Consider the following 57,671-nt stretch of genomic DNA (forward strand, 5'->3'; position numbering starts at 1 on the left):
CAACAAGCGAATCAGGTTCAGAGAGCCATTCAAACTCTGAATTACCAGATACTGGTGAAGAAGACAATCACCAAGGATTAATCGGAGGGGTGCTTGCAGCATTCGGAGGATTAACATTATTAGGTAGACGTCGTAAAAAAGAAGAAAAATAATTTGAAAATGATTATTATATTAACAGGGCAAGCTAATAAATTTAGCTTGCCTTGTTGCACATACATATTTAATAGAAGTAGGGATAATATGACAATTTATAATCTGAATTTCGGTATTGGTTGGGCGAGTAGTGGTGTTGAGTATGCACAACTTTATCGAAGAAACATATTGCATGACTTGAATGAAGATTTTAAGTTTATATTTTTGGATTTTATAAATAAAGAAAATATACAAACACTTACTAGTAATTTAGGTATAGCAAATGATGAGGTAATATGGATATATCAATATTTTACAGACATTAAGATTAAACCTACTTCGTATACAATTGAGAATATTATTGAAAAACTTGAATCAAACGATGTAAAAGTTAAAAGTATAAAGCCTAAAGTAAAAAGAATTTATTTTAATAATAAAAGCTGTTATGTCAATTGTTATTTGAAGTATAAAAATGAAGATATTGTTGATCGTGCTGAATTTGTTTCCAGTGGTAAACTGATTCGAAAAGAATTTTATACCTATACTAAAGTTTTTACAGAGTATTATGCGCCATATAATAAAAAAGCTAAAGTTTATTTGAGAAAAATTTTTAATGAAAATGGGAGCGTAGCTTATGAGGAAATAGTAAAAGACGACGATAATATGTATATCTTTCCGAATAAGATTTTATATTCAAAGAAAGAATTTATAGGGTATTTTATTAGTCAACTTAATTTAAAAGACAAAGATATTTTATTGGTAGACCGTTCTAAAAATATTGGGCAAGTTATTTTGGAGAATAAAAAAGAGGGTCACGTAGGAGTAGTAATTCACGCTGAACACTACAATCATTCAAATACGAATGACCAATATGTTTTATGGAATAATAATTATGAATATGTGTTTAATAATGCTCAGCATATTGACTTTTTTATTGTTGCTACAGAAGATCAAAAGGCTGTTTTGCAACTACAATTTGAAAAATATAAGAATCTTAAACCTAAGATATATACTATTCCAGTGGGAAATATTAAATATTTAAAATTTGAACAACAAAGAAAGCCATTTTCTGTGATTACAGCTTCTCGTTTAGCAAATGAGAAACATGTTGATTGGCTTATTAAGGCTGTCATTAAAGCACACAAAATAAATGATGATATTAGGTTTGATATATACGGTGAGGGTTCGGAAAGACAAAAACTGCAACAAATTATAGATAACTATCAAGCTAATAATTATATCCACCTCAAAGGACACATGGATCTTACTTATATATATAAATCTTATGAATTATATCTTTCGGGTTCTACAAGTGAAGGATTCGGATTAACACTAATGGAAGCCGTTGGTTCTGGTCTTGGAATAATAGGTTTGGATGTATATTATGGTAATACCACTTTTATCAAAAATAATGTTAATGGTTATAGAGTACCTATAGATATAACTAATTTGGATGAAGATACTTTAATAACTGAACTCACAAGTAAGCTATTGCTATTCTTTACTCAAGATAATGAAAAAACTAGAGCGGAGTCATATAAAATTGCAAATAACTATTTGATAGGAAATATTAAAGAAAAGTGGAAAAACTTAATTGATGAGGTGCTAAATGATTAATTTATACGATAACTTAAATAGTCAAACGCTTCAATTATATAAAACATTTATAAATACGAATATTAAGTCTACAACTGTCGTTGTTAATGATAATGGATTCTTACCCAGTGATGTATTGTCGCCTTATAAATTTTTTTCTGGAAACTCAATCGAAAATGAAAGACCTCTTTACTTCAACGATGTTCCAGTCCCGAAATATTGGGAAATTGAAGGTTCCAATCAATCAGCTGTGATTAAGGATAAGGATAAAATAAGAGGCAAAATTTTATATCAAAAGGGATATCGTAATAGAGTGGTGGCTTCAGTAGAATGGTTTAATAAAAAGGAACATGTTCAATTCATAGATTATTATAACCAACATGGTTTTCGATATGCCCAATTAGTCATGGATGATAATCAAAATCAAATAATGAAACGTTACTTTGACCAAAATAATAATGAATTTTTAGTGGAGAATCTTGTTACTAAGGATTTAATATTAAGATGGAATAATAAAGATATATTCTTTGATAATCGTATCTCGTTTTTATCGTTCTTTTTTGAAAAAGCAAATTTATCTATAAAAGATATAGTGCTTAATTCATTTGCAACATCATTTCTGTTTTTGTATAGACAACGGGATTTTAACATGAAGTGTAGAATATTTTGGCAAGAAAAAATTAAAGATGATTTACCTGAAAACATGAAAATTGCTCTAAAAAATATAGATAACTTGAAAATTTTAATTCCTGATAAAAAAGAATATTATCGTGTAATGGATTCTGTAGAAACTTCATATCGACATAAAATTGAAAATAGTGGTTATGTGTACGAATTCTTGAAAGTAAACAAATATAATAATGAAGCACTTATAATAACTAATTCTGATAATATTCCATATGTAGAATATATTGCTAGAGAGAATCAAAATGTCACATTTCACATTGCATCTAAAACTGAAATGTCTTCAAGATTATTACAATTAGGTGGAATACAAAATATAAATTTATACCCAAAAAGTACTGAGGAAACTATCTTAAATTTATGTTGTAAATGCGATATTTATTTAGATATAAATAAAGGGAAAGAAATATTTGAAAGTATGTATTTAGCATTTGCACATGAAATGATTATAATTGCTTTTGAAGAAACTATTCACAATAGACAATTTGTCCATAGTAGTAATATATACAAATTAGATAATTACTATGATTTAAGCAATGCAATAAATCAGATAAGTAATGATAAAACTTTATTTTCTGATAGATTAAATATGCAGTTAAGATCTGCCAATTCAGTTTCAATTGAATCATTTCTAAATAAAATGAAGTAATCAATTTTCTTTGTAATATAATAAAGAATTCATAATAATTCAAAATACAAAATAAACTTAGAGCATTTCTCGTTGTTAACTGAAGAATGCTCTAATTTAATTATAAAGAATATTTTAATATTGTTGAAAACCTTGCTAATAAAAATGACATTTAAATAGAATTTTTTTAGACAAACATCTTTTATTTCAATATCCATTTTTGACGTGCTTTAGGATTGAGTGGGTGCATAATTTCATTTGTTGCTGGATTGATGAGCTTTTTTACTTTCTTTTTATGAGGTTTTAACATCTCCATTACTTGTTCAACACGTTCTACAACAACTGGCCGCTTCGCATAGGCACCATAAGCTAGAATCACTGTGTCACTTTCACTAATTGCTTTCATCAAGTGAATGTCTGTATGTTTGTCGTATGGCTCTTTGATATGTTTAAGGTTTTCAGGCGTTTTAATATTGGAAAATAGATTTACAAGATATACAGCACCATACTGTTCAGAATTCGCTAATTGGTTAAGGATAAGAACAGTTGTAAGATCGAGTGATAATACACCATCTAAATGTGGGTACATCGTTATCACTGTACAAGCGGGTTTTTTTTCATTCCATATTTTCTTGAGTAAGTATCGGTGTTGTTCATCGTCGCTAAATATAGCTTCTGTGTGTATTGTACTTTTGATTGTATTCATATATCGTCACTTCCTTTAGTATTCTTCTGGCAAAAGCATCACATAATAAAAAGCGTCTACATCATCTTCTCGGATGACGTAGACTTTCTTAGGTAATGCATTTTGATTTTTTACATAGTTTGTATAGTGATATTCCAATTTGTATGCGGGTTGTTCTTGTTCATGTGTGATTGACAATATATTCTCATCTTCTTGCAGTCTAAAAATGTGTAGGTAATCTGTATGGCCTTGATTATCTCTTTCTTTTACCATATTCCAAAGTAAGATTTGAAGGTCTAGAGATAGTTGTTCACTAATACCTCTTGTGATATATCGATTGATTTTCATGTTATTTTACCTCGTTTTGAATTTTTTTCATGATGATAATCGCTTGACTAATGATTGTCACAGATATTTGCGCAACTTTGATCCAATTATTCATGGTCCTGACCTCCTTGTTTTAGTAAATGACGTTCATCAATAATAATATTTTGAGTATCTGTAAGGTACAGAAAGTCCATGTCAAAACTGTCTAAGTACCCGACACTTATAAGTTGGTTGTTGGCATACATAAGAAATGGATAGATACTTAGGTCATGTAGTTCCTTGTTGTAGTAAGTGTAGGTTTCGAGTGTGAGATGAGTAAGGGGAGAACCATCAACAAAGCGTGGTGGTAGAATATTTTCTGCTGCTTCATCTAGTACTTCACATTCCCATGATTCTTCGTTTGATAGTTGGAAAAGATGCGTCATATATTGTTTGAGCTCTTGAATGATTGTTTCCATGGCATTGCCTCCTAAGTATTAATGATTTGATGTAATTTACGTGTTACATCATTGAGATAATATATATTTTATTTGTAATTCATTACGTATCCCGGTAGTTATGACCGAAAATCCCATATGAAAACCCAAGATAAACGTTGATATGGCAAGGAAATCCCGGGATCCCATCTATTTTGATGAATAATTAGCTAATTATTTATTCATATTACTGATATAGTTGGGTCGTTGCTTGCATATATATATTATTTATTTATAAATAATAATGGGATTTCGGGATTGTGCTTTCACAATCCTTCTGTCTCATGGAGTAAGCAAATCCCATTCCTTTCCCGATAAAAATTATTGTGGGATGTTCTTTAGCAATTTCAATATAAGCACCATGTAGTTGTGAAAAAATTAGGGAAATAACTACTTCATTAAATAAGTGTTATTGAATTGCTAAAGGACACAGAAACTATATATAAGATTCTATTTGGTTATTTTTGACCTTTGGATTATTATTGAACTATAAAACTAAGAGGGTGATTAAGGTAATGGAAAATTATGATGATTATGAAATCAGTCCAGATGAAGAATTAGCATTTTATATGAATGGAACAATAGAAGGTTATTATCCTTATAATGATATCTATATTGAAAGTCAAGTTTGGACTTATATGCGACAAGAAGATTTGACTTTCGAAAAAGTACTTAATGAAAAAGTTTTGGATTTTGATGAAGCAGTAGCAGATAGAGAAGATGTTCCTCGTTTAAATGCAAAGAGAAAACAGTTAATGAGAGATAAAAATTTTTTCGATGATAATGACGATGATGAAGATTATTATTAAGCAAGGTGCATTGTGCACCTTGCTTTTTATTATATTGTAAGATAAAGAGTTTGATAGAAAAATAAAGACGAAGTGCTAAGGAGCACTTCGTCGAGAGGAGTATCATTGAAAAGTTGTTTAATTACTTCATTATCAAGTTTGAGTGTTACATAGAACTGTTTTTTGTGATTGCCATCTTTTCTAATATCAATGCGATCAATCGCTGCTAAGTACAGTGCTTTAAGTTGAGATGTTTTCATTTTTTCAATATTATGAAAGACGTGTCGCAATATTTTACCAATTTGTTTGGCATTATATGAAGGTTTATCTTCATTCTGTTGGTTTTTGAGTTGATTGATTTGACTTGTAATGTCATTGAGTTGCTTTTCATATTTTTGAATCGACGGCCTGATTACAGATGTTAAGTCCGGATTATCCTCGATAGTTTTAATCAAATTATTCAGTTTGATTTGTACTTCATCATATTGTTGTTGCTTATAAGCGATATCGTGATGAAGTGAGGCACCATCAACTTTATTTTCTTGATTGACACGTGCTACAACGCGTTGAATGACTTTATCATTTTTGACTACTTCGAGTATTTGTCTCATCACATAATCTTCAATCACATCGGCTCTTACACTGTTCGCCGAACATACTTTGGATCCTTTGTTGCGAAAATTACTGCAAGAATAGTAACGAATACGTTTCTTAGTCCCGTCTTTAAGAGTATTCGTGGTATTACTTGCTGCCATAGGCGCACCACATTGGGGACAGTGAATAATGCCTGTAAGCAGATTCGTTCCTTTGCCATGGACTTGGGGTTTTTGACTAACTTGTTTTTTACGAATTTGTACCTTATCCCACAAATCTTGATTAATAATAGGTGTATGCTTACCATCCGAAATGACTGGATGATCATTGAGGCCTTTACGACGTTTTTCGCTCCAATTTTTGTATTTTGCAAATTGAATTTTGCCGATATAGAAAGGATTAGCTAAGATGTATGTGATTGAACTAATACTGAAAGGTTTCCCCTTTTTAGTGACATACCCCTTATGATTAAGCGCATTGGCAATTTTACGATAACCATGTCCTTTTGCATACGATTCGAATATATACTTTACAATGTTAGCTTCATGTTGATTAATCATCAGTTCGTGTTTACTATCTGGTATTTTGTCATAGCCTAGGGGCAAATTTCCTTGGTAATAGCCTTCTTGTGCACGTCTTGTTTGTCCCATAAATACGTTCTCAACGATGTTATTTCGCTCAAATTCAGAAAAACTTGCAATCATTTGCAACATAAGTTTACCAGATGAAGTATTAAGAGGTATTTTTTCTGTCAAACTGATAAATTCGACATTAGATTTATCCAAATCTTCGACAATTTTGAGAAGGTCAGATGTATTACGGGCTAATCTGTTTGTTTTGTAGACTATAACACAATCGATATTGCCTTCTTTCGCATCCTCCAACATACGTTGGAGCTCAGGTCGATTCATAGATTTACCTGAAATACCACGGTCGGCATAGATATCTTTGACTTCAAAATGATGGAACTCACAATATTCTTTAATCTGATTAATTTGTCCGTCGATACTAAATCCTTCTATGCTTTGCATTTCTGTTGATACACGTACATAGATACCGACACGTTTTGTTTTAAGTTGTTGCATTATGTTACATCCTTTCTTCATTTATGCAATCGATGATTGCATGGCTTGATTGACGATATTGAGTGGTTCATTTTTGAAATAGATTCCTATAAGATTTTTATCTTTCGTAATGTGAATGGTTTCAATATAGGGGTACAATATGTTTAACGTGAAACGTTTTTGAATAATATTTTGAATGGTGTGTTGTATTTGATGCCCATTTATAGATGTAGTGCGTTGCGGTTGTTGACGTAATGATTGCGTTTGTTCTCTGAACGTTTCTGCATCAATGATGCCTTGTGCCAACTTTTCTATCAGTTGTTCTTGAGTCAATATGTGATGTTTTTCTATGTTTCTTTGTCTTTTGATGCGTTTGTCAATCGCACCTTTAATTTTTGTGTAGATGCGTTGATTTTGATAAAAGTCTCGGCACACTTCTAATACTTTATCTTCAAGTGTTTGTGCATTGATGCCTTTAAAATCACAGACAAAGCGTGAAGCATTCATGTTTTTAGGACAGACGTAGTAACGTAATGTATGATTCTTTTTTCTAATGGTCATATTTGTAAGTGTTGCATTACAACATGGGCATTTGATTTTTTGTTTGAGTTGATTATCCGAAGATGTCTGTTTGGTTTGTTTTTGCAATCGAAGTCTCTGCGCTTGCTCATATATACTTGTGGAAACAATAGAAGGAAACATATTGTCGAATTGACCATATTGATTGTTGACACGACCACAATAATTAGGATTGATAATAATGTTACGAACTTGATAGGGTTGTCGATTGATATACGTGTTATCTTCTTCTAATAACTGTGCAATTTTCTTATAACCATGACCTTTAATGTAATAATTGAATACAGCCTTTACCGTTGGTGACTCATTTTGATTGATGATGAATGTTCCGTTGTGATATTCGTAACCAAAGGGCGCATGGGTTGTAATCAATCTACCTTGCTTTGCTTTTTCTTGAAGCCCATTTCTGACTTGTTCTCCAATGTTATCCGATTCAAGTTCGGCTAAACTGATGAAGATATTAAGCTTGAGTCGGTCGAAAGCTTGATCCATATCAAAGTAACCATCATGTACGCTTAAGATATGAACATGGTACGTTTGACATAATTTGATGAGTTTTAATGCATTTTTCAGATTACGATGCAACCTATTAAGACGATAACAGCATAATATGTCACATTGTCTTTGTTGAATTAATTGTGTTATTTGTCGATACCCACTACGATTATCTTTGCGTCCTGATTGTTTGTCGCTATAAAAGTTGATATGTTGAATATGATATTTTTCGGCTATTGCTTCAATAGCTTGTTTCTGTGCTGCAAGAGATTGTTGTTTCATCGTACTTTGACGTAAATAGCCTATGACTTGTTTCATATCGGCTCCTCCTTTCACAGTAATAATATATATTTATGGATGAATTGATATATAAGCCCAACATCAATAAGATGTTGGGCGTTCATATTAGTCATTCATTTGATTGATTTCTTCAATTACCAAATCGGCTAATACCTCGATAAGTTCATCCATGTTCTTCACTCCGTTATTTGTTCTATCTTCAATACGTCGATTATTCAGTTTGATGCTTCACGGTTGTATGATAAAGACAATCAGAAATCTTCGTGAACTCCTGAAGGGCCTATCCCCTCATTAGCGGATTTAAAAAGTTCTTTCGCAGCTTTGTTATCATTTGACGGTGTCCAATTTTGAAGTAACGACCTATCTTTAGTTAATCCAAGGATAGATGCAAACTCTACATCTAATTTTAGATGGTAAAATACAAGTGATTGTTTTTTACCGCTATTATCTTTGACACTTCTTTTAGTTGTTTGGCGTCCACGGTCAGCTAATATGAAACCTTTATCTCTTAAGGCGTTGACAACATTATTAACATCTTGAAATTGATGATTGTTTAGCATCTGTTTAAAAACGTTCGCAATCATTTTTACTTCGATATGGTCATCTTTTAATGAGATTAATCCATAGTTCTCAAACATATTTTTCAAAGCACCTTCATCTGAAAACTTACCTCTGTTTTGTGCCACAAATTGAATGATGACATCAATAGCTTTATCAGCTAATGAGCGTTCAGAGACTGTATGAGTATGATAATCAATAAAGTAGCCTCTTATATTAGCGATATCAATATCTGTAGATAAAACACGACCTAATATTTTCGCAGATGTTGTAATGACTGCATAACGCTTAAACATACGAATGCCTGTATTGTTTGTTTCATCTTTCAAGGATTCATTAAACCAATCATGTTCCTCTTTAAACCATTGAATGACTTCACCTTCACGATTTATAAGATATTTAGCTACTAACGGTAAAACATGACCATAATTTTGTGCCACAGTTTTTTTAATATTGTCCGAATTTGTTGCATCTTTAGTAAATCGTTCATTAATCTCAATGGTTCTCACACGTAAACCATCATTTTGAGCAGAATCATTAAATATACTGTATTCTGAGGTTGAAATCACAGATGTACCCCAATTCTTAGGCGCTTTAACTTCTCCGTGTACATTGGAACGTTGACGCCCTTGACCTTCAGCGATGGAATATAACAAACCCGTGGTATCTTTAAGTGTCGTAGATGAAAGCTCATCAAATACTATAGGAACGCCATAATTGTTACTCAAATAACCTTCAAGTGCGTTACGTGTGGCATTCCAACTTCTAAAAAGAGTTTCATTACCTTTGGTAGGGTTACCAGCGACTGATACAGCTAAAGCAGCTGCGGTTGACTTACCGGTTGAGGATTGACCTGTAAAACTAAAGAGAATTCCTGCAAATTCGATTTCATGTTTATGCTTCAGAAAACTTGTCACTAAGGCAGAAATACCAAATATGACTGCCAATTCTAAAAGAAGATGACCTTTAACCTCGTCAATATACATGTTAAACCAATTATCAAATGTGCCCCTAGGTGCTAAGTCATAAGTATTCTCACAAATGGCGTCAGATGGAGATTTATTATCAAATTCCGTAGTAATATAGATTTCATTTAACGATACAATAGGACCAAACGGTGTTTCCAGTATACCTACCCCTTCATATAAGTAGGAAATGGGTAATTGGTTGCGCATTTGTTGCAACGCATAACCTAAATCTTTTGTATATTTTTCATTAATACTAAATCCATACTTCATTAAAGATGGCAGTTTTTGTGTTGTTAAAATATCACTAGATTCAACAATTTCTTTTTGATCATCGTCTGTAATAATTATTTTTTCAGTGTTAGTTTTAGGGTCAATAAACTTATTTTCGATAACGATAGGACCTGCAATTTCAACTTCAGTAGGCATTCCTCCTTTTTCCTTGGGAGGCACGTCTTTATACCAACCTTTTTTTAATTTGTATCGTGGTGAAGGATTAAATGAAGGGTTAGTTTGAGTCATTAGCGAACACCTCCTTTCGAAGGGTTGCTAATATTATTTGTACTGACCTTACGGTAAATTAAATTACGATTTGATTTACGGTTGATTATAATAACGTTTGCTTGAGGACATTTTTTTACCCATGAACTATAACGACGTCCAACCTCTCTTTGTTCATTAATTGAAAGATCCATATTATTAAATTGTGGCATTTTTATTGCCATATTTTTTAAATCATTAAAAGAATACTCTGTATTTGGAGATAACTTCTTAGTAACTATCTTTACACCCTCATATAGCAATTCTTGTTCGTAGCTTTTTTCTTTCATTGATTAAACATCCTTTCTTAATATGCCCTTTATTTCTATGACTAGTTCTTGTTGTTTATGTTCAGAGTATATAAAGAAAGTACTGATCTTCCTATTTAATTTTTCACATTCGAAATTTTAGTAAATAACCTAAAAAAAACAGCACAAACACAGTGTTGAATGAGTGTTTGCGCTTTAGAATCACTAATTGATTAATGTGCAACTTTAATGAATGTTTACTAATAAATCAGTTATCAGCCTATTAATAAAAAAAATATATATTTTTTATTTACGACTACTTATTAGTTTTGATTTATAGATGTTTAAGAAATTAACGTCATCAAATAATGAAAATGTGCTCTTAGAATGTATAAGCTTTAACCTCGTAAATTGCTTATCCTGAGTAATACTTAGAGATTGAGAAGTATTATCTTTACTACTATTAGACTTTATATCTTTGAAATTAAAATTGTTAATTTTAGTATGTAAATAATCATTAAATTCAAATATATCAAAGCACTTGTTTCTAGTATAACTATTGTACATTTCCTCCTTTATTAAAATTCGAGTGTAATTTGCTAATGTTCTTAAATCATTGAATCCTTTAAAGTAATAAATATAAAAATCTTTAAACACTTGATGTAAAGGATAGTAAGAGGGTCTCTTTTTGAAATGAAATATTAAATTATGATTATAATTATCAAGAAAATCTTCATCTAAAAGTTCCTCTAAACTATAAGTAGCACTATTTATTAAAATAATTAAATGCTTAGGTATCACATTTGAGAGTAGCTCAACTACTTTAGAAAAATCTTTATTGAGTAGTTCTTTAGAGTTATTAGAAGTAAGTAATGTGTCAATAAATGTTTCTGATAAAGTATGATTGAGTGATGCTTTAGAATTGTCATACTTAGATAAAAGCGTTTTATTGTGATTTAATAATTGCCAATACGTGTTAGAAGGTAATAACCTATTGACCATACAATTGGTTATTATTAGTAAAGTATCATTAAATGTATAAAATGCTTTAGTAAAGTCATTATCTTGTTCTTTAGCAACATGCTTCATTAAATTATCAATATCCTTATCCAGGTCTTTCTTAGTAGGCATTTTTATTGATGAAGTTGAGCTAATATAACTTTTCATCGTCGCATAATAGCTTATTTGAATATCTTTTCTTTTAAACTGAATATCGCTATAGAAATGGCCATTTGGATTGAATTCACTGGTATCAGCTAAGCATTTAGTTAATTTGCTTAATCGAATATTTTCATATTGGCTGTAAGTTTTTGCATTCTTCATATTAGATTGGGGGAGTTGTTTTAATCTTGCAACAACAGATTCAATACTATTTACAATAGGCGTTAAATGAAATCGATGGTTTAAAGATTCCTTTGATCCACCGAAAGTAATGGCTATCTTTATATTTTTTATTTCTTTATCACTTAAATTAATTAAGTTATCTTGTAGTAAGCAATATTCTAAATAACGAGTAACGCTTTCTTTATCAATAAAATAAGATATAATTTCTTCTTTTACTTGTTCGAATTGTTCATCTAGCATTTCTTGATCGTAATTATATTTCAAAAATTGATATAAAGCGTCGAATAATCGGTTAAGTATTAAGACAGAACCAGCGTGTGCGCCATATTGATTGATAACATGCTTGAAATCATCTTTTATTTCAATGCTTATTTTATTAGTGATAAATGGCTCACTTAGCATTTGGTTTGAGCTAATGAATACTTCTTCGTTAAATTCTAAATTTTCAGAAGCTATATTAAGTAATTGAACTACTGCTTTAACTAACTGCTTTTCATCTTTATTAACTTTAAACATTCTTAAGTTCCTTTCTATTTTTCTCTAAATATACAACAAACTCTAAGTAAATAGATAAGAAAAATGACTAATCTTGGAGATAAATCGAAAATCCTTATACCCTAGGGGGGTATATGTTATATTATAAGTAGCTTTACTATAACATTTTCATTAGGAGGGGTTAATTTGAATAATAATAGTGAAGAGCATAATCATCAAAATCACATGAATCATTCCAATCACATGCATCATGATAACCATGAATCACATAATCATCATAGTGGCCATGCACATCATCATGGAAATTTTAAAGTTAAGTTTTTTGTTTCATTAATTTTTGGAATACCTATCATTCTTTTATCGCCACTGATGGGTGTTAACTTACCTTTTCAATTCACATTTCCAGGTTCTGAATGGGTAGTGTTAATATTAAGTACAATTTTATTCTTTTATGGTGGTAAACCGTTCTTGTCTGGTGGTAAAGATGAAATTGCTGAAAAAAAACCAGGCATGATGACCTTAGTTGCCCTAGGTATTTCAGTAGCTTATATTTATAGCTTGTATGCTTTTTATATGAATAACTTCAGTAGTGCAACTGGTCATACAATGGACTTTTTTTGGGAATTAGCAACCTTAATTTTAATTATGCTATTAGGACATTGGATAGAAATGAATGCTGTCGGAAATGCTGGAGATGCTTTAAAGAAAATGGCAGAACTGTTACCTAATAGTGCTATTAAAGTTATGGATAATGGCCAACGCGAAGAAGTTAAAATATCAGACATCATGACTGATGATATCGTCGAAGTAAAAGCCGGAGAAAGCATTCCAACAGATGGTATTATCGTTCAAGGACAAACATCTATAGATGAATCCCTAGTCACTGGAGAATCTAAAAAAGTACAAAAAAATCAAAATGACAACGTCATCGGGGGTTCTATTAATGGGTCTGGAACAATACAAGTCAAGGTTACAGCTGTTGGAGAAGATGGATATCTTTCTCAAGTTATGGGACTTGTTAATCAAGCACAAAATGATAAATCTAGTGCTGAATTGTTATCTGATAAAGTAGCGGGTTATTTATTCTACTTTGCTGTAATTGTTGGCGTGATTTCTTTTATTGTCTGGATGCTCATTCAAAATGATGTTGATTTTGCACTCGAACGTCTTGTAACTGTGTTAGTCATTGCTTGTCCACATGCTTTAGGATTGGCAATACCTTTAGTCACTGCACGTTCTACTTCAATTGGTGCACATAATGGTTTAATTATTAAAAATAGAGAGTCTGTAGAAATAGCTCAACATATCGATTATGTAATGATGGATAAAACTGGTACTTTAACTGAGGGTAACTTTTCTGTGAATCATTATGAGAGCTTTAAAAATGATTTGAGTAATGATACCATATTAAGCCTTTTCGCCTCATTAGAAAGTCAATCTAATCACCCATTAGCTATAAGTATTGTTGATTTTGCGAAAAGTAAAAATATTTCATTTACTAATCCACAAGACGTGAATAATATTCCGGGTGTCGGATTAGAAGGTCTAGTTGATAATAAAACATATAAAATAACAAATGTCTCTTATCTTGATAAACATAAACTTAATTATGACGATGACTTGTTTACTAAATTAGCTCAACAAGGTAATTCAATCAGTTATTTAATCGAGGATCAACAAGTCATTGGCATGATTGCTCAAGGAGATCAAATTAAAGAAAGCTCAAAACAAATGGTAGCTGATTTACTATCAAGAAATATTACACCAGTCATGCTTACAGGTGACAATAATGAAGTGGCACACGCTGTCGCAAAAGAATTAGGTATTAGTGATGTCCACGCACAACTCATGCCAGAAGATAAGGAAAGCATTATAAAAGATTATCAAAGTAACGGTAATAAAGTCATGATGGTCGGAGACGGTATCAACGATGCGCCGAGCCTTATAAGAGCCGATATTGGTATAGCAATTGGTGCAGGCACAGATGTTGCAGTGGATTCAGGTGATATCATACTTGTTAAAAGTAATCCATCAGATATTATTCATTTCTTGACCCTTTCAAATAATACTATGAGAAAAATGGTGCAAAACTTATGGTGGGGTGCAGGTTATAATATTGTTGCTGTACCTTTAGCAGCTGGCGCATTAGCATTTATCGGGTTAATATTATCACCAGCTGTAGGAGCAATATTAATGTCTTTAAGTACAATTATAGTAGCGATTAATGCTTTTACATTAAAATTAAAATAAAAGAGGTAAACCTTATGTATAATAAAGTTTTTGCAATTTTAATTATAATTTTTTCCATAATAATTATTGCGTCTAATGATACTTTCGCAGAAAGTAAGAATGACATGATGAACATGAAAGAAGATAAGAAAAGTACAATGGACATGACAAATATGAAACATCATGACGAAAGAAAGAAATTAAATTCTTCACAAGGAAAAAATGAAATAATATTTCCTGAAGTTGCAGAGTCAAAAAAAGATAACAATGGTTATAAAAATTATACATTAAAAGCTCAGAAAGGAAAGACAGAGTTTTACAAAAATAATTTTTCTAATACTTTAGGCTACAATGGAAATTTACTTGGACCAACTTTAAAATTAAAAAAAGGAGATAAAGTTAAAATTAAGTTAATAAATAACTTAGATGAAAATACAACATTTCATTGGCATGGATTAGAAATAAATGGAAAAGTGGATGGAGGACCTTCTCAGGTTATAAAACCAGGAAAAGAAAAAACTATAAAATTCGAGGTTAATCAAGATTCTGCTACGTTATGGTATCACCCCCACCCCTCTCCAAATACAGCTAAACAAGTTTATAATGGCTTATCAGGATTATTATATATAGAAGATAGTAAAAAGAATAATTATCCTAGTAATTATGGAAAAAATGATTTGCCTATAATAATCCAAGATAAAACATTTGTATCTAAAAAATTAAATTATTCAAAAACGAAAGACGAAGATGGCACTCAAGGTGATACTGTTCTTGTGAACGGAATAGTAAACCCCAAACTGACAGCAAAAGAAGAGAAAATACGTTTGAGACTTTTAAATGGTTCTAATGCTCGAGATTTAAATCTTAAGCTAAGTAATAATCAAAGTTTTGAGTATATTGCTTCAGATGGCGGTCAATTAAAAAACGCTAAAAAATTAAAAGAAATTAATTTAGCTCCTTCAGAAAGAAAAGAAATAGTAATAGATTTATCTAAAATGAAAGGCGAGAAAATCAGTCTGGTTGATAATGATAAAACTGTAATTTTACCGATTAGTAACAAAGAGAAAAGTTCTAACAAAGGTAATACACCAAAAGTAAGTAAAAAAATAAAATTAGAAGGTATGAATGATCATGTTACCATTAATGGTAATAAATTCGATCCTAACAGAATAGATTTTACACAAAAGTTAAACCAGAAAGAAGTATGGGAAATTGAAAATGTCAAAGATAAAATGGGTGGTATGAAACATCCTTTCCACATCCATGGAACGCAATTTAAAGTTTTATCTGTGGATGGTGAGAAACCTCCAAAAGATATGAGGGGTAAAAAGGATGTTATATCTTTGGAACCTGGACAAAAAGCTAAAATAGAGGTTGTATTTAAAAATACTGGAACATACATGTTTCACTGTCATATACTTGAGCATGAAGATAATGGAATGATGGGTCAAATAAAAGTAACAAACTAATCAATAGGGAGATTTTAATATGATGAAAAAAGATAAAGACACTAATGACCAAAAAAGTGAGAGCCATATGAAGCATAATGATGAAAGTAAAGTTCCTGAAGATATGACATCGACTAATGAGGGTGAATTTAAAGTAGGAGATAAAGTAACGATTACAGCAGGGCATATGCCAGGTATGAAAGGTGCAGAAGCTACTGTAAAAGGTGCGTATAAAACTTATGCCTATGTTGTAAGTTATAAACCCACAAATGGAAATGAAAAAGTAAACAATCATAAATGGGTCGTAAACGAAGAGATCAAAGATGCACCTAAAGATGGATTTAGTAAGGGCGATACTGTTAAATTAGAAGCAAGTCATATGTCTGGTATGAAAGGTGCTACAGCCAATATAGATAACGTGAAAAAGACTACTGTTTACGTAGTTGATTACAAATCCAAAGATAATGGTAAAATCATTAAAAATCATAAATGGATGACAGGAAATGAGCTGAAAGCACGATAAAAATCTAGTTCTAGATTGAGAAATAAATAGATATAAAAATATCCTCCTTAATCAATAATTTAAATAACTTATTATTGTTAAGGAGGATATTTTTTAGTGTGTAAATTAAAAAGATAAGAAAAATGACTAATCCTGGAGATAAATCAAAAAGTATAAAATAATTAATAATAAAAAAGCGTCCCAATGATATTGAGACGCTTAAAGTTTATCTAGTTTTAAATGAGTCAATGGCTGCTTTGATTTCATCTCTAACACGTTGGAATTCTGACCAAGGTTTGCCAGCAGGATCGTCAAATCCCCAATGCTCTTTCTTTACATTAGGCGGCAATACAGGACAGTTTTGATCAGCATCGCTACATAGAGTTACTACTAAATCAGATTGGTTTAGTATAGTGTTGTCAATTAAATTAGAAGTATGATTTGATATATCAATTCCAACTTCTTTCATCGCTTCGATTGCTTTTGGATTTACACCGTGTGCCTCAATACCTCCAGAATATACTTGCCATTCATCTCCTAAGATTTTTTTACCCCAGCCTTCAGCCATTTGGCTACGGCATGAATTACCTGTACATATAAAATAAATTATTTTCTTTGTCATCATTGATACCTCTTTTTTAAAATATAATAAGTGTAACGTATAAACCGACTAATGTGATAAAAAGAACAGGAATAGTAATAACAATACCCGTTTTAAAATATGTGCCCCACGAAATTTTTACTCCCTTTTGTGTTAAAACGTGTAGCCATAGTAGTGTAGCTAAAGATCCTATAGGCGTAATTTTAGGTCCTAAATCTGCTCCAATGATATTGGCATAAATCATGCCTTCTTTGATTAAACCAGTAGTTGCAGATTGTCCAATAGCAATTGCATCAATTAATACGGTAGGCATATTATTCATAATTGCTGAAAGAAATGCGGATATGAAGCCCATACCTATAACACTACTAAACAGTCCATAGTTTGATATGCTTGATAGAATATTAGCTAATAGTGCAGTAATACCCACATTTTTCAGACCAAATACAACTAAATACATGCCTATAGAAAAGAGAACAATATTCCAAGGTGCGCCTTTGATAACTTGTTTCGTGTTTACTACTCTCGATTTATAGGCCAGTACAGTAAATATAAGTGCAATCAAACAAGCAATTAACGATACTGGAATTTGAATAAATTCACTAACTATATAACCAATGAGTAAAATTGACAAAACAATCCACGAAAACTTAAATAATTTTGGATCTTTAATTGCTTGATTAGGTGTTTTAAGATTTTTAATTTCAAAATTGTTAGGAATAACTTTTCTGAAATATAACCATAATACAACAATACTTGCTATTAAAGAGAATATATTTGGAATAATCATACGACTTATATATTCGATAAATCCAATATTGAAGTAGTCAGCAGAAACAATATTTACTAAATTACTTACAATTAATGGGAGAGATGTAGTATCTGCAATGAATCCACTGGCAATGATAAAAGGAAAAATGACTTTTTGATTAAACCCAAGATTTCTTACCATAGCAAGTACGATTGGAGTGAGAATTAAAGCAGCTCCATCGTTGGCAAAAAAAGCAGCTACAATAGCTCCTAATAACATAATGTAGACAAACATTTTAAACCCATTACCATTTGAAGCTCTAACCATATGTATAGCTGCCCATTCGAAAAATCCAATTTCATCTAAAATTAGTGAAATGAGTATAACAGCGACGAAAGTTAAAGTAGCATTCCAAACAATACCCGTGACTTCAACAACATCCGAAAGACTAACAACGCCTGTAATAATAGCAATGATAGCTCCGATTAATGCTGTAATACCAATATCTAGCCCTTTAGGTTGCCAAATAACAAAAATTAGGGTTAAAAGAAAGATAATAATCGCTAAAATAGTCATTATTTACATTCACCTGTCTTTAATTTTTTACACATACATTGTTGAGTAGGAGAGTTAATATAAGTTAATTCTTTGTTGATTGAATCTAAGTATTCACGTTTAAGTTTATACATACGTTTTGTACCGTCTTTCCACGTGGTTACTAATTCATTATCTACTAATAGTTTCATATGATGACTTAATGTAGGTTGTGAAAATTGAAAATACGCTAACAAATCACAAGCACATAGTTCACCACAAGATAATAAGTCTAATATTTCTAATCGACTTGGATCTGATAAAACTTTTAAATGCAATGATAATTCCTTATAAGACATATATTTAATACCTCCACAAACATAGATTACCATCTATATAGATGGTTGTCTATATAGATAATTGCCTATGTAGACTATGGTTTTTGCAATAATACATTAGATTATTTATAATAGTTATATCAAAAAAAGTTGATTTATTTTAATTGTTTTGCAGTTATTCTGAAAAATTATTTTACTAAAAGTATGTCGCACAAGCATACTATCGTTACATTTAAATTGAAAATGATAGATAGAAAGAAGCTGATGAATGATGCCACCTGTTAAAGTTGATACGAGTATAATGACAGAAAAAGAATTAGAATACTATGAACAAATTTTCAATGCGCTTGCAGATAAAATTAGATTATCTATTCTACAAACAATAAATCAAAGTGAAAAAAAAGCTTTATGTGTCTGTGATCTAGAAGAAAGTTTAGAATTAAAGCAGTCTAAGCTTTCTTATCATCTAAAAAAATTAGTTGATGCTAATATACTGAGTGCTGAAAAGCATGGTACATGGAATTATTACAAAATTAATGAGCAGCAAATACAGGTTGTTTTAAACGAAGATACTTGTTGTAAGATACTTTAAGTATCTTTTTTAATGTAGTATTAATCAAATTTTTTTGATTAATACATCAAGAAATATTGATTAATTAGATTTGGAGGCATTATACTAATGTTAGATTCAATTATGGAATTTATAAAAACATTTGTGATGTTATTTTTTGAACTATTAATACTATTTATCATCGTGAGCTTTATTGTAAGTATAATCCAGCAGATAGTTTCTGAAGAAAAAATAAAACAATTTTTAAGTAAACCTAATCAATCTATTAATTATATTTTGGGAATGGCTTTTGGTGCGATTACACCATTTTGTTCTTGTTCTACAATTCCTATACTTGCAGGCTTATTAAATTCTAAAGTTCCTTTTGGTCCTGCAATGAGTTTTTTAATTGCGTCACCTTTAATGAATCCATTAATGATATTTATGTTATGGGCTTTATTAGGTTGGAAAGTTGCTATTGTTTACTTTATTTTACTAGCAATCTTTAGTATCTTAACTGGTCTAGTATTTTCAAAAATGAATTTATCTAAAAGTTATAAAGGTGTAACGGTAAAAGGAGATGGATTTTTCACTAATAAAAATGGATCCCGTTTTAAACAAGCTTTAAATGATGCTTGGGCATTCTTATATCCAATGATTCCTTACTTATTTATTGGTGTATTTATTGGTGCTTTTATATATGGCTTTGTACCCGAAACATTTATTACTAAATATGCGAGTGGAGATGGCATTATATCAGTATTTATTGCTTCTATTATAGGTATTCCTATGTATATCAGACCTGAAACAATGTTACCTATAGCTGAAGCATTAGCTTCAAAAGGAATGTCACTAGGGACAGTTGTTGCTTTGATAATTGGTGGTGCTGGCGCAAGTATTCCAGAAGTTGTATTACTATCTAAATTATTCAAGAGAAATTTTGTATTATCATTCGTTATTGCAATTTTAGTTGTGGCTATTGCTACTGGTTTGATTGTGAACATCATTATTTAAAGGGGGTGAGTTGATGGGAATTAAAGATGTATTAAATAAAATGAAACCTCAGGATCAATCATGCTGTTCGGTAGAAATTGAAGAAAAGAAAGAGAAAGGTGAAAAAGAACAACAAGACAATAATAATTGTTGTAACAATTAATTTAGAAGTCTGTAGAATATATACTTCTAATAAATAAATGAACGACAAATTCCAATGTAATAGAATGGAATTTGTCGTTCTTTCGTTTCAGTTAAGGAAAATTATTTTGTTTATTTAGTATTTCTTTAAGATTTATAGTAACAAGACATTAATGAAAAACCGCATCATTAACCGATACGCAGAAGCATACCATAAGTGAAGAGAGGTTTTTCAATCACTTTGAAAAAATTTTTTCGTGATTTAGGATTCTGATAAGAATAACAATCATTTTTCGGGAACTATACCATAAATAAAACAAAAATTAAGTTATTAACTATTTGATAATGGATTCTTAACAAATTGAAAAGGGAGTATAAAAATGATAAAAAAAATTGCACTTCAAAATATAGCTACATATCACAATCACGTAGAAATTTGTCCTAAAAAAATAAATTTTATATATGGAAACAATGGTAGTGGTAAAACTACTATCTCAAATTTAATTGGAAATTATAATAGTTCTGAAGAATGTGTTGTTGAGACGGAGGATTCTAATAATGCAAATATATTAGTCTATAATAAAAAGTTTGTTGAACAAAACTTTAGCCAATCTGAAGAAGGGCTAAAGGGAATTTTCACTTTAGGAGAAGACTCAATACACTCACTAAGTGAATTAAAAGATTTGAGAGAGAAATTGCAAAAAAGTAGAGAATCGATACTTACTAAGCAAAATACTATTGAGAGTTTTGAAAATGAAATTTTAAAGGAAACAGACAAAATAAAAAATAGGGTTTGGAATGTTAAAAAAAGGAGTGGTAAGGATTTTTCAAAAGCTTTAGTTGGCTATAAGAATAGTAAAATAAAATTCTTAGATCGATGTATTCAAACTTATAACAAATATAGTTTTGAAAACTTGGAAGCAAAATCAGAAGATAGTTTAGAAAAATTGAAAAAAAAGTATGATATAAGTTTTTCTGAGGATATTCAACTATATGCAAATTTTAATCTCAATGATATGTCAAATATTACTGAAATAGAAAAAACAAATTTATTTGAAAAAGTGATTACTGGAAGTCATGAAAGTCCAATAAGTCAGGTTATTCAAGCACTAAAAAACAGTGATTGGATTAAACAAGGATTACATTACCTAGAGAAATCAAATCAAAAATGTCCATTTTGTAATCAAAGTATTTCTAAAGAAATTGAACAAGAAATTAAAGATTATTTTGATGAAGAATATGAAAAAGATATAGAAAAATTAAATAAAATTTATCAAAGATATAACGCTTCTTTTAAAGATATTGAAAGCAATATATTGTTTATATTAGAAACACCAATTCCCTATCTTAATATAACGAATCTTAGTAGAGAGTTCGAAGTATTTAAGAAATAATATGAAGTTAATAAAAAGCAAATTGAAGAAAAATTAAGGAATCCCTCACAGAAAAAATATATAAAAAGCCTCACTCCTATTATTCAAAATATGAATAAAATGATTAACTCTTTTAATGAATCAATTGAAAAAAATAATATTGTTATTAGAAATAAAAAAAGAGAACAAAACAAATTTGTAGAAATGCTATGGATTTATTTTGTTAATGAAACTAAGGAAGAATTAAAAGAGTATATTAAATTTAAAGATGGTAGAAGTAAAGCTATTGATAATATTAATAAAAAAATTACAAGTTTAAATAATGAAATAAAACAAATTAATAATAAAATAGACGAAATAGAAATAAATATTACTAGTGTGACGCCTACCGTTAAAAATATTAATGAAATTTTAAAAAAGTTTGATTTTAAAGGGTTTAAACTTGAAGAGAATACTAAACAAAAAGGGACATATCTCATTTTAAGAGAAGATGGAACAATTGCTAATGAAACAATGAGTGAAGGTGAGTACAACTTTATTACATTTTTATATTTTTACTATTTAGTTTATGGTAGTCATGAAAGTACAGGTGTTACTTCAAATAAAATTATTGTTATAGATGATCCGATCTCCAGTTTGGATAGCAATGTATTATTTATTGTTAGTACTTTAGTAAAAAATTTAATAAGTGATTGTAGAGATAATAAAAACGGAATTCAGCAAATAATTAATCTTACACACAATATCTACTTTCACAAAGAAATCACTTTTTTAGGAAGTAGAGATAAATTTTCACCAAGTGAAGTGATGTTTGGAATTATTCGAAAAAAAGATAATATTAGTTATTTTGATGTTTATGAGAATAATCCTATAGAATCTTCCTACCAACTAATGTGGAAAGAATTAAGCTCTGATAATATATCAACGGTAACGTCGTTTAATACTATGAGAAGAATATTAGAGTATTACTTTAATATTATTGGAGACATGGATTACGAAAAATGTATTAATAAATTTGATGGAATAGATAAAATATTATGTAAATCTCTTATATCAGGAATAAATGATGGATCTCATTTTATAAGTGATGATTTTGTTCTAGTACATGATGAAGATAATATAAAAAATTATAAAAGAGTTTTTAAGTCAGTATTTGAGAAGCTTGGACATACCCAACATTTTAATATGATGACGAGGAATATATAATAAGTGAAAGAAATTAATATATGATTGATAGAGATTAAAAAACATAATTAATCCTGAAAAATTAGGATAGGAACTATGAAATTTGCAGCAATATTTTAACAAACAATAAGAGATTAACATATTTTATAATTATTAAATTTAAAAATTAATATATTATATATATTATGGAATAATTTTTTTAGATGCTTGTATTTATTTTTAATTTGATAATCGTTTGTTAACGTTAATTTAATATACTTTTCTAAAACTGACACTCACCAATTAAACGAGCTATATCTATAGGTACTGTTAAGAATCTTATTACGTATTAATTAGATATTCATTATTAAAGCATCATTATATGTTTTTGAAATTGTTTTCAATGTTATAATAATACTAATAATATTAAAGTTTGGAGTAAGATATGAAGCCAATAATTAAATATCGTGGTGGTAAATCGAAAGAGATACCTAATTTTAAAAATTATATTCCCGTTAAATTTAATACTTATTATGAACCTTTCTTTGGAGGTGGAGCTACATTTTTTGATTTAGAACCTGATAGAGCTTATATTTCTGATATTAATAAAAATTTAATAAAATTTTATGAAGATTTAACTAATAATTACTACATAGTTAAAGAAGAATTAAAAGAATTAGAAATAAAATATATAGAAAATAGAGAAATTTTTTTAAAGAATAAAAGAAAAAACCCTGAATTGAAAGTTAACGACCCTAATGAAGAACTTTATTATTGGATTAGAGATCAATATAACCAAAAATTGCTCCCTGTTTATAGTTATGCTACATTATATTATTTTATTAACAAAACATCTTATTCTGGAATGATTCGATATAATTCTAGAGGGGAGTTTAATGTGCCATATGGAAGATATGCTAATTTTAATACAGATTTGTTGAATGAAAATCATCTCAAGTTGTTAAGAAAATCCAAGATAAAAAATGAATCTTATGAAAAAAGTTTTGATTTAGCAAATGAAAAAGATTTCATCTTCCTAGACCCTCCTTATGATACGGTATTTTCTGAGTATGGGAATGAAGTGTTTAGTGGAGATTTTAAAGAAAAAGATCATCATCAATTAGCACAAAATTTTAAAAATTTAAGTTCACCTGCACTCATGATTATTTCTGAAACTAAGCTAATTAAGAATATATATAAAGGTTATATAAAAGCTAGTTATCCAAAAAACTATTCAGTGAATATTAGAAACAGATTTAAATCTGAAGCTAATCATTTAATAATTACTAATTTTAATTAGAAGGAGAGTAAATGTGAAATATGGGTAGATTTGAAAGTAGAACTATATTTTTTTCCACATCTCCAAGAAATCCAGAATTAATTCCTAAATATCTAAGACTAATAAGAGAAAAAGATTTAGAAAATAAATTATACAATGAAACTTTACAAATAAAATTTTACGATATGTTGTCTCAAGCTAATTTAGCAGGAGTTAGTAATGGTGGTAAATCAAAAGATAAAGCATTTGCCGGGCGAGATAAATTGACTAGAGCTCCTCAAGCATTAGGCTTTTTAATTCCTAAAAGAAATAAACCTTTAAAGATAACTGAAGCTGGAAATTTATTAATGAAAGAGGCTCTATTTGAAGATGTTATGATTCATCAACTTTTAAAATTTCAACTACCGAGTGCACTTCATAAAGAAACTAAAAATAAAAATGAAGGTAGATTTAATATTAAGCCGTTTTTAGAAATAATCAGGCTAGTTTATGAACTTGAATATTTGACTTATCAAGAGCTTTCAATATTTGGTATAACGATGACAGACTACCGTAAATTTAATGAAACTAAACAAGATGTTTTAGAATACCGAGCTAAACGAAAAAATAGTAGAGGAAATAAAAGCTTAAAAAAATTTTATGAAGAAAAAAGAAATGAAATATTTAAAGAGCTATATATAGATATATTAGATAATAAAAATTACAAAGTTAGAGAGAATACTGAAAATTCTCAAGAAAAATTTTTGAAAACTAAACTATCGAATTCTTTAGATTACACTGATTCAATATTTAGATTTTTAAGAGCCACTGGTTTATTTGTTTTAACTAAGGGCAAGTCAATTTCTATTTCAAACGAAAGAATAAAAGAAGTACAATATATCTTAAAAAATGTTGAGAGAGATATTGTAAGTCCAGATATCTCTATAGATAAATATTTTAAATATTTATCTAACCCTAATATACCTAAATTAAAAAATGATGACTTACGAGAAATACAATTTGAAATTGAATCTAAAGGGATAAAGGTTGATTCTGATGATTTATATAGTCTTAAGGAAGAATTAAATAGACAGAGAGTACTAAAAAGGGAACAAAAGTTACTTGAAATAACAAAAAAATTAAAAAGAAAAGACAAAGAAGACGTTGAAGATATTATTGAAACATATTCACAAATTATAAAAAATGAAATTCCTGACCGGTCAGCAGTTATGGAATGGAATACTTGGAGAGCAGCAGTTATGATAAATAATGGAGATATAACTGGTAACTTTATACCTGATGATAATGGATATCCTATTTCTACAGCTGGCGGATCTAAAGGAGATATAGTAGGAGATTATGGTTCTTTTAATATCCTATATGAAGTTACTTTATCTCAAGGAAAAAAACAATATGATATGGAAGGTGAGCCTGTCCCACGACATGTAGGAGAATTAAAGAAGAAATCTGGTAAGGATACTTTTGGCTTTTTTATAGCTGAAAAGATAAATCCAGAATCAGTATATCATTTTTATTTAACCACCGGAACGAATTCAAAAATATATAATGGAAATATTAGCGTCATACCTATTAATTTATCTGATTTTATTCATATCTTTAAGTTAAGTATTGAAAAAAATATACAACCATCGGACTTCCTAGATTTACATAATTATTCAATTAATATGTCGCGAGAGAGTATTATTAATGGTGAAAATGAAGAATATTGGTATGATAAAGTCATGAAATATATTCTAAATAAAGTTTCGTAGCATTTAGTATTTTTTTAATTCAAATTATGTAGAATCTTGAAAAGTTTTAATTTAAGATACATCAAGTTATGTATAAAACGAAAGTTTTATAGTGTGAAAAAGGTACGTGTATCTAACTGTATCAATAAAAGGTTTTATATTAAATAAAGGTTCTTAAATGAAGTTAAAGGCTAAGAAGATAATGACTATTACGACTTTTATAATAGTAGGGATATTGTTGGTAGTGGAAGGACGTACTTTTAAATAGTGATTTTGCTAGTATTTCACGTCAGTTAAATGAAATTGTTGATGATGTATTCTACTAGTAAAAAGCATTGATTTCACTCTATAGAACTAATAATTTATGCGAGGTAGTTTAATTAAATTGAGACTTCTCAAATGAGACTACATCTAAAATTTTAAATAAACTAGAAGAATTAATGAATTTTAAAAGACTAAGACATACGCTTAGGTACTGATAAACTGTATCTAAGCGTATTTCTATTGCGTGAAACTTATTCTAAGCTCCCCGTTATGGTGTGAATATTCTAAAGTTTGAGTGGGCACATCATAAACATAAAACCTTCCTCTTTTTCACTAAGAGAGATTAAGGGTAATATTCTGCTTTTTAGTAAAAATGAGTTTTAAAATTAATATCTTATATAATATAAGATTTTGAACAAATATTTTATTTCCCGAAAATGAAACAAGAAGAGGTTTTATTTTAAAAATACTAACATTTCAGAATAGTGTTAAAAAAAGAAGAAAGTATATTTTCACCAAACTAAAAATGTTGTATAATTCATTTTAATATTAGTTTTAAATATTAGAATTATAATTAGGTGGATTTATGGAAAATATAAGAATTAGTGATTTAAACTTATCAAAGAGCGCCCGTAACATTCTATTTAAACAAAATATAAAACATGTAAAAGCACTTATTACTCTAACTAACGATGATATTAATAATTTAGAAACCTTTAGCGAAAATATGCGAGAAGAAATATTTAATTATAGAAACAAATTAATTAATATTAATAATTCTAATTATAGTAATCTTGAAGAATTATTTGGGAGCAATTTTTTAGCGCTTTTAAGAGCAGAGAACATAAAAAATATAAAAGAGCTAAATAAAATAGATGTTAATGAAGTGATTTATAAAAAAGCAGATAATCAATTCATAATGTACTCGCCTTTGTCTAATCGTTCAAAAAATCAATTAATTAAACATGGCTATGTTTATAATTACCAGATTGAAGATTTAACAGATGATCGCTTGGAAAAAATTAGAAATTTAGGAACAAAATCAATCAAAGAAATTCAAGAATTTAGAAATCACCTTATTTCTAAAATTGAAGAAGAACATTCAATTATTCAAACGTTGTCAATTGAAGAAGTACGGTTGCTTAAAATTGAGGAAGTACTTAAAGATAGAGAAATTTTAAAAATATTAAAAATGAATAATATCCATTTAATAGGAACTTTAATTGAATTGAATTATGAAGATATTCATAAGTTAAGAGATATAAATAATAAAACTAGCTTAATTATTAAAAAAATAATTAACCAATTAAGAGAAGAATTAAAATTATCTAAGAAGGATTTATATACTTTAGTTATTCAAAATCCAGAGTTATCTATTGAAGACATCATTAAAATTAATACACCTAAATCAAAGTTTAATATAGCTATAAGATATCTGAGCGGAAGCAAATATCTAAATGAAATTTCAACCAATCATCAAGGATTTAGTAATAAGGAGAAAGCTATAATTACTAGGTATAATTTAAATAATCTAAATAATTTGTTATCAAGCTCTTATTCAAGGCTATTATCTTATTCTTATGTTGGCAAGAAAAATTTAATCTCTATTCTTAAGAAATTGCTTCAACAAGTTGTGGTTTATAATAAGCATGAAATTTTTATGGGGGATACTTCTAGACTTTATTTTAAATTTTCAAGACAAAAATTTTTATTAAATTTGAAAGAAGTTTTGCTAAATGACTTAATTGAAAAATTTAATGTAATTAAGGAGAAAGAATTATTAGATGAGAAGATGTCATTAACTCAAGAATTAGATTTATTAGTAAATAATAATATTGTTACGGAAAAATTAATGAATTTAGATGTATCAAAACTAGCAGAAGATATAGCTTATATATTTATAAAGCAAAGTGAATTTTTATACGATATAGATGAATTAACTAATAAACTAAGTAATGAATTTAAACGGATTGATTGGGACATTACTATAAAACAACTACTAGAACAAGATTTAATAGGTAAGAATAAATTCGGAAAAATATTTTCAAAAAAGCCTTCGATTTTGCTTTATGCAGCTGAAAACTTCGATGCTACTAAATTTGAAATGATAAGACTTAGATTAAAAGGAAAGACTTTAGAAGAAATTGGAAAAACTTTAGGTGTAACTAGGGAACGTGTTAGACAAATAGTAAAAAAGATTTTAGATAGTACTGATGAGGTGTTTAGAGAAGATGATAATTCATATTGGTTCAAAACATATAATTTAGACGCAAAACAATATGCGTTATTTTTTAGAGATGATTTTTATAATTATTTATCCATCCGTTACAAAAAAGGGAACCATTCATGGGAAGATATCATTTATGATGATAAAGCCTCTGTTGAATTAAAAAAGAGCGTTAGAAATGAGTTGCTTAAAGGTAAAATCGAATTAGGTAATAAAGTAATAAATAGAAATCGAACAGGGATTATCGATTATATATTAGAAGAATTCTGTCAAGATGCAGTGCATATTTCCGATGTTTTACAACTTTATAATTTATTTATTGAAGAACAAGGTCTAAATAATCAAGAATTCAATATAGATATTAGATACTTAGAAAATAGATTAAGTGATACTTCAAGTTCTGTAAGTCAAGGTAAGAAGATATATAGATATTATAACTATAATCAATATGACTGGGATAGTTTTTATAAAAATATAAATTTTGAAGAATGGAAAGATTTAGAAATTTCTTCATTGATAATTTTTAAACAATATCCAATACTCATGAAAAGTTATGATATTAGACATGCTAATGAATTACACAATATTATTAAGCGAACTTTGAGCGTAGTAGAAGATTTACGCATAGACTTGTCACGTATGCCAAATATTAAAGTTGGAAATGTAAATAGAGAACAACAGGTAAAAGACTTGATGTTCGAGTATGCACCAATTCATATTAATAATTTTGTAGATTTATACTATGAAAATTATGGAATAAAAAAACAAACAATTAAAGCTAATTATTTACAATTCATAGATAACTATATATCTGGTGAAATTATTAATGTAAGTTATGATTCATTAAGTAAGAAAGATATTGATTATGTTCAGAGAATTATTAAAGATCAAGATTTCATATTTATTGAAGACATCAAAGCTGAGTTAAAATATGAAATTAAAGAAATACAACTTATATTAAAATATTTAGGCTATAAAATATTTAGTTCTTACATATTAAAAAATCATTATGAAACTAGTGTAAGTTATTTTAATAAGAATTTTTACGATCAAAAAAATATACTAGATTTTACTAATATAGATAAAAGACTATGGAGATTAAGCACATTTACCTCTTGGTTATTTTATAAATTTAAGAAAATGAAAATATTTGAGTTTTTTCCAAAAAAATTTATAACCATCAAAAAACTTGATGAGATTGGTTTAACTTATAAAGTTTTGAATGATTTTAGAGAGGAAGCAATTATAAAACTAAGTGACCATAGAGTGTGGTCTATTAACACACTAATTGATTTAATTGACAGTGAGGATATAGATCAATATGGTTTTGAACCATTATTTTATCGTTCAATTTTACGAGGCGTAGACAATATATATAGTAATAAGATGGGAGGTAATTATCTTTTGAAATTAGATGAAGACTTTAGCTTAACAAGTTTAATTGAAGAAGAAATAATTGGAGAAAAAGTAATTGACATCTTTGATTTAACTCAAATAATTAATGATAAATATGATGTTCAATTTAATTATTCTAAATTGATTGAATCAATCAAACATACAAACATGTATTATGATGAAATAATGGAAAAAGTTTATTTGGATTTAGATTACTATTATGAGGAGTTTGAAGCTTGATGAATGAAATAAATGAAGATAATTTAATTAAAACAGGATTAACAAACAAATTAACAGTTGATGGCATTACTAAAGCATATGATGTTTATAAAATTAAACTAAATGAATTATATTATAATGATCAAAACGACAGAATAGCGACATGGATTAGTAAATACAAAGCGGAAAATGAATTAGAAAATTTTGATTTAAATGATATTGAGTATTATAACGATATAATTCACGAATTTATCAAGAAAAGCGATGAAAAAGCTTTTAAAAAAACTAAAAATAATATAAAAGCATTAGAACAAACTGAACCTGCCATCATATTAAAAGATGGTCGAATTATTGATGGAAATAGAAGGTTTACATGTTTACGCGAATTATCGAAAGAGAATCCTAAGTTCAATTATATAGAAGCTATGATAATTGGCAAGGACATTCATGAAAGTAAAAAGGAAATAAAATTATTAGAATTATATTTACAGCATGGGCGGGAAGAGAGAGTTGGATATAATCCGATAGATAAGTTAGTGGGCGTTTATAATGATATTGTGAAACATCAACTAATTACTAAAGAAGAATATGCCAAAAATACTGAACAAAGTTTAACAGAAGTTAATAAAATGGTTAATCGAGCAGAATTAATGGTTGAGTTTTTAGAATTTATTGAGATGCCAGAACACTATTACTTGGCACGTGAGTGGGATTTAGACGGTCCTTTGGGCGAAATAACTGCAGTACTTAATAAAATAAAAACTGAAGAAGACCGTATAGATATGAAAAATATTATTTTTACTAGTTTGTTAAATAAACCTGACACTGATATGACAAGATATGTTCGTAAAATGAAAGATTTAGTTAATACACCTCAGTTCAAACCATTTGTCGAAGAAAACCGTGAATTGAGTGAAGAAGTTCTTGAAAAGTTTGAGGATGAGGAAGATGTAACGCTTGATTTTATTAATAAAGAGATACGTGGGAATGATGACTTAAAAGAAAGTTTTAAATCAATTTATACTAAATATCAAGAAAAAATTAAAAAAAGAGTGACACTTGATGCACCTAAAAAACAGATTGAAAAAGCTATAGATGTATTACAAAATATTGATTTTAATATTGTTCTTAGATTAGATGATGAATCGGATTACCCTCAATTTTTAAATTCTTTGGAAGAATTAGAACAAGAAGTAAATAGAATAAAAAAAGAGGTTTATGGTAATGATACAAGTTCTTATCAATAAAGATAATCAATTGATTATTCGTTCAACATCTGATGTTTTAAATCAATTTAAGAAAAAAACAGGATTTAAACTTTATTTAAGAAGCTATGTTGAAATAAATTCAGAAGAATTGATTATTTTTAGGGCGGATATCTACTATAAAAACCTAAAAGAAATAATTAAGAGAATTAAAAAAATTGGAAGTAAAATCAATGAAAAAGTGTTAGTTGATTCAAATGTTACTAATTATTTAGCTAATATTGATTCATACATTAACTATAAGTATACAGTAGGTAATGATATTAAAAATGATGATATAAGATTTGATGACCGATATGAAGAATTTCAAAGTGTAGTAAATAATCAGTTAGAAAGAAAGTTAAGAAGCAAGCAAATGAAAGATGCGTTTTATTTGTCTATGATGCAAAAAGCTGGCAATTTTTCTGTACCAGGATCAGGTAAAACATCTACAGTATATGGTATGTATGCATATTTAAATGTGAAGAAAAATGTAAACAGAATCGTAATGATAGGGCCATTAAACTCATTCGGGTCATGGATAAGTGAGTATCAATCTTGTTTTGGAAAAAAAAGAAAATTAAACTACCTAAATATTAAGGATCTTAATACATCTAATGAAAAGAAAATGGTACTTAAATATGAGAGTGGCAACAAAGAATTGATTCTTCTTAATTATGAAATTTTAACTAGATTAGAAGATGAAATTAAAAATTTAATTAATAATGAAACTTTAGTAGTGTTTGATGAGGTACATCGCATTAAGAATCCCAAAGGGGAAAACGCGGGAGCAGCATTAAGAATAACTGAAAATGCCAAATACATGGTTACTTTAACTGGAACACCTATACCAAATGGATATAAAGATATTTATAATTTATTAAATTTGATGTATCCAGCTGATTATAATCACTTTTTCAATTTTGAAATATCCTTATTAGCAAACCCAACAAATTCAGAAGTAAAAGTAATTAATGATAAAATTCAACCATTTTTTACTAGAACCACTAAAAATGAATTAGGAGTTCCTCCTACTAATAACGATAAAATTATAAAAGTATCATCAAGTTCAGAAGAGTTGCAACTTTTTAATATATTATTTTCTAGATATAAGACTAATCAGTTAGCCTTGTTTGCTAAGATTATGCAATTGGAAAGTTCGCCTTCAATGTTATTAGAGAAATTAGATTTAAAAGAGTTTGAAGAACTATTAGATTTGAGTGGAAACCATGAAGATTTAGTTGAATATATAGATTACTCTCAAGATATCGAAAATTTAGTAAATCAAATAGAAATCACTTCAAAGATGCAAGCGCTTTTATCTCTTATAAAAGATATTGTCAGTCAATCTAAAACAGCAATCACATGGTGTATTTTTGTAAAAACAATGTATGATTTAAAACATTATTTAAATTCTATGGGTATTAGAGCTGAAGTTATTTCAGGATCTGTTCATCAAGAAGAACGTAACGAGATAATTAGTAGATTTAAAAATAAAGAAATCGATATTTTGATTACAAATCCCCACACTCTGGCAGAATCGGTTTCTTTACATCAGACTTGTCACGATGCTATTTACTTTGAATATAGTTACAATTTAGTTCATTTATTGCAATCGAAAGATAGAATTCATAGATTAGGATTAAAAGATGATGATTATACACAATATTATTATTTCCAACAAAATTACTCGTTAGAAAATGGCAATTATTCGTTAGGTGAAAGAATTTATAATAGACTATCTGAAAAAGAGCAATTGATGTTGGATGCTATTGATAAGCATGAATTAGAAATATTACCTACGGAGGATGAAGATCTAGTATTCTTCTTTAAAAACGTTATAGATTAATCGATTAATATATGGTGTAAACAACTAAGAAATTAATGAATAAATTCAAGTTTAATTACTATAGATATAAGTACTAAAAAATAAAATTATATTACTATCTATACATAGTAGTGCTTTATAAGATATGTGTTTATCAAAAAGTTATCCTGTATTCAATTTTAATCACTACATTCCTATGTTATTGAAATTATACTCAACTTTACAACAGACCTTTATTTTTTTAATTATTTATTAAAATTTTATTTAATTATAGTAATTTTTAAAAATAACAAAATTTCTTTTGTTATACTCATTTCATCAAACGAAATGAGGTGTATGAATGAGGTATTTGAACTGGCCACGCAAATGTTTAATCACTACATTCCTAATTGTAAGCAGTTTATTATTAGCATTTTCCACAATTACACATGCTAATGAAAGTAAGTCTGAAGACAGTCTTAAAATTACAACACATAACGTTTATTTCTTGCCTACAGCATTGTATCCCAATTGGGGACAATCGCAGCGCGCTGATTTAATTTCAAAAGCTGATTATATACAAGGTCAAGACGTCGTTATTTTTAATGAATTATTCGATAAAAAAGCATCCAATCGTCTTTTAACAAATTTACAATCTCAATATCCTTATCAAACGCCTATTGTTGGTAAAGGTACAGACGGTTGGCAACAGACTTCAGGTACTTATAGAGAAGTAAAACCAGTGAGCGGTGGCGTTGGTATTGTAAGTAAATGGCCAATCGTCGAACAAGAACAACATATTTACAAAAAGGGGTGCGGCGCTGATAAAGCTGGCAATAAAGGTTTCGCATACATTAAAATTAATAAAAATGGTAAATACCAACATATAATTGGAACACACCTTCAAGCTGAAGATCCAATTTGTATTAAAGGAAAAGACCAAAAAATCAGACAGAGTCAAATGGATGAAATTAAACAATTTATCAAAGATAAACATATTCCTAAAAATGAACCCGTATATATCGGCGGTGATTTAAATGTCATTAAAGGTTCAGAGGAATATCAACAAATGCCTGAGAACTTGAACGTTTCATTACCTACACAATTTGATGGCAACGCCTATAGTTGGGATACACAAAGCAATGGCATTGCGAAATATAACTATCCTAAATTAGAACCACAGCATTTAGACTATATTTTACTAGATCGCGACCATGCTCAACCAAGCTCATGGCATAATAATGTACACAAAGTGAAGTCACCAGAATGGTCTGTGAAATCTTGGGGCAAGACATATAAATATAATGACTATTCAGACCATTATCCACTTTCTGCATATGCATCAAATTAGTATTGCTATGTATTTGAATATTAATACTTAAAATAGGAGCTATATGGAAATCACAATTCAAAATTGATTTCTCATATAGCTTTTTTTTAAATTACCAATTCATCAGTATGGGCCCTCTTTGAGTAACTTTACAAAGGAATTATAAACCAAACATGCTAATATGTATGAAGTAAATAATAAATGTAATTGTATGATGTGAGGACGCTCAAATTTAGACTGAGCTACTTATATATATAAGGGGGAATTTTATATGGCAAAAGAGGTATGTGCTTATCTAGCTGTTTCAGTAGATGGTTTTATAGCAGATAAAGATGAATCAGTTCAGTTTCTAGAGGAGGTTAAAGGCGAAGGAGATAATGGCTATTCTGACTTTTATAATAGCGTAGATATTGTTGTAATGGGAGGCCGTACCTTTAGATGGTTAATTGATAATGGTGTAGAAGAGAATCCATATCAAGGTAAGAAGGTAGTAGTAATCTCATCAAAAGTCACAGATATTGATTGGGATATTGAATTCTATAGTGGTGACTTAGACGAACTTTTTAATAGATTTAATGATAATGAAAAAATATGGATTGTTGGTGGAGGTAAGTTGATTTCAACTTTAATTAATTTGAAGATCATAACATCGTTAAAGTTGACCATAGCACCAACAATACTTACCCAAGGTGTTGAGTTATTCAATTCAATAGATGAGAAAGTAAAACTCCACTTACGTGAGGTTACACAATATAATCAGTTTGTCGAATTAGATTATGAAATCATTTAATCAAATAAGGTGGTAGATTATTATACCTGCTCAATTATAATAGTTATGATTTACAAAAGGGGAAGTGTGACGGTTGTCTGAAGTAAGACAAACAGTAATGTTAAATTATCTTTTTGATATCAATTGGTTACTTTTACTTCGATTAAACAACTTAGTAAAATTCTTCCTTCACATATCTACTAAACATGTTAAAAGCCTATAATTACGGATGAGTACGTTACATTTAAACGCGTTATTCATTTCCGTGATTACAAGCTTTTCATTTTACATATTCATTAATTTTTCTTCTTGTTTAATACGCACAAATAGGAAATATGCATAAGGTATTAGTAATACCGTTGTATAAGTTGCGTGAGTTAATAATAACACCCCAATTAACTCTGGAATGATATTTAAGAAGTAATTTGGGTGCTTCGTCACTTTATATAATCCTGATTTAATAATAGGATGATTTGGTAAAATGAATAATTTCAAAGTCCAAATACCACCTAAAGTTTTGATTACTATAAATAACATGATATAAGCAAAAACTAATATCATTAAACCGATGCTATTCACTAAACTAAAAGTATCTTTGTTTATAAGTGCTTCTACACCTGCACAAACGTAGATTAAAACATGAGTGATTGCTAGAAATTTTGAATTTTTAACGCCATACTCGATAGCGCCATTTGTTATTAATTGTTGTGAATGATTAATAGATATCTTTAAACTAATTAATCTGATGCAGAAAAAGATAAGTAAAATAGTTAAAATCATGGTGTCCTCCGTCTTTTTATTATATGTATAAACCTCAAATTGATAACATACAGTATTTTATAAAGGAAACGCATGAAATACTATTAACTATTTATTAATTTTAGAACAATGACATTATTTATTTTTTAGTTTAATCATTAGGAGTCAATCATTCCAAAAGCGAACATTATCAAAATATCCCCTGATAATCACATGGTTAACAGGGGGGATTAGTATATTTTAAACTTCTGTATTATTTCTTTTAGCTTCAAATTCATCAAGCAGTTCACGTGCTTCGTCTATCGTTTCTGTACTCATCAACTTATGGCGCAATTGACTCGCGCCTTTAATGCCACGAATGTAGATTTTAAAGAATCTGCGTAAAGCTTTAAATTGTTGTGTCTCCTCATTTGAATACTTTTCATACAATGATAAATGTAATCTAAACAAGTCTAATAGTTCTTCACTTGTATGTTCACGTGGCTCTTTCTCAAATGCAAAGGGATTATGGAAGATGCCGCGACCGATCATTACACCATCAACACCATATTTATTAGCAAGTTCAAGACCTTTCTGTCTATCTGGAATATCACCATTAATCGTTAATAAAGTATGTGGTGCAATCTCGTCACGCATTGTTTTAATAGCTTCAATCAATTCCCAATGTGCATCTACCTTACTCATTTCTCTACGTGTACGGAGGTGGATGGATAAGTTTGCGATGTCTTGTTCAAAGACGTGTTTGAGCCAATCTTTCCACTCATCTATTTCATAATAACCAAGGCGTGTTTTAACACTTACGGGTAGTCCACCTTCTTTAGTGGCTTGAATAATTTCAGCCGCTCTTTCAGGACGTAAAATTAGGCCAGATCCTTTACCTTTTTTAGCAACATTTGCAACAGGGCAGCCCATATTTAAATCAATCCCTTTGAAGCCCATCTCCTTTAAACCAATACTCATTTTACGGAATTGCTCAGGCTTATCTCCCCATATATGAGCGACCATAGGTTGTTCATCTTCACTAAACGTTAGACGACCACGAACACTGTGTATACCTTCGGGATGACAATAACTCTCAGTATTTGTAAATTCAGTGAAAAACACATCCGGTCTAGCAGCTTCACTCACAACATGACGAAAGACAATATCCGTCACGTCTTCCATTGGCGCCAAAATAAAAAATGGACGTGGTAATTCACTCCAAAAATTTTCTTTCATAATATATTTAAACCTTCTTAATTATTAGTATCTCGCACATTTATGCATGATGATATTACCATAAAATGTGAACATACACAAAATGAATTTTAATAGCTATCATTTTTGGAAAGGGAGTCTACGAGTAGTCTAAAAAAGAATGAAAGGATAATGATTTTTTTCTAAAATAGTTACAAACGTTATGGCGCTTAACTTTCTAGATTTAGTTGTATGATTTCTGACCATAAATTTTCAGAAGTACATTTATTATCTTCCATAGTTTAATAACTGCTATACTAGATTAATAATACAGACAAAGGAGGTATTATATGTTTCTTGCATGGAATGAAATTAAACGCAATAAGCTAAAGTTTGGCCTGATTATCGGTATTTTAGTTCTTATAAGTTATTTACTCTTCTTACTTTCAGGTTTAGCTAATGGTTTAATTAACATGAATACAGAAGGAATTAAAAAGTGGAAAGCGGATGCTATCGTTTTAAATAAAGATGCGAATCAAACCGTGCAACAATCCATTTTCGAAACATCTAAATCGAACGATAAATTTAAAGAGACCTCCTCATTAAAACAAATGGGCGTTATCGCCTCTAATGGTGATAGTGAAGAGAATGCACTACTCTTTGGGATTAAAGCAGATTCATTTTTAATGCCGAAAATAGTTAAAGGTAAAAAATTTGCTAAAGACAATGAAGTCGTTATTGATCAGACACTCAAAGATAAAGGGTTTAAAGTAGGAGATAAGATTAAATTATCTCAATCCGATGAAAAATTACGCATCGTAGGTGTCTCAGAAAGTGCAAAATATAATGCTTCACCTGTTATTTTCACTAATAATAAAACGATGCAAAAAATCAATCCAACATTAACTACAGATAAAACCAATGCAATAGTTGTGCGAGATAAACACTGGAAAGATAAAAAAGTAGACAAAGATCTTGAAGTGGTAGGTATTAATAAATTTATTGAAGATTTACCTGGATATAAACCACAAAATCTAACAATGAACTTTATGATTACATTCTTATTTATCATTTCAGCAACAGTGATTGGCGTATTCTTGTATGTTATAACATTGCAGAAGAAAAACTTATTCGGTGTTTTGAAAGCACAGGGCTTTACTAATGGCTACTTAATGAAGATGGTTTTATCACAAACATTTATCCTAGCATTGATTGGTACATTGATAGGTCTTGTACTTACTATCCTCACAGGATTTGTCCTACCAGAAGCGGTACCGGTTGAATTTAATATTGTGACGCTCATAGTGTTTGGGGTTGTTTTAATATTAACGTCCTTGATTGGCAGCTTATTCTCGGTATTATCTATTAGAAAAATTGACCCACTCAAAGCAATCGAATAAGGAGGTGCTACAATGTTGAAGTTTGATCAAGTATCGAAAGAATTTAAAGATGGTAACCAAATGATTGAAGCTGTTAAATCCACATCTTTGACCTTTGATAAAGGCGAATTAATAGCTATTGTAGGGCCTTCTGGTTCCGGGAAAAGTACATTCCTAACAATGGCTGGCGCACTACAAACGCCTACACACGGGGAAATATACATTAATGATAATAAAATTTCACAATTGAGTCAGAAACAACTTGCTAAGATGAGAATGAAAGAAATTGGTTTTATTTTACAATCTACAAATCTAGTGCCATTTCTAACTATCAGACAGCAATTTCGTTTATTGAAAAATTATAAAAAAGAAGTTTTAAGCACTGGCGAATTTGAAAAATTATTAAATGATTTAGGTTTGAAAGAAATTGAAAATAAATTACCATCTGAAGTCTCAGGGGGACAAAAGCAGCGTGTGGCAATCGCTAAAGCAATCTATACCCAACCGTCTATTATTTTAGCGGATGAACCAACAGCTTCGTTGGATACAGAAAATGCGATGGCAGTAATGAGAATTCTTAAAGAACAATCTAAACAACGTCATAAAACATGTATCATTGTGACGCACGATGAACGTTTAACAAAATTCTGTGATAAAATGTATCATATGGAAGATGGCTATTTAAAAGAAAAGTAGTAGAATAGCGAAATATAAAAATTATAATGATAACGAGTAAAAATTATCGGTTTATTACACACCTCATCATTTAGAACAAACTCTAGATGATGAGGTTTTCTGTTTTAGTTCTCTGGATCAGTGGTGATTATAAATATCATTGCTGATATAACACTATTTTATAATTATTTTCAATTCCATTTTAAACTGTAAAAAACTTTATTGATAATCAATTGTTTATATTGTGCAAAACTCACTCATGCATTATAGTTAAAATACATATAAAAAATATACTTATTTCGATAAGAAAGTGGGGACATGCACAGTGTATAGAGGGGAATTATTGGGAAAATTCATTTACACTTCAATTGTGATGCTAGTTATTTTTAGTCTCTCTGCGTTATTACATTTCAACAAGGCAGATGCTGCTACTAAAGGTAATACTGTGATCGTAAAAGAGACACCTAAACACCAAGTAGCTAAACAGTATACAAATCAAACACCTAAAACTAAAAATGGCATTCAACCAACACAAATAACTCATAAAAGTAATCAGCCTACTAGAACGACAAAATATACAAAGCCAACAAAACAAACAACAACACAGTATGTTAAACGTACGAAACCATCTTCGACTCATGTAGTAACAAACAATCTTCACAAACAAAGTACTACTAAACATGTGGGAAAGTCTTATTCAAAGCAAACGACTCAACCAAAACAACGTAAAACACTTAAACACACAATTATTCATCACAAAGTTTCACCAACTAAAGTTAAACCTCAAAAGACAACGAAAGCTATCAAACCGGGTAACAAGAAACCTCATTGGTTATCAACAGCAACTAAAACGAAAAAGACACCATCAACTTCAAAAGTTACTAAAACGACACCGAAGCGCACTTCCTCAACTGTAACAAAAAAGAAATCCACAAAACCGAGTGTCAAAACTTCAATCAAAACAACGACTAAGTCAAAAGCAAAACCAACCTCAACAGTAAAAGTAAAATCAAAATCAACATATTCGCAACCTAAAAAGAATTACTACAATAAACCACCTAAACGTTGGCCATCCAATGTACCAGGTGGGGATAACGTGCGTGATTTCGGTCAAACGACAAAAGAATCAGGTATTGATGATGCTTTAAAAATTATGAAGAAATCGGGTAATAAGGGCGTTACAATCGAGCATACTAAAGCGAAAGATGCTAATATCGCAACTGTATTTAATTGGAATCCGACAGCTAAACAATTAACTTACGGCACGGGTACAGCAATTGGCAGACATACGATTTTAACTGCGAATCATGTAGTGAATGATCAACGTGCACATAAACCACTAACACCTGCACAACCTGAGAACATGAGAATCAACTTATTACAAGAAGGTTCCAAAGTAGTTCGTTCGCTCCAAGTATTTGGCGTTCAAATGTTGCAATACGGAGATGTCGCATTGGTTTATACATATGAAGACATTTCTAAATATATGAAAATACGTAAGATTGCATCAGAAAGTACCATTAAATCAATGAAAGCTAATACGCCAATTCATATGTATCACTATGGTACGCCATATGGAAAATATAAAAATGATCCAGCTGGTACGATGTATCATTCTAAAGGTAAATATTCTATGACTGCACGAAATGTAAATCCTATCGGCTACTATCAAATGATGGCTGAACCCGGTTCATCTGGTGGAGCTGTTTTAAATAGTAAAAATGAAATTATCGGCGTACACGCGTTTAGAGTGGATGCTGGAGATTATAAGAAATATCATTTAAACACAATGGCAGAAATTAGAGGTAAATTACGTAAGGAAATTATAGATAATATCGTGTAATATTAAGAGTTTAGGGAAATTTTTCACAACTCACACTAATCAATAAGTCTTTAGTAGATAATTAATCACTTAAAACAAACTAGATAAATATAAAGAGCGTTCTCAGAAATTTTTTGAGAACGCTCTATTATTTATAAAAATGTATTTTAGTCTCTACTTACTGATTGAGGTTTTTCAACACTATTTTGTTGGTCGTTATTTTGGTTGTTATCAGCATCTTGAGAAGCGTTGTCAGTTTGTTGTTGCTCCGCTTGTGTATCATTATCCTGATTTTCTTCTACCGATTGATTTTGTTCTTGTTCACTATTTTGAGCAGCTTCGGTTTCTGATGTGCCTTCCTTACTTTGACTACTATCATCATTATTCGATTCTTGTTGTGATTGATCTTCGTTATTTTGTTTCTGTTGGTTATTTTCATTTTGCGATTGTTGCGCATTTTGATCATTGTAATTTGGATGGCTTAAATCTTTACCGAATAATTTTCTATTTTGACTATTCGGCCCTTTATATAACGAACTTTCATTAGCATGTTGAACATGTCTTTCTTTCTCTGCTTTAGTTCTTCTATCTATATAACCATTAACATGACCTGTCTGCTTATTAACAGTAGTAGCCGCACTCATTGGAAAGCCTGTGGCATCACGTGCTGTAAAGGTAATGTAGTATTCTTTACTATTAGATTGGTTTGAATCAACTTTGTAATCATCATTTGTGGCTGAATTTTTAAAGTGCTCTTTAGCATTTTGAATCGCTTCATCTTCTGAAATCGTCCCATTATTTGATTGGTTTTCAGAATTTGTCTCGTTATTGTTTCCTTCATTGCCTGGATTTGAAGCATCATTATTTTCGGAACCATTTGCTTGTCTTTGATTAGCTTGATTTGTTTGGTTATCTACCTTGGTATCTTTATTACTCTGCTTGTCTTTAGACTGATTTGAACTATGTTCACTACTTTCTTCATTATTCTTTTTACCTTCACCTTGATTATCGTCTGTACCGATATTGAGTGAACATGCCCCTAGTAAGAACGTACTTAATAATACAGTCCCTAATAATTGCTTTTTCATAATCATCCCTCCATTTATACATCGTACAATATTTTTAAATTATTGTTAATATTACGCTGTTTTATATATTTATTATCTTTTTTATATTTTGAATGATTTGAGGTCCTTCTAACGTAGTAGTCTTGAATTTTTGAAAATTGTTTCACGATAAACTTACTTAATTTTTATTAAACATTAATATTATCTTTATACTAGTGACAATTTTATTATTTTATTTATTAAGATATTAATAAATTTAATGTAAATTTACATATAAAAATTGAATTTACTCTTTTTCGGAATTATAATGAAAGCGGTTGCTACCCTATAACATCAGGAGGAATCGATATGAAAAATATTTTAATCAACGGATATAGTCACTATACATCATCAAATAATATTCAACGAAGTGCAATTGAAGAAAGAGATTTAGGTGATGGTCGTACATCATCAATTTCTGCATCCGTTTCTTATACAGTTACTTGGAGTGCAGCTTAACGCAGTTAATCATCAATAATGTTAAATTAAATGACTAAGATTATAGGGTAGTAACTTTTTAATATAAATAAAGAAATGGCTATGTGAGATATTAATATCTAATTCATAACGCCAAACATTACATAAATCATACCTTACACATTTTAAAAATAAAAAATGTAATTTACATGAAAGGAGCTTAGAACATTTAATGCAAAAAGTTAAAGAAGGTCGTAATATCATCAGTCTTGAAGAAGATGGAACAACTCAATATTTACATAAAGTAATTAAAGGACCTAAAGTTGACGCGCTCAGAAGATACAATAATTGCTTGAAATGGGAAGACATACGCACAGATACTATTCGATTGAAGTCTCCAAAGTTGATTGACCATGATGAAGACAGTTTATCGCTTAAATATCAATGGATTGAACATGCTACATCGTTAGAAGAAGAATTAGAACAACCATCCCCAAATTTTAAACACAAAATCGCAAAAGCTGCAGATATGTTAGTGACATTACATTTATCTGATATCAATGATGTGGATATAGATTCAGAAGACCAGTTACCGCAGCGTGAATCGTTGTTATATGCATTAAATAAATATGAATATGCCGGCTGTACGGGCGCAGAACTAGAGTTGTTTAGTTTATTGCAACAAGACTCAGAACTCGTAGAAACGATAATGCAGCAATCTCATGATAATGACGTCTGTATTTGTCATGGTGATATTCGTTTGGATCAGTTTATATTTACAGATGATGATATTTGGATTATAGATTTTGAAGAATTACGTAAAGGGGATCCAAGTAGAGATTTAGCGGGACTAATTGGTTCTATTTATTTTGATTGCTTATTAAAAACTTTTACCGAAACGACTCAAGAAACTTCAGATGCTAAGGAGATAGAAGATCAGTTTATGGAACGAGGTCTTAATTACATTGAACAAATGAGACCTTTAATTCAATTAGCTTATCAAACATATGTATCTAAGAAAATGATTAATAACATACATCTTGCTCGAAATATTGGATGGTTTCTCGTGGAAAGAATCATGAGCAGAGCTAAATTTTCATTTCGTTTAACTGCCATAGATAGAGCGATTCTTGGGATAGGTAGAGAAGTAATAGTGTTTCCAAAAAATCTAATAGAACTATTTGAATAAATTGGAGGACGTACTATGACAGAAAAAGTGAATACGTTAGAAGATTTAGCACAAAAAATAGAATTAGAAACGGATTTAAACAAAGTTAAAATAGATAATGAAACATATGATGACGTCCTTGAAAATCAAAAAAGTAAGTTAAAACAGTGGTTATATTCGATGTTACATACTGGAAATTTGAACAATCAAGTCAAACAATCATCAAAAACATTTAATGATTTAAACGAACAAATTGCCAGTAGCATTAAAGATCCTGGGATTCGAGTAGAGACGAGTACACAAAACTTTAACGGTCAAATCTACCATGTTATTCAAGGGATTCGAATCAAAGAAGAAGTAAATGAAGATAATAGTATTGTTGTGCCTTGTTCTAGACCTAATTTGACGCCTGGATTTTTCATGTTCGTACATACAAATAATGGTTTACATATTAATAAGGTTACACGTCATTATATTTATGCAGACACGCCTCAATATGCTATAGAGTTATGGAGTAAATGTGTAAATGAGTTAGTTGAAAAGAACGTGAGTTTTTCTGCTAAAATTTTATCCTCCTCTGATAGTTATCCAAGAAATGACGCACTCGTGTTTTACAGTAGTGAAGATAAAGACAAAGTTGAAAAAGTATTAATTGAACATGTTAAAAAGGCTCCTATAAAGATTAAAAAAGCCTCTCAACTAGCGAGTCAATTAACATACAACCTCTTTACAGCTGAAGAGCCTATTCAAACTAATGGTATTCAACAGAGCTTTGGTGAACATCGTTGTAGTGCTATAGCCGACGCCATTCAAGACTACTTTATTACAGGTGCTTCCTTCAAATTATTACTAAAGCAAAGATTCATTGCGAATCAGATAGATATTAATGATTTGTCTAAAAATAAAGTGAAGTGAACAGAGATTTATGGTGTGTGCGCTACATTATGAAAATGCTCTATCCAAAAGTTTTAAAAGTGTGTGACTTATACTGATAGGAGTGACTCAGCTTATGAAAGTTTTAGCTTTAATTAATACAAATTTAGTATTAGAAGAAGATGTAACGATGTTACCTGATGTAAGTATTGCAGGAACACCCATTCATTGTGGTTTGATTGAATTAGAACGACCAAGTTTTAACGAAGATGCATCAGAGAACGAACATTTCGTGTTAGTAAAAGTTGATGCGTTTTCTTGCAATTATAGAGATAAAGCCATTATTCTAAAAGCCGCTTTAAAAATGCAAGAAGATGTAAATTCTCAAGCTCCACCATTCGATTATTTTGGTTCTGACTTTGTAGGGAGAATTGTAGCTAAAGGATATTCAGTTGATGAATTTGAAATTGGACAACGTGTGATACCCAACTGTGCGTATCCCGACCCTCCTTTTCCAGGGGTGGCACCTGGAGCAGTCACAAACGAAGCTTCAAAAGGATGGCTCAGATTGCATAAATCAAAGCTTATCAAAATACCAGAACATATGAATAACGCAGTTGCAGCAGGCTTCTCAATAGGTAGCCAAACTTCAACAAGCATGGTAAGGCGTGTAAATCTTAAGCAGAATGAACGTGCACTAGTACTGAGCGGTCGCTCTAATACGTCTATGTTTATTATTAATAACTTAATCAGTAAAGGAATCGATACGACAATATTAACTACATCGGAATGGACGCCTGAAGAACAAGCACTCATTCGGCCAGCTAAATTACATAAAGTAGATAGGAACATGCAGAAGTGGGAAGAAGACTTAGGTGAATTTGACGTCGTATTTGATCCTTATTTTGATTTGCATTTAGAAAAAGCAGTGAATCAAATGAAAGTAGGCGGACGCTATATTACATGCGGTTATAAAAACCAACATCCCGCCTTTTCTGAAAATGAAGATGAAAAAACACCTAACCATCTGAAAAATATTATGTTAAAAGTTATGCTCAATAATCTATCATTAATAGGTAATTGTATCGGAACTTGGGGAGACTTAGAAAAAGGTATTTCAGATTATAATGAAAATGAGTTTATTGTTCCAATCGATAGAAGCTACTCTATAGAGGAAGGTAGTGCATTTGTTGACCGTACCTATAACACACGAGGACGTCTAGGCAAAGCAATCATGTTATATGATTAAAAGTTAAAAAGATGTTAGAAGGTTATTCATACTACTACTTAATTAAAACTTCATAAATATAAAAGCTATATATAAAACGCCACAATCCTCTTCAACAAAGAATGTGGCGTTTACATTATTATTAATATATACAAAGCTTTAATATCACTCCAAATGTTGCATTTGATAACCAATTCTTGGATGGGTGATAATGAGTTTTTTCATACTACTTTCATACGTTGTATCACTGTTATTAAGCTTCTTCCGCAGTGAGGCCATATGTACTCGTAATGATGACATGTCACACTTATTGACGTATCCAAATAGTGCTTTTAATAAAACCTGATATGTTAATACCTTACCAACGTGCTGACTTAAAATTTCTAATAATTGGAATTCATAAGGTGTTAGGTGAATAGCCTGTCCCATCATATAAACAGAATTACCGCTGAAATCAATGATTAACGGGCCGTTCTCAAAGTTATTTTGCATCGTGTCAGGCCGTTTCGAAACGCGAAGTGCAACCCTGATACGTGCTTGTAATTCATCAATATTAAAGGGTTTAGTCATATAATCATTCGCCCCGTAGTCTAACGCTTTTACAATAGTTTCCTCTTCTGTTCGCGCACTGATAACGATAATAGGGGTGTCCACACATTCTCTTAATCGTTTAATTAAAGAAAGCCCATCAATATCTGGCAAACCTAGATCAAGTAATATAATATCTGGATGTTCTGTTCTAATGCGGAAGTCCGCTTCTCTACCTGTTTTCGCTTTAATAACTTTATAGTAACTCATAGTTAATGCTACATCGATTAAATGTAAAATTGCTTCATCATCTTCAACAACTAAAAGTGTAGATTTCATCATCTCACCCTTCCATTTTTATTTGTTCTTTATCTAAATAAAAATAAAATATACTGCCACTTGGTTCATTGGATTGATATTCTAATTTACTGTGATGCTGTTTTAATATAAGTTGGACTAAATACAAACCGAGTCCTAGGCTATCCTTTTTATTATCTTTAAAGTAATCCCCCGAATAATATGGATTGAAAATTAAATCTCGCTCTTCTTTAGGTATACCTTTACCATTATCAATGATTTCAAATAATATCTTTGAGTCTTGTTCATGCACGCGTAAGGTGATAACAGAATGCGATTCAGAGTGCTTTAATGCATTTTCTACCAAATTAAATAAAACTTGTAGCATTAATTTGCTGTCGATATATACCAGTGCGAATGTTCCATTATCTTCAATAGTGACTTTATGATTTTGATGACGACGCACGAGTCCATCTTCAAATTCTTCGAGTAGCTCCTCTACAAGGTATGAGGTGCGCTTAATTTGAATATCTGAACGCTCTAATTTCGTTAGAGAAAGTATATTTGTGACTAACGTATATAAATATTGTGCCTCTTCGTATGAAGCGGTTAACAGTTGCGCGCGTTCATTTTTATCCAAGCCATCATTATGATATTTCACTACATCTAAATTACCGATAATAGATGTTAATGGCGTTCTAATATCATGTGAAATAGATTGTAAGAAATTTGATCTTGTAGCTTCTCTTTCAGCTATTACCATCGACTGTCTCGTTTGCTTGAGTAGGGCGACATTTTCAACGGCAAGGGTCAAATCGTTTAACATTGAATCTAAGATAGAATTGTCGTATGTATCGATGTAATCCTCATCTGTAAACTGAATCGAAATAATACCCTTAACTGGTCTTGTACCAATTGGAATACATAGAAATTTACTACCTGGGAAGGTGTTGGTTAGTCTACCCGCACGTCTTTCATTCTCTATTACCCAACTTAACGTTTCAGCATCCTCAGTCCCATGGTTATGCGCACTCGAGCTAACTCCAAACGACGCGGACTGCATCACTTTCTTAGCTTCGATTTGAAATACAGTAACATCCTGCTTTAATAATTGGTGAATTTGATCACCAGCCACACTCAACAACTTCATAGTCGCATATGATTCCTTAATCGACTGATTAAATTGCAACATAATATCTGTACGATATAACTGACGTTCGGTGAGGGAGTGTTGATATTTTAAATTTTTCAATATGCCACTCGTGAAAATGCTAGCAAATATGCTCGTCACAAAAGTGATGGGATATTCAAAGCGATACATTTCTAGCGTAAACCTCGGCACAGTAAAGAAATAGTTAAAGACGAAGACATTTAATATCGATGCGAAGAAACCAATTAAATATGACTGTGTCCAAATGGAAAGTACGATAATGCCAATAAAAAACATTAAAAGAATAATAGCACTAGACTCATTCTTATCCATCTTATAAATCCACATTCCTAATAGTACGCATACAATTTGGATGGTTAACATTTTAACGATATCGATTGATAACGTGAGTTGGTATGGTTTTTTATCTTTTTTACGGCTACTCCGATCACGATTTTGCTTATCCGAATAAATCTGATGTATCGGGACAATCTCTAATTTAAAGTGATGCGTAGTATGATTAATCTGTTCAATTAATGACTTCTTAAAGTACTCTTTCCAAGGTGGTTGTTCAGACTGACCGAGCACCAATTTAGTCACAAATGATTTATCGCACGAATCAATCAATGTCTTCGCAATATCTTGTGCATATAACACCTTAATCTCAGCACCTAGTGATTTGGCAAGCATCAGATTTTTATGAACATAATGATCTTGCGCACGACTTTCAGAACGTGTTTCAAAGGTGTCGATATAAATAGCAGTAAACTTTGCATGCTCTTTATAAGCTGCGCGTCTTGCTTCACGAATCACACGTTCATTATAAATACTTCCACTTACAGCTACTGCAATATGAGGCGTAACATCAGTATGCTTCGTTTTATACTGTTGCTCTTTTTGGCTCATAATATCCGCAACAGTTCTTAGCGTAAGTTCACGTAACTCTGTCAGGTTCTCATATGTGAAAAAATTGGAAAAAGCAGTATCCAAGCGTTCCCTTTTGTATACCTTTCCAGCCTTAAGGCGTTGAATCAACATATTTGGCGAAATATCAACGACTTCATAAGCATCAGCAGACATTATAAATTGATCTGGAACACGTTCTGATACTTGGATACCTGTCATCAGTGCTATTTGTCCACTCAAACTTTCAATATGTTGAATATTAAGTGTCGTCCAAACATCAATGCCATGAGAAAGAATTTCTTCAATATCCATGTAACGCTTTAAATGTCGTGTTTTTGAGATATTCGTATGGGCCAACTCGTCGATAAGCACAACATCTGGATGCGCCTCAACAATTTGATTCACATCGATAAAGTGAAAGAGATGACTCCCAAATTTTCGGCTAGAGGTCTTAATTTCTGGTAGTTGTTTAGCAAGCGCACTTGTCTCAGGACGTTGATGTGGCTCTATATAGCCAATTTTAATATCGACACCTTCTTTATAAAGGTCGATACCGTTCGATAGCATTTCATATGTCTTTCCAACACCAGGGCTATAACCTAAATAAATGGTGAGTTTACCTCTGTGTCTATGTGAACTTTCCATATGCCACCACCTCTTAATTACATATTAATTAAGATTAATCTATTTATCCATTTTTATTTTTATTTAATTTCTTATCTTTATATTTCCTTTATAACTTTGTTCAAATATTAATACTTTAATTACAGTGCTCTTGCTAAGATGTCCATGAAAGTGAGGAGGAAGCACAATGATTACATTTTTAGCCTTCATGATCATCGGAATAATTTTATTTCTATTTTATGCATTACTTTGGAGTGAAAAATTCTAGTAGCGAAAGAAGGAAATATCATGAGTATGATTCTATTTTTAATCACATTTATCGTGCTCTCATACGTAATGAGTCGATACTTATATACAGTGGCTTTAATTGTACCGTCTAAGATGGATGTCTTATTTTCACCTATAGAAAAGGGACTCTACAAATTGATTGGTACGTCACTAGAGCACATGTCAGGTAAAACATATTTAAAGCACTTTTTATGTTTTAACAGTTTAACTGGCGCATTAGCATTTATCTTACTACTGACACAACAATGGCTATGGTTAAATCCCAATCACAATTTAAGTCAATCAGTGTCTCTCGCATTTAATACGGCAGCCTCGTTTTTAACGAATACAAATTTACAACATTATGCGGGCGAAACGGGATTAACGTATTTCACGCAAATGGGTGTCATTACGTGTCTGATGTTCACTTCAGCCGCTTCAGGTTACTCAGTATGCATCGCAATGTTGCGTAGACTAACGGGTATGACAGACGTCATAGGTAACTTCTATCAAGACGTCGTGCGATTTATCATACGTGTCTTAATTCCATTCGCATTCGTGTTAAGCATATTTCTTATTAGTCAAGGTACACCTCAAACGTTACATGGCAATCTAGTTGTTGAAACCATGTCAGGTGTGAAACAAACCATTGCATATGGACCTATGGCTTCATTAGAGTCAATTAAACATCTTGGAACGAATGGTGGAGGGTTCCTAGGTGCCAACTCATCCACGCCATTTGAGAACCCAACCTATTGGTCTAATTTCGCAGAGGCATTAAGTATGATGTTAATTCCTGGATCGCTTGTTTTTTTATTTGGCAGAATGCTGAACGCTAAACAGCACATCCATCCCCATGCGGTAATGGTCTTTATTGCAATGTTTACGATGTTTGTCTTGCTTTTACTTATTTGTCTACATTATGAAACTGCAGGAAGTCCGATTTTACACCACTTAGGAATCGATGGAGGCAATATGGAGGGCAAAGAAACACGTTTCGGTATTGCTCAATCAGCTTTATTTACAACTATTACGACAGCTTTTACGACTGGTACTGTTAACAACATGCATGACAGTCTCACACCTATGGGTGGCATGGCTCCAATGATTCTTATGATGTTAAATGCCGTTTTTGGTGGTGAAGGTGTCGGTCTGATGAATATGTTGATCTATGTCATGTTAACTGTCTTTATTTGCAGTTTAATGATTGGAAAGACGCCTAGTTATTTAGGTATGAAAATCGAATCCAAAGAGATGAAATGGATAGCACTCACATTTTTAGTCCATCCATTATTGATATTAATATTTTCAGCATTGGCATTTATCATTCCTGGCGCGAAAGATGCGATAACAAACCCACAATTCCATGGCGTTTCTCAAGTCATTTATGAATTTACATCTTCATCTGCTAATAATGGTTCAGGTTTTGAAGGTTTAAAAGACAACACTGTATTTTGGAATATTTCGACAGCAATTGTGATGCTCGTCGCACGTTATATCCCCATCGTCTTACAACTGTTGATTGTGTCTAGCTTGGTCAACAAGAAAACATATCAACATACCGATGACTCACAAGATGTACCGATTAATAACCTGTTCTTTAGCACCGTGTTGATTATCTTCATCATTTTACTCAGTGGTTTGACCTTCCTACCAGATTTAATGCTTGGACCAATAGGAGAACAACTACTGTTGCATTCGTGATGAAAGGAGATGATAGAAAATGATGAAAACATCAAAAATATTTGAATCAAGTTTGGTTAGACAAGCACTGAAGGAAAGTGTTGTTAAATTAAACCCTAAATATATGGTGAAGAACCCTATCATGATTGTTGTAGAAGTGGGCATGCTACTATCATTTTTATTAATTTTTGTACCTCATTTATTTATACAAGAACATGTATCGCGTATGTATGTGTTAAGTATCTTCATCATCTTATTGCTGACACTTATTTTTGCTAACTTTTCAGAAGCGCTAGCAGAAGGGCGAGGGAAAGCGCAAGCGAATGCCTTACGCCAGACACAAATAGAAATGACGGCGCGATTAATTAAAGAAGACGGCAGCTACGAAGTGATAAATGCTAGCAATTTGAAAAAAGGAGACATCGTTCGTGTAGAAACTGGAGAACAAATACCTAATGATGGCCAAGTTATTAAAGGTTTAGCAACTGTCGACGAATCTGCGATTACCGGTGAATCAGCGCCAGTGATTAAAGAGAGTGGCGGAGATTTCAATAATGTTATTGGAGGCACCTCTGTCACTTCTGACTGGTTAGAAATAGAAATCACTTCGGAACCAGGTCAATCATTCTTAGATAAAATGATTCATTTAGTTGAAGGGGCGACAAGAAAGAAAACACCGAATGAAATTGCATTGTTCACGCTCTTAATGACGCTAACTATTATCTTTCTCGTCGTAATTATGACGATGTACCCCTTAGCACAATTTCTTCATTTCAATTTATCAATTGTGATGTTGATTGCCTTAACAGTCTGCTTAATTCCAACAACAATTGGAGGGTTGTTATCTGCTATTGGTATCGCTGGAATAGATCGTGTGACTCAGTTTAATATTTTAGCGAAAAGTGGCCGTTCCGTAGAGACATGTGGTGATGTAAATGTGTTGATTCTAGATAAAACTGGAACGATTACTTATGGTAATCGTATGGCAGATGCATTTATTCCTGTGGCATCAACGAGTTATGAAAGATTAGTGCGAGCAGCATATGAAAGTTCCGTAGAAGATGATACACCTGAAGGAAGTAGTATTGTTAAACTTGCACAAAGCCAAGGCATCACATTACCTCAAGAAAGAGGCGAATATTTCCCATTTACTGCGGAGACTCGTATGAGTGGTGCGAAGTTTGAAGATCATGAAGTGTATAAAGGTGCACCTAATAGCATGATTAAGCGTGTTAAAGAAGCGGGTGGATCTATTCCTAATGATTTAGATGAACGCGTCACTGAAGTCTCTAAAAAAGGCGGCACGCCACTCATTGTTATTGAAAATAATGAAATTTTAGGTGTCATCTACTTAAAAGACGTAATTAAAGACGGTCTTGTTGAACGATTTCAAGAATTACGCGAGATGGGTATCGAAACCGTCATGTGTACAGGTGATAATGCACTTACTGCAGCAACGATTGCGAAAGAAGCGGGTGTAGATCGTTTTATCGCAGAATGTAAACCAGAAGATAAAATTAATGTTATTAGAGAAGAACAAGCTAAAGGTCATATTGTGGCGATGACAGGTGATGGTACAAATGATGCACCTGCTCTAGCAGAAGCTAATGTTGGTTTAGCTATGAACTCTGGTACAACAAGTGCGAAAGAAGCGGCAAATTTAATTGATTTAGATTCTAATCCTACAAAGTTAATGGAAGTCGTATTAATTGGTAAGCAATTATTGATGACACGCGGATCTTTAACAACGTTTAGTATTGCGAATGACATCGCGAAATATTTCGCAATTCTACCAGCTATGTTTATGTCTGCAATGCCAGCAATGAATCGCTTAAATATTATGCATTTACATTCACCTGAATCAGCAGTGTTATCGGCACTCATTTTCAATGCATTAATTATTGTGTTACTCATACCAATTGCGATGAAAGGCGTGCAATTTAAAGGCGCTTCAATGCAAACGATATTAATGAAAAATATGTTGGTCTATGGATTAGGCGGTATGATTGTGCCATTTATAGGTATTAAATTCATCGATGTAATTATTCAATACGTTGTCTAAAGGAGGAGATGTAGAATGGCAACGATACGAAAAAGTGTTGGACTTGTAGTAGTACTATTTGTCCTTTGTGGGTTTATATTTCCGCTAACAGTGACTGCAATAGGTCAAGTCGCATTTCCCTATCAAGCTAATGGAAGTTTAATTAAACAAGATGGTAAAGTAATTGGTTCAGAATTAATTGGTCAACAATGGAACGATTCTAAATACTTCCATGGTCGAATAAGTGCCGTGAATTATAATATGGACAAGAAACTTTTGAAAGCGAACGGTGGACCTTCATCAGGTGGTTCAAATCTAGCAAATTCTAATCCTCAATTTAAACAGCGTGTTGAAGATTCGATTCATAAAGAAGGACATCATCTTACTGCAGATGCTGTGACTGCTTCAGGGTCAGGATTAGATCCAGATATCACCGTTTCAAATGCCAATGCTCAAGCGAAAAGGATTGCGAATGAACGTGGTATCGAGGAAGCAACAATTCAACGCATGATTCAACAATATAAACAATCCTCACCCATGACTGAAGATTACGTGAATGTACTTAAAATGAACATTGCACTTGATAAAATGAAATAACGTTAAAAACTAAAGAAAAAACACTATTCCATCTATTGTTAAACTATATGTTTCTCTAGACATAGATATATTCAAAGTAGATTTAGAAGAACTTTCACTTGAAGATATATTTCTTAAAAGTAGCGAGCATGAAAGTCATCATTAAAACAACTTATCATAAGTGTAAGTGAGAAGAAATTGCTTTAAATCCTCTTTATAAGATCTTCTTAAAATTTATGGGTAAGACTTCGGTTTGTCTGATGTAACACATCGGGAAGTCTAATTATATACCCCTTTTAAGCTAGCATTGGCTTGTTTTTAGCCAATTTGCTAGCTTTTTTTATCTTCAATCGCTCTTCACAATGCACAAATTGTCCTTTCCACCGAACTCATCTAAATGAAATTTATTATCAATTATATTGACAATATTATCCGACTCGTATACTATAATCTTCAAATCGTAACTATTACGATTTATTTTGTACAACTAATTTAAGGTTATTGATAACTCTACATACAATTATTTTTTTATCAATAACCTTAATAGAGAATTTACAACATAAAGGAGCATCATATGCATCGACAGATAGTTGAATTTTCTAAGTATAATCCATCAGGAAATATGACTATACTTGTTCACTCTAAACATCATCCTGAAGAATATGCATCAATCGCTAATCAATTAATGGAGACGACACATGTGTGTTGTGAACAAGTTGGTTTTATTGAATCTTGTGATTATACCAATGGGGATCAATTTCATTTAGTAATGAGTGGGAATGAATTTTGTGGGAATGCAACGATGTCATACATACATTATTTACAAGAACATCAATTGCTTGAAAGTGAGCAGTTTCAATTAAAAATATCAGGTTGTTCTCAAACCGTGTCATGTACCGTTCATAACCAGCAATATTATGAGGTCGGGATGCCTCAAGTGCAAAGTATTGTACCAAGACAATTAATTATCGCTGGTCAACCATACGATGCGCTCGAATTAATTTATGAAACTTACATACACTATGTTATTCAAACGCAAGAGACTACAATGAACTTCAAATACCAAGTCGAACAATTTGTCAGAGAACAACAATGGCATACTACATTTAAAACTATTGGAATCATGCTATTTGATTCACGACAACACTTTTTAATGCCACTTATTTATATACCTGAAGTGTAAAGCTTAATTTGGGAAAATAGCTGTGGCTCAGGTGCTGCTTCAATTGGTGTTTTCCAACAATATCAAACGAATCAACCATGTAAAGATTTCAAAGTGAAGCAACCAGGGGGAAGTATAGTGGTTTCTTCGACATACAGTAATAAAAAGGGATACATCACATCAATCAAAGGTCAAGTTTCAACTGTCGCAACAGGACTAGCATATATAGAACAGGAGACAAAGACACAATTATGAACCCAAAACACGGTATAAACAAACAGTTACAAGAATATCTAAGGCAATTTGAAACACTATATTACCAAGTATTAGAAGATGAGCATTATATCCAGGCATTGGAAACGCTAGTTGACCATTATAGTCAATTTATTTTAAATCCCATTGCTAAACATCAATTTGAAGACTGGAGCAACAATGAAGCAAAAGCAAGTTTAACTCACCAGCTTCAAGATATAACGTCACAGTGTGTAAAACGTGTTGAAGAAATACGTGCTAAAAGATTACTAGATGGACGATCCTCTACATCTGGTTACTTTGACAATGTAGAACAGTGTATTCATGAAGAATTCGGCCAATTTCATTTTGGTAAAGAAGATAAATTATTACTAATTGGGTCAGGTGCTTATCCTATGACGCTTGTTCAAGTAGCTAAAGAAACAGGTGCTTCTGTAATAGGCATTGATATCGATTCACAAGCAGTTGATTTAGGACAACGAATTGTTCAGGTGCTTGCTCCAAACGAAGATATAGTTATCACCAATCAAACTGTTGAAGAAATAGACGATATGCAGACGATTACGCACATCATTTTCAGCTCTACCATCCCTGTTAAATACGATATTCTAAATCAATTACACGCTATAACAAAAGATAACGTGGTTGTAGCGATGCGTTATGGAGATGGTATTAAATCGCTATTCAATTATCCATCTCAGCAAACAGAGGAAACAAAATGGCGTTGTGTCGAACGGCTCTCACGACCTGAACACATCTTTGATATTGCATTGTACCGCAAAGCTTCTAATAAAGGAGGTGCGATGCATGTCTAATACTTTAATAGTTGGAAGTGGACCTGTGGCCATTCAACTTGCTCAACTATATAGCCAAATGGCGCATCAAACTATTGATATGGTAAGTCGTGTTAAGACTTCAGCCAGCTCCCAACGTGTTTATAATGCGTATCAACGTGACGGTTATTTTAAGGTCACCACTCAAAATGCTGCACATCAACAACTTTCAGGTGAATTTAAAGTGCGACAATTTTATAAAGATATACAGGAAGTGAGTAGTACTTACAATACTCTAATCATGGCGTGCACGGCTGATGCGTATCGCTCAATATTAAATCGACTTGCAAAGGCCACAGTTGAGTGTCTACAACACATTGTTCTAGTATCTCCGACTTTAGGTTCTCATATGGTAATAGAACAACTGTTGTCAGAGTTAAATCTAGATGTAGAAGTAGTGTCCTTTTCAACATATTTAGGAGACACACGAGTAGTTGATACTACTCAACCACATCAGGTGCTCACATCAGGTGTGAAGTCAAAGTTATATGTTGGATCGACTCATACCGATTCAAGATTTATAGATCGTATATGTGTACTATTTCATCATTTGAATATCCAAATCGCTGTAATGGATACACCGTTACATGCTGAAGTACATAACAGCTCGCTCTATGTTCATCCTGCATTATTTATGAATGACTTTTCATTACAAGCAGTTTTCAAAGGGACAACAGTTCCTGTTTACGTCTATAAGTTATTTCCTGAAGGACCTATCACGATGAAACTGATACGAGAAATGCGTCAAATGTGGGTAGAGATGATGAAAATTTTAAACGAATTAAGAGTGCCGTCCGTCAATCTTTTAAAATTTATGGTCAAAGAGAATTATCCGGTCAGACCAGAAACGCTAAGTGAACGAGAAATTAATCAATTTGAAGACTTACCAGCGATACATCAAGAATATTTACTCTATGTTCGTTACACTGCTATTTTAATCGATCCATTTTCTGAACCAGATTCGAATGGACATTACTTTGACTTCTCGGCAGTACCATATAAACGTCTTTATATTGATGAAGAAGGCGTTACACACATTCCGCGAATGCCAAGTGAGGATAGCTATCGAACAGCTATGATTCAAGCTGTAGGGAGGGCGCTTAACGTTAAAACACCAATGATTGATCAATTTTTAGCACGTTATCGTAGCTATTGTGATGGCTACCGTGCAGAACACCCTAAACAATCTCTATCAGCTCAATTTGACTCACATCAGTACGATGAGGACATTGCTTTGGTAAAACAATTTTTAAAAAATAAAACTGAACATAATGCGACACATTAATACTTAAAGAACACACAACAATTATTATCAACATAGAAAGAGGAAACAAAATGAATAGATTAACAAAGATGAGTACGA

At 31.0% G+C, this 57,671-nt stretch carries 46 protein-coding genes and 2 pseudogenes (1 of these 48 running past the window's edge); 32 read left to right on the top strand and 16 right to left on the bottom strand.

Going from position 1 to position 57,671, the window contains the following annotated elements:
- The 3 genes from HMPREF2642_RS11930 to gtfB form a co-directional block, all read left to right on the top strand.
- Positions 1-152: LPXTG cell wall anchor domain-containing protein (locus HMPREF2642_RS11930; protein WP_141744469.1), on the top strand; the 152-nt coding region annotated here is incomplete at its 5' end.
- 88 nt (positions 153-240) lie between these two features.
- Positions 241-1,749 (top strand): accessory Sec system glycosyltransferase GtfA, encoded by a 1,509-nt coding sequence (gene gtfA, locus HMPREF2642_RS02215; protein WP_070597647.1) that lies wholly within the window; start codon positions 241-243, stop codon positions 1,747-1,749.
- Positions 1,742-3,061 (top strand): accessory Sec system glycosylation chaperone GtfB, encoded by a 1,320-nt coding sequence (gtfB, locus tag HMPREF2642_RS02220; protein ID WP_070597621.1) that lies wholly within the window; start codon positions 1,742-1,744, stop codon positions 3,059-3,061. The genes gtfA and gtfB overlap by 8 nt, the downstream gene beginning before the upstream one ends.
- Before the next feature lie 181 nt (positions 3,062-3,242).
- Here gtfB and HMPREF2642_RS02225 read toward each other — a convergent pair whose 3' ends face one another.
- From HMPREF2642_RS02225 to HMPREF2642_RS02235, 3 genes are all read right to left on the bottom strand, one after another.
- The gene (locus HMPREF2642_RS02225) at positions 3,243-3,746 is read right to left on the bottom strand and encodes a DUF1643 domain-containing protein (RefSeq protein WP_070597622.1); all 504 of its coding nucleotides are present in this window, start codon (positions 3,744-3,746) and stop codon (positions 3,243-3,245) included.
- Between the two features lie 15 nt (positions 3,747-3,761).
- Positions 3,762-4,073: a DUF960 domain-containing protein gene (locus HMPREF2642_RS02230; protein WP_049389714.1), complete on the bottom strand. Its 312-nt coding sequence runs from the start codon at positions 4,071-4,073 to the stop codon at positions 3,762-3,764.
- 86 nt (positions 4,074-4,159) lie between these two features.
- Positions 4,160-4,510 carry an SAUGI family uracil-DNA glycosylase inhibitor gene (locus HMPREF2642_RS02235; RefSeq protein ID WP_049389715.1) on the bottom strand — a complete coding sequence of 117 codons (351 nt, stop codon included), beginning with the start codon at positions 4,508-4,510 and terminating at the stop codon, positions 4,160-4,162.
- A 533-nt stretch (positions 4,511-5,043) separates the two neighbouring features.
- On the opposite strand from HMPREF2642_RS02235, the gene HMPREF2642_RS02240 reads away from it, so the two are divergent.
- Positions 5,044-5,337: a hypothetical protein gene (locus tag HMPREF2642_RS02240; RefSeq protein WP_049389716.1), complete on the top strand. Its 294-nt coding sequence runs from the start codon at positions 5,044-5,046 to the stop codon at positions 5,335-5,337.
- A 29-nt stretch (positions 5,338-5,366) separates the two neighbouring features.
- Here HMPREF2642_RS02240 and ccrB read toward each other — a convergent pair whose 3' ends face one another.
- From ccrB to HMPREF2642_RS02265, 5 genes are all read right to left on the bottom strand, one after another.
- Positions 5,367-6,995, bottom strand: coding sequence for a cassette chromosome recombinase CcrB (gene ccrB / locus HMPREF2642_RS02245; RefSeq protein ID WP_070597623.1), 1,629 nt, complete (start codon positions 6,993-6,995; stop codon positions 5,367-5,369).
- Between the two features lie 21 nt (positions 6,996-7,016).
- Positions 7,017-8,366 carry a cassette chromosome recombinase CcrA gene (ccrA, locus tag HMPREF2642_RS02250; RefSeq protein WP_070597624.1) on the bottom strand — a complete coding sequence of 450 codons (1,350 nt, stop codon included), beginning with the start codon at positions 8,364-8,366 and terminating at the stop codon, positions 7,017-7,019.
- A gap of 233 nt (positions 8,367-8,599) precedes the next feature.
- Positions 8,600-10,393, bottom strand: a complete 1,794-nt coding sequence (gene cch1 / locus HMPREF2642_RS02255; RefSeq protein ID WP_070597625.1) for a cassette chromosome replicative helicase — start codon at positions 10,391-10,393, stop codon at positions 8,600-8,602.
- A complete protein-coding gene (ssb, locus tag HMPREF2642_RS02260) occupies positions 10,393-10,701 on the bottom strand; it encodes a cassette chromosome ssDNA-binding protein (RefSeq protein ID WP_053026996.1) in 309 nt (102 codons plus the stop codon). Before ssb ends, cch1 begins: the two co-directional genes overlap by 1 nt.
- Before the next feature lie 264 nt (positions 10,702-10,965).
- Positions 10,966-12,519, bottom strand: coding sequence for a hypothetical protein (locus HMPREF2642_RS02265; protein WP_070597626.1), 1,554 nt, complete (start codon positions 12,517-12,519; stop codon positions 10,966-10,968).
- Between the two features lie 165 nt (positions 12,520-12,684).
- Here HMPREF2642_RS02265 and HMPREF2642_RS02270 point away from each other — a divergent pair, with 165 nt between their 5' ends.
- The 3 genes from HMPREF2642_RS02270 to HMPREF2642_RS02280 are packed head-to-tail and all read left to right on the top strand — an operon-like array spanning position 12,685 to position 16,698.
- A complete protein-coding gene (locus HMPREF2642_RS02270; RefSeq protein WP_070597627.1) occupies positions 12,685-14,748 on the top strand; it encodes a heavy metal translocating P-type ATPase in 2,064 nt (687 codons plus the stop codon).
- Between the two features lie 14 nt (positions 14,749-14,762).
- On the top strand, positions 14,763-16,196 hold the full coding sequence (locus HMPREF2642_RS02275; RefSeq protein WP_060556183.1) for a multicopper oxidase family protein: 1,434 nt from the start codon (positions 14,763-14,765) through the stop codon (positions 16,194-16,196).
- A 19-nt stretch (positions 16,197-16,215) separates the two neighbouring features.
- Positions 16,216-16,698, top strand: coding sequence for a YdhK family protein (locus tag HMPREF2642_RS02280; RefSeq protein WP_002487267.1), 483 nt, complete (start codon positions 16,216-16,218; stop codon positions 16,696-16,698).
- A 205-nt stretch (positions 16,699-16,903) separates the two neighbouring features.
- On the opposite strand, the gene arsC is transcribed toward HMPREF2642_RS02280, so the two are convergent.
- Genes arsC through HMPREF2642_RS02295 form a run of 3 tightly spaced genes read right to left on the bottom strand, consistent with a single transcriptional unit; the run spans position 16,904 to position 18,922 of the window.
- On the bottom strand, positions 16,904-17,299 hold the full coding sequence (arsC, locus tag HMPREF2642_RS02285) for an arsenate reductase (thioredoxin) (protein ID WP_002477375.1): 396 nt from the start codon (positions 17,297-17,299) through the stop codon (positions 16,904-16,906).
- 16 nt (positions 17,300-17,315) lie between these two features.
- Positions 17,316-18,608 carry an arsenite efflux transporter membrane subunit ArsB gene (gene arsB, locus HMPREF2642_RS02290; protein ID WP_176744842.1) on the bottom strand — a complete coding sequence of 431 codons (1,293 nt, stop codon included), beginning with the start codon at positions 18,606-18,608 and terminating at the stop codon, positions 17,316-17,318.
- Positions 18,605-18,922, bottom strand: coding sequence for an ArsR/SmtB family transcription factor (locus HMPREF2642_RS02295; protein WP_070597629.1), 318 nt, complete (start codon positions 18,920-18,922; stop codon positions 18,605-18,607). The genes arsB and HMPREF2642_RS02295 overlap by 4 nt, the downstream gene beginning before the upstream one ends.
- Before the next feature lie 280 nt (positions 18,923-19,202).
- On the opposite strand from HMPREF2642_RS02295, the gene HMPREF2642_RS02300 reads away from it, so the two are divergent.
- The 11 genes and pseudogenes from HMPREF2642_RS02300 (at position 19,203) to HMPREF2642_RS02345 (ending at position 35,407) form a co-directional block, all read left to right on the top strand.
- Positions 19,203-19,493 carry an ArsR/SmtB family transcription factor gene (locus HMPREF2642_RS02300; RefSeq protein ID WP_371094453.1) on the top strand — a complete coding sequence of 97 codons (291 nt, stop codon included), beginning with the start codon at positions 19,203-19,205 and terminating at the stop codon, positions 19,491-19,493.
- 87 nt (positions 19,494-19,580) lie between these two features.
- On the top strand, positions 19,581-20,465 hold the full coding sequence (locus HMPREF2642_RS02305; RefSeq protein WP_070597630.1) for a permease: 885 nt from the start codon (positions 19,581-19,583) through the stop codon (positions 20,463-20,465).
- Positions 20,466-20,478: 13 nt separating this feature from the next.
- A complete protein-coding gene (locus tag HMPREF2642_RS11795) occupies positions 20,479-20,607 on the top strand; it encodes a hypothetical protein (protein ID WP_141744470.1) in 129 nt (42 codons plus the stop codon).
- Positions 20,608-20,965: 358 nt separating this feature from the next.
- Positions 20,966-23,164: pseudogene (locus HMPREF2642_RS02310) on the top strand (AAA family ATPase).
- Positions 23,165-23,567: 403 nt separating this feature from the next.
- Positions 23,568-24,422 (top strand): DNA adenine methylase, encoded by an 855-nt coding sequence (locus tag HMPREF2642_RS02315; RefSeq protein WP_049427127.1) that lies wholly within the window; start codon positions 23,568-23,570, stop codon positions 24,420-24,422.
- A gap of 20 nt (positions 24,423-24,442) precedes the next feature.
- A complete protein-coding gene (locus tag HMPREF2642_RS02320; RefSeq protein ID WP_049427129.1) occupies positions 24,443-26,152 on the top strand; it encodes an AlwI family type II restriction endonuclease in 1,710 nt (569 codons plus the stop codon).
- Positions 26,153-26,981: 829 nt separating this feature from the next.
- A complete protein-coding gene (locus HMPREF2642_RS02325) occupies positions 26,982-30,257 on the top strand; it encodes a DNA-directed RNA polymerase subunit alpha C-terminal domain-containing protein (RefSeq protein WP_070597631.1) in 3,276 nt (1,091 codons plus the stop codon).
- Positions 30,257-31,483, top strand: a complete 1,227-nt coding sequence (locus tag HMPREF2642_RS02330) for a ParB N-terminal domain-containing protein (protein WP_049427138.1) — start codon at positions 30,257-30,259, stop codon at positions 31,481-31,483. The genes HMPREF2642_RS02325 and HMPREF2642_RS02330 overlap by 1 nt, the downstream gene beginning before the upstream one ends.
- Positions 31,461-33,329 (top strand): DEAD/DEAH box helicase, encoded by a 1,869-nt coding sequence (locus HMPREF2642_RS02335; RefSeq protein ID WP_070597632.1) that lies wholly within the window; start codon positions 31,461-31,463, stop codon positions 33,327-33,329. The genes HMPREF2642_RS02330 and HMPREF2642_RS02335 overlap by 23 nt, the downstream gene beginning before the upstream one ends.
- A gap of 328 nt (positions 33,330-33,657) precedes the next feature.
- Entirely contained in the window at positions 33,658-34,638 is a 981-nt protein-coding gene (sph, locus tag HMPREF2642_RS02340; RefSeq protein WP_030062706.1) for a sphingomyelin phosphodiesterase, read from the top strand.
- 250 nt (positions 34,639-34,888) lie between these two features.
- Complete coding sequence (locus HMPREF2642_RS02345) at positions 34,889-35,407, top strand: dihydrofolate reductase family protein (protein ID WP_030062707.1); 519 nt, start codon at positions 34,889-34,891, stop codon at positions 35,405-35,407.
- Positions 35,408-35,671: 264 nt separating this feature from the next.
- On the opposite strand, the gene HMPREF2642_RS02350 is transcribed toward HMPREF2642_RS02345, so the two are convergent.
- Both HMPREF2642_RS02350 and HMPREF2642_RS02355 read right to left on the bottom strand, forming a co-directional pair.
- Positions 35,672-36,166 (bottom strand): isoprenylcysteine carboxyl methyltransferase family protein, encoded by a 495-nt coding sequence (locus HMPREF2642_RS02350; protein WP_030062708.1) that lies wholly within the window; start codon positions 36,164-36,166, stop codon positions 35,672-35,674.
- A 219-nt stretch (positions 36,167-36,385) separates the two neighbouring features.
- On the bottom strand, positions 36,386-37,363 hold the full coding sequence (locus HMPREF2642_RS02355; RefSeq protein WP_002434900.1) for a tRNA dihydrouridine synthase: 978 nt from the start codon (positions 37,361-37,363) through the stop codon (positions 36,386-36,388).
- Between the two features lie 308 nt (positions 37,364-37,671).
- Here HMPREF2642_RS02355 and HMPREF2642_RS02360 point away from each other — a divergent pair, with 308 nt between their 5' ends.
- The 3 genes from HMPREF2642_RS02360 to HMPREF2642_RS02370 all read left to right on the top strand — a co-directional run bounded on the left by HMPREF2642_RS02360 (position 37,672) and on the right by HMPREF2642_RS02370 (position 41,218).
- Entirely contained in the window at positions 37,672-38,721 is a 1,050-nt protein-coding gene (locus tag HMPREF2642_RS02360; protein WP_030062709.1) for an ABC transporter permease, read from the top strand.
- 12 nt (positions 38,722-38,733) lie between these two features.
- Complete coding sequence (locus HMPREF2642_RS02365; RefSeq protein ID WP_049427145.1) at positions 38,734-39,396, top strand: ABC transporter ATP-binding protein; 663 nt, start codon at positions 38,734-38,736, stop codon at positions 39,394-39,396.
- 352 nt (positions 39,397-39,748) lie between these two features.
- Complete coding sequence (locus tag HMPREF2642_RS02370) at positions 39,749-41,218, top strand: trypsin-like peptidase domain-containing protein (RefSeq protein WP_051673299.1); 1,470 nt, start codon at positions 39,749-39,751, stop codon at positions 41,216-41,218.
- A 146-nt stretch (positions 41,219-41,364) separates the two neighbouring features.
- Here HMPREF2642_RS02370 and HMPREF2642_RS02375 read toward each other — a convergent pair whose 3' ends face one another.
- Positions 41,365-42,285, bottom strand: a complete 921-nt coding sequence (locus tag HMPREF2642_RS02375) for a hypothetical protein (RefSeq protein ID WP_030062712.1) — start codon at positions 42,283-42,285, stop codon at positions 41,365-41,367.
- A gap of 327 nt (positions 42,286-42,612) precedes the next feature.
- On the opposite strand from HMPREF2642_RS02375, the gene HMPREF2642_RS11685 reads away from it, so the two are divergent.
- The 4 genes from HMPREF2642_RS11685 (at position 42,613) to HMPREF2642_RS02390 (ending at position 46,010) form a co-directional block, all read left to right on the top strand.
- A complete protein-coding gene (locus tag HMPREF2642_RS11685; RefSeq protein WP_176744840.1) occupies positions 42,613-42,762 on the top strand; it encodes a hypothetical protein in 150 nt (49 codons plus the stop codon).
- 190 nt (positions 42,763-42,952) lie between these two features.
- Positions 42,953-43,909 (top strand): phosphotransferase, encoded by a 957-nt coding sequence (locus HMPREF2642_RS02380; RefSeq protein WP_030061391.1) that lies wholly within the window; start codon positions 42,953-42,955, stop codon positions 43,907-43,909.
- Between the two features lie 15 nt (positions 43,910-43,924).
- Entirely contained in the window at positions 43,925-44,803 is an 879-nt protein-coding gene (locus HMPREF2642_RS02385) for a T3SS effector HopA1 family protein (RefSeq protein ID WP_030061393.1), read from the top strand.
- Positions 44,804-44,897: 94 nt separating this feature from the next.
- Positions 44,898-46,010: a quinone oxidoreductase family protein gene (locus tag HMPREF2642_RS02390; protein ID WP_030061395.1), complete on the top strand. Its 1,113-nt coding sequence runs from the start codon at positions 44,898-44,900 to the stop codon at positions 46,008-46,010.
- Positions 46,011-46,154: 144 nt separating this feature from the next.
- On the opposite strand, the gene HMPREF2642_RS02395 is transcribed toward HMPREF2642_RS02390, so the two are convergent.
- A complete protein-coding gene (locus HMPREF2642_RS02395) occupies positions 46,155-46,856 on the bottom strand; it encodes a response regulator transcription factor (protein WP_049427166.1) in 702 nt (233 codons plus the stop codon).
- A gap of 4 nt (positions 46,857-46,860) precedes the next feature.
- Positions 46,861-49,515, bottom strand: a complete 2,655-nt coding sequence (locus tag HMPREF2642_RS02400; RefSeq protein WP_030061399.1) for a sensor histidine kinase — start codon at positions 49,513-49,515, stop codon at positions 46,861-46,863.
- Between the two features lie 267 nt (positions 49,516-49,782).
- Between HMPREF2642_RS02400 and kdpA the strand changes: the two genes are divergently transcribed.
- The 7 genes and pseudogenes from kdpA to nikA all read left to right on the top strand — a co-directional run.
- Positions 49,783-51,465: a potassium-transporting ATPase subunit KdpA gene (kdpA, locus tag HMPREF2642_RS02410; RefSeq protein ID WP_049427150.1), complete on the top strand. Its 1,683-nt coding sequence runs from the start codon at positions 49,783-49,785 to the stop codon at positions 51,463-51,465.
- Between the two features lie 19 nt (positions 51,466-51,484).
- Positions 51,485-53,506: a K(+)-transporting ATPase subunit B gene (locus HMPREF2642_RS02415; protein ID WP_030061403.1), complete on the top strand. Its 2,022-nt coding sequence runs from the start codon at positions 51,485-51,487 to the stop codon at positions 53,504-53,506.
- A 15-nt stretch (positions 53,507-53,521) separates the two neighbouring features.
- Positions 53,522-54,082, top strand: a complete 561-nt coding sequence (gene kdpC, locus HMPREF2642_RS02420; RefSeq protein ID WP_030061405.1) for a potassium-transporting ATPase subunit KdpC — start codon at positions 53,522-53,524, stop codon at positions 54,080-54,082.
- A 553-nt stretch (positions 54,083-54,635) separates the two neighbouring features.
- Positions 54,636-55,478 (top strand): annotated as a pseudogene (gene cntK, locus HMPREF2642_RS02425) (histidine racemase CntK).
- Positions 55,475-56,290: a staphylopine biosynthesis enzyme CntL gene (gene cntL / locus HMPREF2642_RS02430; RefSeq protein ID WP_030061407.1), complete on the top strand. Its 816-nt coding sequence runs from the start codon at positions 55,475-55,477 to the stop codon at positions 56,288-56,290. The pseudogene cntK and the gene cntL overlap by 4 nt, the downstream one beginning before the upstream one ends.
- Positions 56,283-57,593: a staphylopine biosynthesis dehydrogenase gene (gene cntM, locus HMPREF2642_RS02435; protein ID WP_070597633.1), complete on the top strand. Its 1,311-nt coding sequence runs from the start codon at positions 56,283-56,285 to the stop codon at positions 57,591-57,593. The genes cntL and cntM overlap by 8 nt, the downstream gene beginning before the upstream one ends.
- A 50-nt stretch (positions 57,594-57,643) precedes the next feature.
- Positions 57,644-57,671 carry the start of a staphylopine-dependent metal ABC transporter substrate-binding lipoprotein gene (gene nikA, locus HMPREF2642_RS02440; protein ID WP_070597634.1) on the top strand. The gene runs 1,571 nt beyond the window's last position, so 28 of the gene's 1,599 nt are visible here — the first part of the coding sequence; its start codon is at positions 57,644-57,646; its stop codon lies beyond the right edge, outside the window.

This window comes from Staphylococcus sp. HMSC055A09, assembly GCF_001809655.1.
In the GTDB taxonomy this organism is placed as follows: domain Bacteria; phylum Bacillota; class Bacilli; order Staphylococcales; family Staphylococcaceae; genus Staphylococcus; species Staphylococcus capitis.

Coding starts and splice junctions, on each gene's coding strand:
- gtfA (WP_070597647.1), top strand. CDS start 241: ATGACAATTTATAATCTGAATTTCGGTATTGGTTGGGCGAGTAGTGGT.
- gtfB (WP_070597621.1), top strand. CDS start 1,742: ATGATTAATTTATACGATAACTTAAATAGTCAAACGCTTCAATTATAT.
- HMPREF2642_RS02225 (WP_070597622.1), bottom strand. CDS start 3,746: ATGAATACAATCAAAAGTACAATACACACAGAAGCTATATTTAGCGAC.
- HMPREF2642_RS02230 (WP_049389714.1), bottom strand. CDS start 4,073: ATGAAAATCAATCGATATATCACAAGAGGTATTAGTGAACAACTATCT.
- HMPREF2642_RS02235 (WP_049389715.1), bottom strand. CDS start 4,510: ATGGAAACAATCATTCAAGAGCTCAAACAATATATGACGCATCTTTTC.
- HMPREF2642_RS02240 (WP_049389716.1), top strand. CDS start 5,044: ATGGAAAATTATGATGATTATGAAATCAGTCCAGATGAAGAATTAGCA.
- ccrB (WP_070597623.1), bottom strand. CDS start 6,995: ATGCAACAACTTAAAACAAAACGTGTCGGTATCTATGTACGTGTATCA.
- ccrA (WP_070597624.1), bottom strand. CDS start 8,366: ATGAAACAAGTCATAGGCTATTTACGTCAAAGTACGATGAAACAACAA.
- cch1 (WP_070597625.1), bottom strand. CDS start 10,393: ATGACTCAAACTAACCCTTCATTTAATCCTTCACCACGATACAAATTA.
- ssb (WP_053026996.1), bottom strand. CDS start 10,701: ATGAAAGAAAAAAGCTACGAACAAGAATTGCTATATGAGGGTGTAAAG.
- HMPREF2642_RS02265 (WP_070597626.1), bottom strand. CDS start 12,519: ATGTTTAAAGTTAATAAAGATGAAAAGCAGTTAGTTAAAGCAGTAGTT.
- HMPREF2642_RS02275 (WP_060556183.1), top strand. CDS start 14,763: ATGTATAATAAAGTTTTTGCAATTTTAATTATAATTTTTTCCATAATA.
- HMPREF2642_RS02280 (WP_002487267.1), top strand. CDS start 16,216: ATGATGAAAAAAGATAAAGACACTAATGACCAAAAAAGTGAGAGCCAT.
- arsC (WP_002477375.1), bottom strand. CDS start 17,299: ATGACAAAGAAAATAATTTATTTTATATGTACAGGTAATTCATGCCGT.
- HMPREF2642_RS02295 (WP_070597629.1), bottom strand. CDS start 18,922: ATGTCTTATAAGGAATTATCATTGCATTTAAAAGTTTTATCAGATCCA.
- HMPREF2642_RS02300 (WP_371094453.1), top strand. CDS start 19,203: ATGACAGAAAAAGAATTAGAATACTATGAACAAATTTTCAATGCGCTT.
- HMPREF2642_RS02305 (WP_070597630.1), top strand. CDS start 19,581: ATGTTAGATTCAATTATGGAATTTATAAAAACATTTGTGATGTTATTT.
- HMPREF2642_RS11795 (WP_141744470.1), top strand. CDS start 20,479: ATGGGAATTAAAGATGTATTAAATAAAATGAAACCTCAGGATCAATCA.
- HMPREF2642_RS02315 (WP_049427127.1), top strand. CDS start 23,568: ATGAAGCCAATAATTAAATATCGTGGTGGTAAATCGAAAGAGATACCT.
- HMPREF2642_RS02320 (WP_049427129.1), top strand. CDS start 24,443: ATGGGTAGATTTGAAAGTAGAACTATATTTTTTTCCACATCTCCAAGA.
- HMPREF2642_RS02325 (WP_070597631.1), top strand. CDS start 26,982: ATGGAAAATATAAGAATTAGTGATTTAAACTTATCAAAGAGCGCCCGT.
- HMPREF2642_RS02330 (WP_049427138.1), top strand. CDS start 30,257: ATGAATGAAATAAATGAAGATAATTTAATTAAAACAGGATTAACAAAC.
- HMPREF2642_RS02335 (WP_070597632.1), top strand. CDS start 31,461: ATGATACAAGTTCTTATCAATAAAGATAATCAATTGATTATTCGTTCA.
- HMPREF2642_RS02345 (WP_030062707.1), top strand. CDS start 34,889: ATGGCAAAAGAGGTATGTGCTTATCTAGCTGTTTCAGTAGATGGTTTT.
- HMPREF2642_RS02350 (WP_030062708.1), bottom strand. CDS start 36,166: ATGATTTTAACTATTTTACTTATCTTTTTCTGCATCAGATTAATTAGT.
- HMPREF2642_RS02355 (WP_002434900.1), bottom strand. CDS start 37,363: ATGAAAGAAAATTTTTGGAGTGAATTACCACGTCCATTTTTTATTTTG.
- HMPREF2642_RS02360 (WP_030062709.1), top strand. CDS start 37,672: ATGTTTCTTGCATGGAATGAAATTAAACGCAATAAGCTAAAGTTTGGC.
- HMPREF2642_RS02365 (WP_049427145.1), top strand. CDS start 38,734: ATGTTGAAGTTTGATCAAGTATCGAAAGAATTTAAAGATGGTAACCAA.
- HMPREF2642_RS02370 (WP_051673299.1), top strand. CDS start 39,749: ATGCTAGTTATTTTTAGTCTCTCTGCGTTATTACATTTCAACAAGGCA.
- HMPREF2642_RS02375 (WP_030062712.1), bottom strand. CDS start 42,285: ATGAAAAAGCAATTATTAGGGACTGTATTATTAAGTACGTTCTTACTA.
- HMPREF2642_RS11685 (WP_176744840.1), top strand. CDS start 42,613: ATGAAAAATATTTTAATCAACGGATATAGTCACTATACATCATCAAAT.
- HMPREF2642_RS02380 (WP_030061391.1), top strand. CDS start 42,953: ATGCAAAAAGTTAAAGAAGGTCGTAATATCATCAGTCTTGAAGAAGAT.
- HMPREF2642_RS02385 (WP_030061393.1), top strand. CDS start 43,925: ATGACAGAAAAAGTGAATACGTTAGAAGATTTAGCACAAAAAATAGAA.
- HMPREF2642_RS02390 (WP_030061395.1), top strand. CDS start 44,898: ATGAAAGTTTTAGCTTTAATTAATACAAATTTAGTATTAGAAGAAGAT.
- HMPREF2642_RS02395 (WP_049427166.1), bottom strand. CDS start 46,856: ATGAAATCTACACTTTTAGTTGTTGAAGATGATGAAGCAATTTTACAT.
- HMPREF2642_RS02400 (WP_030061399.1), bottom strand. CDS start 49,515: ATGGAAAGTTCACATAGACACAGAGGTAAACTCACCATTTATTTAGGT.
- kdpA (WP_049427150.1), top strand. CDS start 49,783: ATGAGTATGATTCTATTTTTAATCACATTTATCGTGCTCTCATACGTA.
- HMPREF2642_RS02415 (WP_030061403.1), top strand. CDS start 51,485: ATGATGAAAACATCAAAAATATTTGAATCAAGTTTGGTTAGACAAGCA.
- kdpC (WP_030061405.1), top strand. CDS start 53,522: ATGGCAACGATACGAAAAAGTGTTGGACTTGTAGTAGTACTATTTGTC.
- cntL (WP_030061407.1), top strand. CDS start 55,475: ATGAACCCAAAACACGGTATAAACAAACAGTTACAAGAATATCTAAGG.
- cntM (WP_070597633.1), top strand. CDS start 56,283: ATGTCTAATACTTTAATAGTTGGAAGTGGACCTGTGGCCATTCAACTT.